A 57,671-nucleotide genomic window follows, 5' to 3' on the forward strand; every position below is an offset into this window, starting at 1 on the left:
GTTCACCAATGGCCGCCTCGGCGCCGGTCCGGCGCGCGGCCGCCAGCCGCGGCTCGCCGTGCTCGACGCGCTGCCGATAGACCAGCGCCGCCGGCTGATCCTGGTCCGCCGCGACAATGTCGAGCACCTGATCCTGATTGGCGGTCCCAGCGACGTCGTCGTCGAGCCGGGCATCCAGCGCGCCCAGCAGCCGGCGCGCCGGCTGGAGCCGATCCGCCAGGAGCCGCCGCGTCCGGAGCCGATCCCGGCGCGTCCGGAGCCGATGCAGGGCCGTCCCGCCACGCAGAACCTGCGCCCCGTGCCGCAGGAGGCCGCCGGCCGCCCGCAGGAGCCGCGCCGTCCCGAGCCGGCCCAGCAGGCCGAGATCCAGTCCTTCGAGGCTCCCGTCGCGGCGGAAGCCTCGGTTCGCCGTCCGGAGCCGATCCAGGAGCCGGTCTACGAGGAAGCCCAGCCGTTCGTCGAGGAGCGCGTCGCCGAGGCTGAATTCGTGTCGGTCGCCGAGCCGGAGCCGAGCTTCGAGCCCGCCCCGCCGCAGCCTCCGGTCCAGCCGGCCGCGCCGCAGGCCCAGCGCCCGGCGCCCCGTCCCGCTCCGGCGCCGGAGCCCCGCAACGGCCGCGGCTTCCCGAGCTTCCTCTCGGGCAACCGCCCGCGCCATACCCCGACCACCGTCGACATCCCGCCGGAATCGATGCCCGCGCCGCGTCCTGTGACGCCGCAGGCGCAGGCGGAGCCGATCGAGGGCCGTTCGACCGGCCAGCGTCCCCGCCCCTATGATCCGCGCCCGCTGCTCGGCTCGCAGCAGACGCCGGTAGCGCCGGCCGCTCCGTCGGCGCCTGCCGCGCCGCGCCGCCCGGTCGCACCGCCGCCGGTCGTGGCTCCCGAGCCCGATCCGTTCGCCGGCGTGGACGACGAGGCCGAGCGCCTGGCGCGCTTCGAGCCGATCTTCGACCTCGGGCCGGAGACGGCAAGCGCCGACGACGCGCATCTCTATGCCACGCCCGCCCGCGCCCCTTCGGTGGAGCCGCCTCAGCCGATCGACGCGCCGGTGGAGATAGCGGAGGACTTCATCGACGCGCCGGAGCCGTCGGCTCCGGCTGAATCCGAGGCTTCGTCGTCGGTCGGCGATCTCGAAAAGGAAATGGCGCGCCTGCTCGGCGAGATCTCGAACGCCCGCAAGAGCTGAGGCGCATCAAGACTGGAGCCGGCCGGGCCGATCCTCGCATCGTCCCGGCGCCGGCCCGCCACGAAAGACAAAAAAGGGGCGCGGAACCAGGTTCCGCGCCCCTTTTGTTTCTCAGGCTGGCGAAGGCCGCCTTATTCGTCGCGATAGACGCGCTCGCGCCGTTCATGGCGCTCCTGCGCCTCGATCGACAAGGTGGCGATCGGCCGGGCGTCGAGCCGCTTCAGGCTGATCGGCTCCCCGGTTTCCTCGCAGTAGCCATAGCTGCCATCCTCGATCCGCTGCAGTGCCGCATCGATCTTGGATATCAGCTTGCGCTGACGATCACGGGCCCTGAGTTCGATCGCACGATCCGTCTCCGACGACGCGCGGTCGGCGAGATCCGGATGATTGACGTTTTCGTCCTGCAGATGCTGAAGGGTTTCACGCGACTCCCGGAGGATGTCGTCTTTCCAGGCCAGGAGCTTCTTGCGGAAGTACTCCCGTTGCCGCTCGTTCATGAAGGGCTCGGTCTCGGAAGGCCGATACGCTTCAAGGGTATCTAGCGTCATGAATGACCCCTTGTCGGTGGCATTTCGGCGCGGAATATAGCGATGCCTCCCCCTGAGGACAACAGGTCGCATACGGCTTTGTGAGAGCCCTGAAAAATACCGCAGGCGTGAAAATTCGCCAATCCAGCACGGTTTCACGCCCGCTCGCAAGTAATTGGAAACAAATGCTATTCTCGCGTGCTGTTCGCACGCCCTCGGCAAGCGGCGCGTGCCGAAAGGCTCGCCAGCGACTGCGGCATTTACGCCACGGCAGGTAAAACTTCGTTAATCTTACCGATGATTGAATGTCCTGAGCGGCATCCTGTCGCGGAGCCGCCCCCGGCACCCCGCCGGCGACGCAGCCGATCCCGCGACAGACGCGCTCGATCAGGGAAGACGCCCGTGACAGAAACTCGATCCCGGCACGCCCCGCGAAGCACCGAGCCCGAAGGGCCGGCCGTCCTGCCGCCGCCGGACGCAGCGCGGCCCAATGCCCATGGCGCCCTTACCGGCATCGAGGCGACCATGGACGCGCTGCTGCAACTGATCGAGGCGGAATCATTGCTGCTGCGCGAAGGCAGGAGCTTTGCCGCCTCCGAGCTCGGCCAGCGCAAGAGCCACTATGCCAAGCGCTACATGGACGAACTCGCCGTGCTCGGCGCGATCGGCCAGAGCCTGGAAGACCTCGATCCCGGCCAGGTCGACCGCCTGCGCCAGCGGCACGAGGAATTCCGCTCCGTCCTGCAGATCAACCTCGCCGCGCTCGCGACCGCGCGCGCCGCTTCCGACAGCGCGCTGCGCACCGTCGCCGACAATCCGCATGTTTCGCGCCGGGCCGAGCGCTTCGACGGCGAAGTGCGCCCCAATCCGCGTTTCGCTCGCCGGGCGGGTTGAGGCCGGCAAGAGGCGTCCGCCGTTCCTATATTGGCGCGCCCGTGCCCCGATTGAGTTCGGACGCAAGCCATGACAGCGTATCGGCCAGGACGCGCGCCGCGCCCGCGAATGCGGTAGAATCGGCGGCCGAACAGGGATCGAAACGAGCACCATGCGCCTTCTTCTGCTCCGCCATGCCAAATCCGCCTGGGACGTCGCCGGCCTTGCCGACTTCGATCGACCGCTGGCGGCGCGGGGCCGGCGCGCGGCGACGATGATCGGCGAACATCTCGCCGCGCATCGCCTGGTGCCGGACCGCATCCTCTGTTCCTCCGCCCGCCGCACGCGCGAGACGCTGATCGGCCTGCTGCCGATGATCGGCACCGACCTCGACATCCGCATCACGCGCGGCCTCTACGAGGTGAGCGCCGACGCCTATATCGACACGATCGGCGCGCTCGGCGGCAACGCCCGCAACCTGATGCTGATCGGCCATAACCCGACCATGCAGGACACGGCGATCGAGCTGATCGGCAACGGCAATCCGGCGCTGCGCGAGGAACTGGCGGAGAAATTCCCGACCGCCGGTCTCGCGGTCATCGATTTCGACATCCACAAATGGTCGGAGCTCAGGCCGCGCACCGGCCGGATCGTCGCCTTCTTCCGCCCGCGCGAGCTGGAACTCGTCGGCTCCGAGCCGATCGCCGACGACGAATAGGATCTTTTGCCGCCCGGCCGCCATGCCTACATGGGGTCGCGGCCGGCTCCTCGGCCGAGACGGAGCGGCCGCCCTCGACCGGCCAGGAACGGGACCCTTGAAGCTTACGACGCTGACCGATGAAGCGCGCCTCGCCCTCGCCACGCTGGGGGACCGCGCGGCGGATCTCGTTTCGCCCACCGTCCGCCTCGGCGTCACGGGCCTCGCGCGCGCCGGCAAGACGGTCTTCATCACGGCGCTGGTGCACAATCTCGTCCATGGCGGCCGCCTGCCGCTGTTCCGCGCCTATTCGACCGGCCGCGTCACCGGCGCCAGGCTGGAGCCGCAGCCGGACGACGACGTGCCGCGCTTCGACTACGAGGACCATGTCCGCGCCCTGGTCGACCAGCGGATCTGGCCGGATTCGACCTACCGGATCAGCGAGCTGCGGCTGACCATCGCCTATGAGTCGGCGTCCTATTTCCGCCACCGCTTCGGTCCCGGCAAGCTCCACCTCGACATCGTCGACTATCCCGGCGAGTGGCTGCTCGACCTGCCGCTCCTCGGCAAGGACTTCGCAACCTGGTCGCGCGAGGCGATCGCGATGGCGCGCAGCCCGGCGCGGATCGTCGCCGCCGCCCCCTGGCTGGCGCGGCTCGACAGCGTCGATCCGGCCGCCGCCGAGGACGAGATGATAGCCCGCGAGCTGGCCGCGCTCTTCACCGACTACCTGCGCGCCTGCCGGGCCGACGAGAACGCGATGTCGACCCTGCCGCCCGGCCGCTTCCTCATGCCCGGCGACCTCGAAGGCTCGCCGGCGCTGACCTTCTCGCCGCTGACGGAAACGGCCGAGACGGCCCCGGGCGGCTCGCTCGGCCGCATGATGGCGCGCCGCTACGAGGCGTATAAATCGGTGGTGGTGAAACCGTTCTTCCGCGATCACTTCGCGCGGCTCGACCGGCAGATCGTGCTGGTCGACGCGCTGAACGCGCTGAACGCCGGCCCGGCCGCCGTCGCCGATCTCGGCGCGGCGCTGACCGAGATCCTCGGCTGCTACCGGCCGGGCTCCGGCTCCTGGCTCGGCTCGCTCCTGACCCGCCGCATCGACCGCATTCTGATCGGCGCCACCAAGGCCGACCACCTGCATCACGCCGACCACGACCGGCTGGAGGCGATCCTGTCGCGCCTGCTGGCGCCGGCGATCGAACGGGCGTCGGCCGCCGGCGCGCGCGTCGAGGTGGCGGCGCTCGCGTCGGTCCGCGCCACGCGTGAAGGCGTCGTCATCCAGGACTCGGAAAAGTTGCCCTCGATCATCGGGACGCCGCTCGCCGGCGAGACCATCGATGGAGAGACGTTCGACGGCAAAAGCGAAATCGCGTTCTTTCCCGGCGACTTGCCGAACAATCCTGAATCAGTGCTTTCAGCACCTGACTCAACTTCTGAACTGGAGCCGTCGGCGCTGCGCTTCGTCCGCTTCCGCCCGCCGGCGCTGGAACGGACCGCCGAAGGCATCACCCTGTCGCTGCCGCATATCCGGCTCGACCGGGCGCTGGAGTTCCTGATCGGGGACCGGCTGGCATGACCGAGACCCCGCGCAAGCCGACCGCCTTCCGCCTCGACCGCATCCGCGTCGTCGACGATCCCGACATCGCGCACCGCCCCGGCGACCGGCCGGTGGTGATCGCCGAGCCGGAAGAGCTCGACTTTCCGGTCCCCGTGCCGAAGCCGCGGCGCGGCCCGCGCTGGGCCAACATCCTGGTTTCGGCGCTCGGCATCCTGCTGTCGCTCGGCATCGGCCTCGCCGTTGACCAGTTGATCCGCGACCTGTTCCAGCGCGCCGAATGGCTCGGCTGGTTCGCGGTCGCGGTCGCCGCCATAGGCCTGGTCGCGCTGGTAGCGCTTGCCATCCGCGAGATCGGCGGATTGCTGCGGCTCCGGCGGATCACGAAAATCCGCGAGGCGGCCGACGACGCCGCCCGCCGCGACGACCGCATCGCCGCCCGCGCCTCGGTGCGCGACCTGACCGCGCTCTATAGCGAAAGGGCGGATACGGCGCATGGCCGCGCCGCGCTGGAACTGCATGCGAGCGAGATCATCGATGGCCGCGACCTGATCGGCCTCTCCGAGCACGAACTGCTGCGCCCGCTCGACGCCGCGGCGCAGACTCTGGTGCTCTCGGCCGCCAAGCGGGTGACGCTGGTGACGGCGATCTCGCCGCGCGCGCTCGTCGATCTGCTGTTCGTGCTGGTGACGGCGCTGCGGCTGATCCGCCAGCTCGGCCAGCTCTATGGCGGCCGGCCCGGCACGCTCGGCTTTCTGCGCCTCGCCCGCACCGTCATCGCCCATCTGGCGGTGACCGGCGGCATGGCGGCGGGCGATTCCTTAGTGCAGCAGATCCTCGGCCATGGCATCGCGGCGCGGCTGTCGGCCCGGCTCGGCGAGGGCGTGATCAACGGCATCCTGACGGCCCGCGTCGGCATCGCCGCGATCGACGTCTGCCGGCCCCTGCCCTTCATCGCCGAGAAGCCGCCGGCGATGGCGGATTTCATCGCCGAACTGACGAAGCTTAACGCCGGCAAGGGCGGCAAGAAGCCGGAGGTGTGAGACCAGCTTCCGGCCAGCCTGGCAAGCAAGCCCCTCACCCCAGCCCTCTCCCGCAGGCGGTAGAGGGGGCCTGCCGAGCCCAGCCGTCGAAGGCGCCAGCCGAAAAGCCCTCTCCCGCGAGCGGGAGAGGGTTGGGTGAGGGTCTTTCTTCCTGTGCCAGAAGGCGCCTTACCCAGCCGCCCAATGCATCCGCAACGGGCCTTTCGATCCGCTGATCGGATCCTCGGTCGGGATGTCGACCGAACGGATGCGGGCGCGGACGGCCGCACCATCGACCACGTCGTCGGCGCGGATGAGGTCCCAGCGCTGGCCATGCGGATAGGCGCCGACGACGATCAGGTCCGGGCTGGATTTCAGCCGCTTGTGGCCGACGCCTGCGGGGATGAGCACGGCATCGCCCGTATCGAGCTCCACCGCCAGCCCAGGCTCGCCGCCGAGTTGGACCGTGACGTTGCCGGACGCGATGCCAAGCACCTCATGCGCGGTCGAATGATAGTGATGGAAGGGATACATGCCGTTGCGCCATGTGCCGCCCCAGCGGTGCGAGGTGAACAGCCTCTCGAAGGCGGAAGCGCGGTCGGTGCCGTCTTGCTGCACCAGGGCGTTCCGATAAAGAAGCAGCGGCAGCGCCGGATTGTTCGGAATGTCTCCAGCATCGGCGAAAGGGTGCGCGCTCGATTTCATCATGGGCTCCGACTGACGACGCAGAGAAAACGGTCCGCGCGCGCTCGGGTTCCGGGACCGGCGCGCGGGACCTCCGATTCCAATAGCCGGTCCGGCGTCGTCCGGGCGGCTCGGATCGGCCCGGCCGCAGCCCCGTGACGGGGATGTCGGCGCGGGCCGGCGAAAACGAAAAGACCCGTCCATCAAGGGATGAACGGGTCTGTCGGTATTTCTTCCAGAATGCGTGGCGCAGTCTCGATCAGGCGACGCCGAGCTTCTTCTGCAGGCTCGTCGACGAGGTCGTGTACTGGAACAGGATCTTCTTTTCCGGGAAGACGATGCGGCTTGCGGCCTGCGCCATCAGCGCCGCCTCGTGGAAGCCGGAAAGGATCAGCTTCAGCTTGCCGGGGTACCAGTTGATGTCGCCGATCGAGAAAATGCCGGGCTCCGAGGTCTGGAACTTCTCGGTGTCGACCTTGATCAGGTTCTCATGCAGGTTGAGGCCCCAGTTGGCGATCGGGCCGAGCTTCATCGTCAAGCCGAAGAACGGCAGCAGCCGCGTCGTCGGCAGCTTGTGCTCCTGGTCGTCATTGTCGGTGATGACGGCATGCGAGATCTGGCCGTCCTCGCCCTCGAGGCCGGTGACCTGGCCGAAGATCAGCTTCATCTCGCCGGCATCGACCAGGGCGCGCATTTTGTTGACGCTGTCCGGCGCGGCGCGGAAGGCGTCGCGGCGGTGCATCAGCGTGACGCTCCGGGCGATCGGCTGCAGATTGAGCGTCCAGTCGAGCGCGGAATCGCCGCCGCCGACAATCAGGATGTCGTGGTCGCGGAAGGATTCCATCTTGCGGACGGAATAGAAGACCGACTTGCCTTCGAAATTCTCGATCGCCGGGACCGGCGGGCGCTTCGGCTGGAACGAGCCGCCGCCAGCGGCGATGACGACGACCTTGGTCAGGAAGACCTTGTCGGCATCGGTGGTGACGCGGAACGAACCGTCTTCCAGGCGCTCGATGCTGTTGACCTGCTCGCCGAGATGGAAGGTCGGGTCGAACGGCTTGATCTGCGCCATCAGGTTTTCGGTCAGGCCGTCGCCGGTGATGATCGGAAACGCCGGAATGTCGTAGATCGGCTTCTCCGGATAGAGTTCGGCGCACTGGCCGCCCGGTTTGTCCAGGATATCGATCAGGTGACAGCGGACGTCGAGCAGGCCCAGTTCGAAGACGGCAAACAGTCCGACGGGTCCTGCGCCGACGATAACGACATCGGCTTCGATCGTTTCGCTCATGATCATTCCGTTGCAATCGAGAATGCGCGACGTTTAACCGCTGGGGCCGTCGCTGCAAAGCATCAAAGTTCTGTCAAAAGGCCTACCGCGAGCAAAACCACCCTCGGCAGCCCGCGGATCGCTCAGCCCTGGCGTTCCGGAATGCGGACGACGAGACCGTCGAGCTCCGGCTTGACGCGGATCTGGCAGGACAGGCGCGAGTTCGGCTGCACGTCCTGCGCGAAGTCGAGCATGTCCTCTTCCATCGGCTCGGGCTCGCCGGTGGCCGCCACCCAGGCCTCGTCGACATAGACGTGGCAGGTCGCGCAGGCGCAGGCGCCGCCGCATTCGGCCTCGATGCCCGGCACGCCGTTGCGCACGGCGTTTTCCATCACGGACGTGCCGTCACGGGCTTCAATCTCGTAAGGCGTGCCATCGAAGGCGATATAGGTGATCTTGGCCATGGGATCCGAAACGCTGCAAAAAGACCGCTCCCTATAGGCGATATGGCGAGGGCGTGCCAAGGGCCGCGGTGACGCGGGCGCCCCCAGCGGCGAAAGGCAGGAATTCTGCCGCCTTGGTTAACGGCAATGGCGCGACCGGGGCCGGTTCCGTTTCGGAGCAGAATTTCCGTTCGCCGCGGCCACCCAGGTCCTGTCTAGCCTGCCGTGCCCGACCGGCCGGAAAGCAAATCGCGCATTATTCATTTCAGATGCAAGCAAAAATCGTCCTAAATTCTCGACATCGACAGATCGAGACCTACGAAATCCGCCGGACTGGCGAGATCGAGCCAACATCAGGCCAACGATAACGTCGATGTGAGCAGCGTTGCGCCGCTAGGATCCGGAAAACGACTTCGAATCATATCGCGTCTGCTGGCAGCGTACCGCGCAGCATTCGCAATGAAAGCCGTCAATACCTTGTTAACAATTTCAGGCCGAAAGCCGTACTTTCTTGTACCCCTGCCCCGAATGTGCCAAAAGGTGGGGCTACGGGCAAGGGTGTGAAGGCCGATCTGGGACGCGAGTATTGCGGCTCCGGGGGACGGGCTGATCTACGGGTCGTGGCAATCTCGGCGCACGTATCAAGCGCTAGCTGTGTCCTGGAAGCATCCTCGTGCTTTTGACGGGTCTCCCGTCGGAGCGGCCGACAAAGTATCGAGTACGGACGCGAGGCTAGAAAATGGCGAATACCCCGAAGTCCAAGGACCCGGTGGATGCAGCGCTCACCGCCGTAGAGGAGGCGCTCCGGATCGATTTCGACGCTCCGGCGGCGACCAACCCACGGACACAGGCCACAGGCGCTCCGCGGGATCGCCGGCTCGAACCGCCAAGGCTTCAGGAAGCGCCCCGCAAGGGCGACGCCCCGCGCCGCGCCGACGCGCCGCGCAAGGTCGATGCGCCGCCGGCCGCGGCGAACCGCCCCCTGCCCTCGCCGACCCGCACCGAAGAACCTGCCGCCTCTCCGCGCGGCCGCCAATCCGGCCGCAACAGCCGCATGCCCGCCAACGACGATCGCCGCGTCGGTGGCGCCTCGCTTCCCGCGCGCCGTCCGTCGCGCCTGATCTATCCACTTGCCTCGCTGCTCTCGATCGCTTGGGTAGGCGCCATCGCCGCCTATGTGAGCTCCGCCAATATCAGCCTGTTCTCCGGTGACGGCGCCGTCGGCTCTGCCCAGTTCACCAACATCGCGCTCGCCCTCGTGCTGCCGGTCGGCATCGTCTGGGGCATCGCCATGATGGTGGCCCGCGCCCAGGAAATGCGCATCGCCGCGCGCTCGATCTCCGATGTCGCCGCCCGCCTTTCCGAGCCCGAGGAAGCCGCCTCCGAGGCGGTCGTTACCGTCAGCCAGGCCATCCGTCGCGAAGTCGCCGCCATGGGCGACGGCATCGAGCGGGCGCTCGCCCGCGCCAGCGAGCTGGAGCTGCTCGTCCACAACGAGGTGGCAGCCCTCGAACGCTCTTACTCCGACAATGAAGTCCGCATGCGCGGCCTGATCGACGACCTCGCCAACCAGCGCGAGGCGATCGTGATCAATTCGGAGCGCGTCCGCACTTCGATCGTCTCGGCGCAGGAATCGCTGTCGAAGGACCTCGGCGAGGCGAGCGAGCAGATCGCCGCCAACATCATCGGCTCCGGCGACCGCATCACCCAGGCGCTGGCCGGTCGCGGCGACAGCATCACCTCTGCACTCGGCACGGCCGGCGACGAGATGATCAACAAGCTGTCGCTGCGCGGCGAGGACCTGGTCAGCCGCCTGACCGGCGCCGCAACCGACGTCACCGAATCCTTCTCTCGCACCAGCGCCGAAGTCACGGACGTGCTGCTGGCTCGCAGCGCCGACATCAACGAGACGCTCGAGACGACCGGCCGCGCCATGGCCGAAACGGTCGCCGAGCGCGGCAGAGAGGTCAACGAGACGCTCGCCCGCGTCACCGAGGAGCTCACGGAAGGCCTCGACCGCCGCACCGCCGACATGACCCGCTCGATCTCCGTCACCGGCAATCAGGTGGCCGAGACGATCTCGATGCACACTCGCGAGGTGAATTCGGCGCTGAAGTCCAACGCCGACAGCCTGATCGTCGACCTCGCGCTGCGCGGCCAGGAGATCAACGACAAGCTGGACGAGACCGGCAACCGCATCGCCGACACCATCTCGGCCCGTGGCGGTGACCTGGCCGACCGGCTGGCGCTCACCGGCGACCGGATCCAGGACGCGATCGCCATCGACGGCAGCGCGCTCGCCGAGCGCCTGACCTCGGCCGGCGACATCATGGCGACGCTGATCGAGGCCCGCACCGCCGCATTGCGCGACACCATCGACGGCGCCTCCAACGCGGTCAACGAGACCTTCGACGCCCGTTCGGCCGAGCTGACCGAGCGTCTCGCCACCGTCGGCGGCGAAGTCGCCAAGGCGATCGCCGTGCGCGGCCTCAAGGTCAACGAGACGATCATCGCCTCCGGCAACGAAATCTCTGAGACGATCGCCTCGCGCGCCGGCCTGCTGCATGACCGCATCGTCGAGTCCGGCAAGCAGATCTCCGACACGATGGAGAGCCGCGGCACCGCCGTCTACGACCTGATCATCGAATCGAGCCAGCAGCTCGCCGACGCCATCGAGACGCGCGGCTCGGCCGTGCATCAGCGCATCCTGCATTCCGGCAACGAGATCGCCTCGACGATCGAGAGCCGCGGCACCGACATCCACGACCGCCTGGTCGCTTCGGGCAGCCGCTTCGCCGAGGAGATCGCGACCCGCGCCGAGAGCGCGCATCACCAGATCCTCAGCTCGGGCACGGACCTCGCCGACTCGATCGAGAGCCGTGCCAACGCCGTGCATGAGCGCATCCTCGCCTCGGGCACCGAGCTTTCGGCCGAGATCGAGCGCCGCGCCGGCGCTGCCCATGAGCGCATCGTTACTTCCGGCAGCAATCTCGCCGGCGAGATCGAGGCACGGGCGACCGCCGCGCATGAGCGCATCCTGTCGTCGGGCGCCAACCTCGCCGACGACATCGAGAGCCGTGCCGAGGCCGTCCACAAGAGCATCGTCGCTTCCGGCACCGAACTCGCCGACGCGATCGAAAGCCGCGCCCAGACCGTGCACCAGCGCATCCTGAGCTCCGGCACGGAGCTGGCGCAGGAGATCACCGACCGCGCCGATGCGGTCCACCAGAGCATCCTGGCCTCCGGCGCCGACATTTCTGGCGAGATCGAGCGCCACGGCCTCGACGCGCAACAGCGCATCGTCAGCTCCGGCACCGACCTCGCCAGCGAGATGGCGAAGCGCGCCGACGCGTTGCACCAGCGCATCGTCGCCTCGGGCACCCAGCTCGCCGACGAGATCGAGAACCGCGCCTCGACCGTGCACCAGCGCGTCATCGAGGCCGGCTCGGGCCTGATCAACCAGATCGAGACCCGCACCGGCGCCGTGCATGAGCGCCTCGTCGCGGCCGGATCGGCCCTGATCGGCGACATCGCCAACCAGGCCAACCTCGCGCATGAGCAGATGCTCGAATCCGGCTCCGGCCTGGCCGACCAGATCGCCAACCAGGCGCTCACGGCGCATGGCCAGTTCCTGACCTCCGGCAATTCGCTGATCGGCGAACTGACGAGCCAGGCGCGCGCCGTGCACGAGGAGATCGTCACCTCCGGCACCGGGCTCGTCGACCAGATCGCCAGCCATGCCCGCATCGCGCATGAGCAGATCGTCAGCTCCGGCACCTCGCTCTCGGAAGAGATCGCGAGCCAGGCCCGCACGGCGCATGACCGCATCCTGACCTCCGGCTCCGACCTCGCCAACGAGATCGAAAGCCGCGCCAATGCCGCGCATGAGCGGATCCTGTCCTCGGGCAGCTCGCTTTCGGAAGAGATCGCGAGCCAGGCCCGCACGGCGCATGACCGCATCCTGACCTCGGGTTCCGACCTCGCCAACGAGATCGAGAGCCGCGCCAATGCCGTGCACGACCGGATCGTCTCGTCCGGCATGTCGCTCTCGGAAGAGATCGCGAGCCAGGCCCGCACCACGCATGACCGCATCCTCACCTCGGGTTCCGAGCTCGCCAACGAGATCGAGAACCGCGCGACCACCGTGCATGAGCGGATCATCGACACGTCGAGCCGTTTCGGCGACCTGATCAACGATCGCGGCCTCGCCATCGCAACCGGCCTGGACGAGCGCTTCGCGGCGCTGCGCGACATCATCGAAGTGCGCGGACCGGAGCTGGTCACCCGCTTCGCCGACCGCGCCAACCTGATGGACACGACGCTGGCCGACCGTCTGGAAGGCTTCGGCGATGCGATCGAATCGAAGATCGGCGCCGTCGCCGAAACGCTCGACAGCAACACTCGCCGCATCGACGAGGCGCTGGACGCCCGCTCGGCTCAAATCAACCAGACCCTGATCGAGCGCACGCGCAACATCGCCGAAGCGTTCTCGAACGGCCAGGCCGAGATCGGCTCCATCATCGACGACCGCCTGTCGGACGTCACCAACCGCCTCTCCGACCGGACGCAGGCGCTCTCGGACATGCTTTCCGAGCGCTGGCATTCGATCAACGAGACGTTGGGCGAAAAGGCGGTCGAGGCGGCCAACAGCTTCGACGCCCGCGCGCTGCAGATGGACCAGATCCTCTCCAGCCGCCTGAGCGACATCAGCTCGACGCTCGGCCGTGAATCGGTCCGCGCCGCCGAGCAGATCGTCGGCTCGCTGTCAGAGGCGACCGAACAGCTCGTCGCCGCGTCGACCACGACCAGCGGCGCGCTGCGCGCCTCGGCCAATGACGCCTCGCAGACCATGACGCTGTCGGCCGCGGAAGCGACCCAGGTGTTCACGCAGTCGGCGGCCGAAGCGACCCAGGCTCTGTCGCACTCGCTCGAAAGCGCCTCGCAGACCCTCGCCCGCTCGGCGGCCAACGCATCCGAAAGCGTCTCGCTCTCGGCCTCGCAGGCGTCCGAAGCGCTGTCGCAAGTCGCGAGCTCGACGGTCGACCTGCTGTCGACCTCCAGCGCCGACGCGGCCGGGCACCTGTCGCGGGTTTCCGCCGAGGCGGCCGAGCAGATCTCGCGTGTTTCGCTCGAGGTCGAGCAGAGCCTGGGCGGTCGCGCCATGAACACGGCCAGCGCCCTCGAGGAGCGGACGCGCGCCTTCAACGCGGTGCTCGAGACCCGCAGCGCCGAGCTGGCGCAGCTGCTTGACGGCGAAGGCAACCGCCTGGTTGCCGCCATCGACCAGCGCAGCACGGACCTCAGCAGCACCGTCGCCAACGCCGGCGACACCATCGTCGACCTGCTGTCGACCAAGGGTTCGGAGATCGTCTCGATGGTGCTGTCGCGCACCGACGAGGCCGCCCGCGCCCTCATCGACAGCGGCGAGACGGTCTCGCGCAGCTTCGGCTCCACCAATGAGCGCCTGCGCACCGACGTGGCCGGCATTGTCGACCGCCTGTCGCAGTCGAACGAGATGCTGAACGCGCTGCTGACCCGCACGACCGAGAACCTGAACCAGATCGAGACCGACCTGGCCGCCCGCACCGGCGAGTTCGCCCAGGCGATTGAGCAGGCGATCGGCGGCACGCAGAATTCCTCGACCCTGCTCGCTTCTCAGGTCGAGATGCTGCGTGACGTCTCGAAGGACGTGCTGGAAAATGTCGGCGCCATCGCCGGCCGCTTCGAGGACCAGGGCCGTTCGCTCAGCCTCGCCGCGAGCTCGCTCAGCGCCGCCAACAGCGAGGTCGAGACCTCGATCGAGCAGCGCCGCGTCGCGCTCGACCAGCTGGCCCAGAGCCTGGCCGCCCGTTCGGCGGACCTCGACGGCGTGATGCGCACCTTCACCGAGACCGTGAACAGCTCGCTGAAGGAAGCAGAGGAACGCGCCGCCGAAGTCGCCAAGACGCTTGCCCGTTCGAGCGAGGCCGCCGCCAAGGGCGTGCTCGAGAACCTCGAGGGCATGCAGGCGACCGCCAGCAGCGAGAGCCTGAAGGCCGCCAACGTCGTCCGCGAGGCCAACCGCGCGCTGATGGACGACATGGCAGCCGTGGTCGCCCAGGCGACCAAGCAGTTCTCGGCCGCGACCGACGAAATGCGTTCGGCCGCCAAGGAGATGCAGCAGGACCTCGAGACCACCCGCACCGAACTGAAGCGCGGCGTGCTCGAACTGCCGGCAGAGACCCGCGAGAGCGCGGACGCCATGCGCCGCGTCGTCACCGACCAGCTGAAGGCGCTTACCGAGCTCTCCGACATCGTCGGCAAGCACGGCAAGTCGCTTGACGTCTCGGTCCCTGGCACGCCGGCTCCGGCCCCGCGCGGCCGTGTCGCCGAGGCGGCTCCCGCCGCCTTCGCACGGCCGCAGCCGGTCGCCGCCCAGGCGGTTCGCCAGCCCGAGCCGGTTCGCGCCGTCGCTCCGGCCCCGGCGCCGCAGCGGCCGGCCGCTGCCGCCCGCCCGGCGACGGTCGAGGCCGCCCGCCCGGCCGCCCAGGTCCAGGCCCCTGCCCCGACCCCGGTGCGCCAGCCGGCACAGCCGACCCGCACGGAGGCAAAGTCCGCTCCGGCCGCCGGGCAGGCCGAGCCGCGCGGCTGGGTTTCCGACCTGCTGCGCCGTGCCTCGCGCGACGAGGACCAGGCTGCCGCCGCCCCGGCCGAACGTCGCGAAGCAGCGGCCCCGGCCGCAGGCAACGGCGCTTCGCTCGGCAATCTCTCGACCGACATCGCCCGGGCGATCGACCCGCGCGCGGCGGCCGAGCTCTGGGAGCGCCACCACCGCGGCGAGAAGAACGTCTTCACCCGCCGCCTCTACACGCTGGCGGGCCAGCAGACCTTCGACGAGATCCGTCGCAAGTATCAGGGCGAAGCGGACTTCAAGGCGGCGGTCGATCGCTATGTCGGCGATTTCGAGCGCCTGCTGAAGGAAGTGGCCCGCAACGGCCAGGACGCTTCGGCGAGCAGCGCCTATCTCGTCTCCGACACCGGCAAAGTCTACACGATGCTCGCCCATGCGAGCGGCCGGTTCGACTGATCGGTCGAACCCAATCGAAATCCGGAGGGGCGCGGTGCCAACCGCGCCCTTTTCATTTCGAGGACCTGCTTTTCGGCGATGTGGATGCGGCCAGAAGGTCACAAACCGCGCTTGCGAACGCTTTGGCCGCGGTTACGTCTTGTCGCGGCCGAGACCGACCCTGTAGACAGGCATTCTTCCCCCCGCCGCCCATCCCCCGGGCCGCATCCTGCCGAACCGAGGTCTGGACCTCCGCATTTCATGCCCGACACAACGGCCGCACACCGGCGCAAGAGCTTTGGCGCCTTTCAGCATCGCGGATTTCTCTTCTATTGGCTGTCCCGCCTCTGCGCGACCTTCGCGGTCAACATCGTCAGCGTCTCGGTCGGCTGGCAGGTCTATGACCTGACGCGCGATCCGTTCGATCTCGGCCTGATCGGCCTGGTGCAGTTCCTGCCGGCGCTGCTCCTGGTGCTAGTCACCGGCTCGGTCGCCGACCGCTACAACCGGCGCATGATCATGGCGCTCTGCCTCGCCGGCGAGGCGCTCGCCGTGCTGGCGCTGCTCGCCTTCACCGTCTCGGGCAGCGAGCGGGTTACCATCGTCTTCGGCGTGCTGCTCTTCTTCGGCATCGTCCGCGCCTTCATGGGGCCGGCGCAGCAATCGCTCGCGCCCAACCTGGTGCCGACGCAGGACCTCGCCAGCGCCATCGCCTGGAACTCGTCTGCCTGGCAGATCGCCACCATCGTCGGCCCGGTCGCCGGCGGCCTGCTCTACGGCGTCGCGCCGGAAGCCTCCTATGGCGTCGCGCTGGTCATGATGATCCTCGGCGCGATCCTCATCCTGCTGGTGCCGAAGCCGGCCCAGAAGATCCTCGGCGACAAGGCGAGCTGGGAAACGGTGATCGCCGGCTTCCGCTATGTCTGGAAGGAGAAGATCGTGCTCGGCGCGATCTCGCTCGACCTCTTCGCCGTGCTGCTCGGCGGCGCCACGGCGCTGATGCCGGTATTCGCCCGCGACATCCTCGAGGTCGGGCCGTGGGGTCTCGGCCTGCTGCGCGCCGCACCCGCCGTCGGCGCGCTGACGGTGGCGGCCTGGCTCGCCTTCCATCCGATCCGCAACCACGCCGGCCTGCTGCTCTTCGCCTTCGTGACGATGTTCGGCCTCACCACCATCGTCTTCGGCCTGTCCAGCATCGTCTGGCTCTCGGTCGTCGCGCTCGTGCTGATGGGCGCCAGCGACATGGTCAGCGTCTATATCCGCGAGACGCTCATCCAGCTCTGGACGCCGGACGCCGTGCGCGGCCGGGTGAACGCCGTCAACATGGTGTTCGTCGGCGCTTCCAACGAGCTCGGCGAGTTCCGGGCCGGCATGTCGGCCGCCGCCTTTGGCGCCGTCGCCGCCGTGGTCATCGGTGGCGCCGGCACGGTGGCGATCGCGGCGCTCTGGTCCCGCTTCTTCCCGGATCTGCGCCGCGCCCGCCATCTCGACGGCCGGACCTAAGAAAAAATGCCCGGACGGGAGGGCTCGGCAGCGTCGCCGCCCCTCCCGCACGGAACCGGATTGCGCGCCCCGCATTGGATTGTCGAACGTCCAAACGGGGAGCTGACATGAGCACGATACTTCTCATCCTGATCGTGATCCTGCTGATCGCGGCGCTGCCGAGCTGGCCCTACAGTTCCGGCTGGGGCTACTACCCCAGCGGCGGCCTCGGCCTGATCCTGATCATCCTTCTGGTGCTGCTGCTGCTCGGCCGGATCTAGCTTCCGCACTACAGACTGAATCCATCGGGGGCGTCCGGCGTAACTCTCCTTTCGCCGGGCGCCCCCTTCTCATTGCCTCAACGGCCATCGCCATAGACGGGCGCGACCTTGCCGATATCGGCGATCAGCGTCGCCAGCTTGGTCGCGAGGTGATCGAGCAGCAGACGTCCCTTTTCGGCCGTGGCAATGGAGGCGTCGCCGGTCGCGCCGCTCGGCTGCAGGTCCTGCGCCTTCCAGCCGAAGCCGCCCATCCGCCCGCCGCCGGGATTCGCGGAGAACTGGCTGACCACGGTATCGAGCGCGATCGAGCGCGAGGCGAAATTGTCGCTGAACGGCATGCGCACGAGATCGGGCCGCAGGTGCAGCATCAGGCTGGTCTCGATCGCCCCGGCATGCATGCCATGGACGATCTCCTCATCGGTGAAGAGACCTTCGGGATAGCCGCCATCGAACCAGGAGGCGTAGGCGGCGAAGAAGCCGTGCTTCACGCGCAGATCGAGGGTGACGGGCGCGAGCAGGCCCGACTGGCCGCCATGGCTGTTGAAGATGAGCAGCCGGCGGACCGGCGTGTTGGCGAGGCAGGCGAGCAGTTCCGTCCAGATCTGCATCAGCCGCGTCGGTGTCTGCGACAGGCTGCCAGCGAAATCGAGATGTTCCTGCGAGGTGCCGACCGTCTGTTCGGGCAGGATCAGCACCGGCACGTCGCTGGGCAGAAGCTCGAGCATGCGCGCGAGAATGCCGCGATTGATATAGGCGTCGGTGCCGAGCGGCATGTGCGGGCCGTGCTGCTCGACGGCGGAGACCGGCAGCAACGCCACGGTCTCGGGCGGCAGCGCCGCCGCCTCGACCGTCGTCAGTTCCGTCCATAGGCGCGAGGCAGGCAGGGTGGCATATGTCATGGTCAGGCGGCCTTTCCGGGAAACAGGGCGGCGGTGAACGCATTGGCAAACTGCCGGAGGTCGAGCCCGTTGGCGCTCTCGACCTCGGCCAGTATAGCGGGCGGAACCGCCTCGCCATCCTGCCACCATGCGGCCGCCACCGCGCCGGCGATCATGGCGATCGTGTCGCTGTCATTGCCGCCATTGACGGCGGCGACGATCGCTTCCCACGGATTGCCGCTGGCGGCAATGACGAGCCCAAAAGCATGCGGCACGGCCTCGGCCATGGCGACGCCATTGCCGACGACGTCGGTCAGCTCGGCCGCGGCTCCCGCGAGATCGCCGCGATGGGCCTCGCCGATGCCGACCGCGAGATCGAGGCGGCGCCGGATGCCCGGCCCGCCGACGACGCGGCCGTTGGTGCGGGCATAAGCTTCGCCTGCCACGATGCCACGATGCGCCGCCTCGATCATCGCCGCTTCGGCGGCGCCACCCGTCAGGCCCGATGTGAGCCCGACCGCGATCGAGGCGGCGACAGCGCCGGCGCCGGCATAGGCGATCTGGGTGTTGTGGGTCGGCGCCGACAGGACCGCGGCGAGTTCGGCCGCGCCGACGGGATCGCCGGGACGGGCGCAGCCGGCGGCCGGCGCCCGCATCGCGCCGCCATTCGACGTGCCGTAAGTGCAGGAATAGACGGCGGGGCTGGCGACGATGGCAGGCTCGACGCCGGCGCGAAGCTGCTCGACGGCGAGCCGCGTCGTCGGCCCGGCAAAGCGGCGGAACACCTCCTCGTCGGAAGCCCAGTCGAGGATGCCGTCGACCGCGTCGGCGACCGTCGGCCGGCCGTTCGCGGCGATCAGCCGGCGCGCCATGGCCAGCATCTGGGTGGCGTCGTCGGTCAGCTTGCCCCGGGCGAGACCGAGCGCGAACTGGGCGCGCGGCGGCGGATCGCGCAGCTCGCGCACCGGGCCGCCGAACACGGCAAGCACCTCGTCGGGATGCATGCATTCGGTCGCTGCCCCCAGCGCGTCGCCGACGCAGGCGCCGGCGAAGACGCGGCCGATACGCTCGGAAAGCGGCAGGTTTGCCATCATCGTCATTCCATCAAACTCCAACTGGCTCGTTCTTCAGCGTGCGAGCCGCCGCCTGCACGGTCTTCCAGTCCGTCTCGCCGCCGCCGAGATAGACGCCGGCGGCAGCGACGGCCTGGCGCAGCGCCAGATCAAAGGAAGCGCCGCCGAGCAGCGCATGGACCAGGCCGGCGAGGAACCGGTCGCTGGCCCCGGTGGTGTCGCGCGGCTTCACCGGCAGCGCGGCTATGCGGAAGGCCTCCTCGCCCTTGGCGGCGACAACGCCCTGCGCACCGAGCGTCACGCAGATGGCGTTACCGTCGACCTGCAGCGATCTTGCGAGCGCAAGCGCCGCGTCGATATCGGGCTCGATGCCCTTGTCTTCGGCGAAGGCGCGGAGGATCTGGCTGTTGGTGGTGACGATGTCGGCCGAGGCAATTGCGGCGCGGGCGGCATCCCAGCCCCAGCGCTGCAGTTCCGGCCATTCGACATCGAGCACCGTCTTCGCCCCGGCGGCCCGCGCCCGGGCGAGCACCGCCGGCACGGCTTGCGGGTGGAACAGGTTCGACGTCACGACGTCGCCGGCGGCAGGCTGGAGCCTCGAGCCGATGGTCGCCAGCACCGGCTCGGGGATCGGATCGATCAGGATCGCCCGCTCGCCATTCGGATCGACCAGGATGATGGTCGCGCCGGTGGCGAGGTCCGGCACGATCTCGATCGCCTCGGAGCCGATGCCAGCCTCGTTGACGCGCGCCAGCAGCGTCATGCCGACGGCGTCGTCGCCGATGACGGAGACGACCGAGACGCGCGTGCCCCAGCCGACCAGCGCCATGGCGCTGTTGCGCGGCGGACCGCCGGCGGCCTCGCGCTTGCCGCCGATGAAGACCTTGTCGTCGGGACCGGGCAGCCGGTCTAGTTCGAGCACACGGTCGAGCACCAGCGGGCCCATGCAATAGACATGCGGCATGCTCATGCGTCCCCTACCCGCGCGCCGCCATTGGCGTCGAACAGCATGACCGAGCCGGGATCGGGCAGAAGGCCGACGACGCTGCCGGTCTCCGGCGCCCTGCCCTGAAGCGCGACGGAGGCGCGCTGGCCGCCAATGTCGAGATGGACGAGGCGGTGGCCGCCGAGATATTCGGCCGAGCGCACTTCGGCGGGTATCGCCCCCGGCGCATCCACTGCCACGATCGACAATTGTTCGGGACGAAGCCCGACCAGGATCTCGAAGCGGCGAGCGAGTTGCAGCCGCGCCTCGACAGAGGCTTCCGGGTTCCAGGCAATCTCGCCGAAACGCCAGCCGCCGCCGCTGCGGGGATGCAGCTTCAGCAGGTTCGCCGCGGGGCTGCCGACGAACGAGCCGACGAAGCTGGTCGCCGGCCGCTCGTAGATCTCTTCCGGCGCCGCGAATTGCAGGATGCTGCCGCCCGACATGACGGCGACGCTGTCGGCCATGCTCATCGCCTCTTCCTGGTCGTGCGTCACCATCACGGTGGTCGCGCCGACCCGGTCGTGCAGTTCGCGGATGTCGACGCGTACGCTCTTGCGCAGCACCGCGTCGAGATTGGAGAGCGGCTCGTCGAGTAGCAGCAGGCGCGGACGGATGGCGAGCGAGCGGGCAATCGCGACGCGCTGCTGCTGGCCGCCGGAAAGCTCCGACGGCATGCGGTCGCCATAGCCGCCGAGCTTGACCAGTTCCAGCGCCTCCTCGACGCGAAGCTTCGCATCGGCCTTCGGCATGTCGCGCATGTCGAGGCCGAAGCGGACGTTCTGGTTGACCGTCATGTGCGGGAACAGCGCGTAGCTCTGGAACACGACGCCGATGTCGCGCCGGTGCGCCGGAACGCCGTTCAGCGCCTCGCCGGCAAGCTCGATGTTGCCACCGCTCGGCGCTTCCAGACCGGCGATCAGCTTCAGCAGCGTGGACTTGCCGCAGCCGCTCGGCCCCAGCAGGGCGACGAAGGCCCCCTTCGGAATCGCGATCGAGATATCCTCGAGCACCCGGGTCTCGCCGAAGGTCTTGGAGACGTTGTCGATGCGGAGCTGGATGGGTTGTGGCGCCGTCATGCGACGGCCCCGCCCAATCTTGCGAGCGCGCCGAGGCCGACGAGGATCGCCTTGTTCTGGCCGGAGCCGGACTTGTGCGCCTCGCCTGTGACGACATTGTCGCCGACCGAGCAGACGGATCCGCCGCGCCGGCCATAGAGGCTGCACAAGGTCAGGATCGCCGCGCTCTCGCGGTCGGTATTGAGGATGCCGGCCCGGCTCCAGTAGTCGATGATCTGCTTGTGCTCGTCCTGCAGGTAGCCGCCCGGGCCGGGCTTGCCCCAGCCGGTATATTCGCTGTCGCCGGAGCGGGTGATGCCGACATGGTGCGGCGCGCCGATCGCCTCGGCCTCGGCCGCCATCGCCGCGACGATGCGGTAGTCGGCGACGGCCGGATACTCGACCTTCACATGCGCCTTGGTCATGCCCTCATCGCGCACTGCGCCGGAGGAGATGACGACATCGCCGACCTTGACGTCGCGGCCCCAGCCGCCGCAGCCGCCGATGCGGATGACCGTGTCGCATTCGGTGTAGTTGAACAGGTCCATCAGCGCGAGCTCGGCCTCGGGGGAGCCGCTGCCGCCGAGCACGACGCTGACGGGCACGTCGCGATAGCGGCCGGTATAAGTGGTGAACAGGCCGGTGCGCGCCACCATCTCGGCGCCGTCGAGCAGGGCGACGATCGCATCCTCGTCGGCGCCCTCGCCCACCACCAGGGGATCCCGCACCGCGAGCACGACGGAGCGGGCGATCGTATCGGGCCGGAAGCCGGTCAGCGAGGGGATGCCGTCGCGCTCGAACTTCGGCATGCGGTCGAGATAGGGATAATTGTCTGTCATGGGATGTCTCACAGGTGCCGCGACCATTTCAGCGTGTATTCGCCGACGATCGCCGCGATCAGGATGACCGCAATGATGCCCGCACCGATCGCCAGCGTGATCGGATCGACGCCTTCGCTGCGAAGCTGGGCGTAGACGCGGACGGGAAACGTGATCCAGCGCGCCCCGGCAATCAGCGAGGAGACGATCACGTCGTTGAAGGAAACCAGCAGCGAGAAGGCGGCGCTGGTGACGAGGCCCGGCGTCGCGAGCGGAATGACGATGCGCCGGGCGATCCGCATCGGGCTGGCGCCGAGGCTCGCGGCCGCCGCTTCCAGCACCGGGTCGATGCGCTCGAAGGTCGAGTACATGATGCGGACGGTGTAGGGCACGGTGATCACGGCGTGGGCAAGCACGAGGCCTGCCAGCGTGCCGCTGAGGCCGAGGCGCGAATAAAGCTGCAGCAGGGCGATCGCCCAGACGATCAGCGGCAGGATCAGCGGCGCCAGCAGCACCACCTCGATCCAGCGCTTGCCCGGCGGATCGAAGCGCACCAGCGCGAAGGCGGCGAGCGATCCGGCGACGACCGAGAGCAGCGCCGAGATGACCGCGACCAGCGTGCTGACGCCCAGCGCGCTGCGATATTCGCCGCTCGACGCCGCCGCCTCGAACCACTTGATCGAATAGGCCTGCGGCGGAAACCGGAAGAAGCGCGCCTCGTCGAACGAGGCAAGGATCAGGACGAGGATCGGAGCCAGCAGGAAGAGATAGGCGAGGACGGTCCAGGCGATCTGCGCGGTCCGGGCGAGTTTCGGTCCCCACATCATCGGGTCCTCCGGGTGGTGCGGCCGAGGCGGGCCGAAATCAGGAAGGCAAGGCCGAGGGCGACCAGCACGACGACGGCGAGCGTCGAGGCGAACGGCCAGTCGAGCACCAGCGAAGCCTGCTGGAAGGCGACCGTGCCGAAGGTGGCGATCTTGCCCTGCCCCATCACCTGCGGGGTGACGAAGGAGGTGAAGGCGGCGCAGAAGACCAGCACCGAGCCGGCCTTGATGCCGGGGGCGGCGAGCGGCAGCACGACGCGGCGCCAGACCGCGACCGGCGGCGCGCCAAGCGAGCGGGCGGCGGATTCAAGATCGGTCGGCAGCCGCGACAGCGTATTGACCAGCGGCAGCACCATGAGCGGCAGGAAGGCCTGCACCATGCCGATGATCACGCCGGTCGTGGTGCCAAGGAATTTGACCGAGCTGTCGACGAGGCCGAGCATCTTCAGCGTGCCGTTGACGACGCCGAGCGGGCCCAGCAGGTGGATCATGCCAAGCGAGGGCAGCAGCGCGCCGGAGACGAGCGGCACCAGCAGCAGCGCCAGCAGCAGGCCCTTGGCCCGGCCGGAGCCGGTGGCGATCAGGCGGGCGACCGGCAGGCCGATGACCAGGCACAGCGCCGTCGAGACGGCGCTCAGGAGCACGGTGCGGCCGATCGCCTGGAAAAAGAAGGGATCGGCGAAAAGTCGCCGGTAGTTCGCAAGCGAGAAGCCCTCGCCAAGCAGCAGAGAACCGGGCGGCTGCGTCTTGAAGCTGAAATAGACCAGCCAGACGAAGGGCAGCAGGAAGACGACGGCCGAGAGCAGCGTTGCCGGCAGCAGGAACGGAATGGCCTTGGTCGAAGCGCGCATCATGGGTCGGAAGGCCTTTCTTCTGCCGCCCGCATCGACAATCCGGGACGGGATGCGACGGGCCGGGCGGCGGTCTCTGGCGGGCGAATTCGCACGGGATCGGAGCCGGCCGGCCCCCGAGGGACCCGGCCGGCGGCAGCGGCCTTACTGGCCGAGCACGTCCTTGTTCCAGCGCTGCGTCCAGTCGGCGCGCTGGGTGATGATGTAGGGCCAGTCGAGCGACAGCAGGCCCTTCACCTCGTCCGGCGTGTCGATGACGTCGGCCGAGACGGTCTCGGGAAGCTTCACGTTCTTGTTGGTCGGGCCGAAATAGAGCTCGGTCGCGTAGTCGGTCTGGTTCTGCACGCCAAGCGCCAGTTCGGCGAACTTCTTCGCCAGTTCCTGGTTGGGCGAGTTCTTGACCAGGCAGAGCATGTCGCGGACGAGCACCGGGCCGGGGCTCTTCGGGAACGAGAAGCCGATATCGGGATGCTGCTTCAGCGCCGAGAGGACATAGCCCGAGATCATCGGCGCCATGGCGACTTCGCCGGCATCCATCATCGCGAAGACTTCGTCGAGATTGGTGTAGGTGAGCGCGATCGGCTTCAGCTCGGCCGCCTTGGCGAAGGCGGCGTCCGCGTCATGCTCGTCCTTGCCGGCGAGACGGGCCGCGACGCCGAGCAGGCCGTCGCCTTCCGAGCCCGGATAGCTGGAAAGGGCGATCTTGCCCTTGAATTCCGGCTTCCACATGTCCGCCCATTCCGGCGGGCTGGAAACCAGCTTCTTGTTGTAGGCGATGCCGAGGCCGACCAGCGACATGGCATAGCAGCCGTCGTTCATGCCGTCCCAGATCTGGGTGTAGAGCGGGCTCGCCGGATCGGGCGCTTCGACGACGCCGTCCTTCAGCGCCTGCGGCGCCTCGTAGATGTTGAGGAAGGCGACATCCATCGTCGGATTGGCCTTCTCGGCATAGATGCGGGCGAGGCGATCGCCCGTACCGCCCAGAACCAGCTCGACCTTGGCGCCGGTTTCCTTTTCCAGCGGCTCGACGACGTTCTTGCGCAGCAGGCGCTCGATGTCACCGCCCCAGACGCCGACGACCAGCGTCTTGCCCTTGAAGTCCTGCGCCATGACCGGCGCCGCAACCATGGTCGTCATCAGGCTTGTCGCCAACAGCGATGCGGCCAGACGACGGATCAGCTTTCCCTGCATATTCAGCGTCCTTCTTTTTTGTCCGATGGCGAATGATGGCCGGCATCGGAGGCAATCAAGAAGTGGGGTCAGACTGATAGAGTCTATAAAATCGCCTTTATATCGAGATCGCTCTTTTTACGGGAATGTAGCGTCTCAAGACCGTTCAGTTCGCCGGCGACGCGACGAACTACGCTCCTGAGCCAACGATTACAGGGCGATTGATGCACACGTTCGTGCCAGAGCATGTAGAATTTCATGGAACCCAGCTCCGGCGGGGCCTCCACGAGTGCGAACGGCGCCTGGCTGGCCATCTGCTCAGCAAATGGGCGGCTGGACGTGAAGACGAGGTCGGTGCGCGCCAGCACCGGCGGCACCAGCGTGAACTCCGGAACGGTGAAGGCGATGCGGCGCTTGCAGTCGAGCTGCGCCAGCCGGCCGTCGACCGGGCTGATCGCAGCACTCGTGTGCGGCGTCGGCGAGAGATGGGCGAGGCCCAGATATTCTTCCATCGTCAGCGCCGACCGGCCCGCCATCGGGTGATCCGGCCGCATGACGAGCACCATGTCGGCATCGAGCAGCGGCGCCAGGCGCAGATTCTCGCGTGGCATCGGCCAGTTGCCGATAATCAGGTCGATGTCGCCGGATTCGAGCTCGTTGAACATCTCGCGCTCGACCGGCGTCGCGCAGAAGGAGACCATCATGTTCGGCGCTTCCTGGCGCAGCAACTCGCCGATCCGCGGCATGAAAAAGGTGCCGAGGCAGTTGGCGGCATAGATGCGGATGGCGCGCGTGTCCTCCGCCGGGTCGAACGTCTCGGCCTCGCTTTCGAAAATGCCGTCGATCGCCATCAGGATACCGGACACCTGCCCGAGCAGCTCCGAGCCGCGCTCGGTCGGCACCAGCTTCGAGCCGCTGCGCACCAGCAGCGGATCACCCAGGATTTCCCGCAGCCGCTTCAAGGCCTGGCTGACGCCGGGCTGGCTCTGGCCGAGCAGATCCGCCGCGCGCGACACGCTGCACTCGGTCAAGAGCACATGCAGGATCCGCATCAGGCGGACGTCAAGACCATGATCGTGATGGGGCTGCATGAATATCGGCCTTTCATCTTCGCGGTACCGGACCTCGCTCCCCCCGGCGGACAAGCATGATCCGTGCCGCCCGCGCCAATCGAACGAACACCAGGGACTAGAACAAGATGCCTCTTCTCATCCGCCAGGGACTGATCCGCACCAATGACGCCGCCGGCACCGTGCTGGAGCGCGGCGACGTGCTCGTCGTCGGCGACCGGATCGCCGCGATCGGCGCGGACCTGTCGGCCGAGGCGGCGCAGCATCCCGAGCTCGAGATCATCGAGGCCGGCAACCGCATCGTCCTGCCCGGCTTCGTCGATGCACACATGCACTCGAATGAAGGCTTCGAGATGGGGCGGTACGACAACCTGCCGCTCGAGATCTGGCTGTCGGAGGTCTACCCGCCCTTCGGCGCGCCGACGCTGACCTGGCGCGAGCACTATCTGCGCGCCATGCTGGTCGGCATCGTCTCGGTCCGCTCCGGCGTCACGGCGCTACAGGACGACGTCATCAACATGGCCTTCACGCCAGACGCCGTCGACGCGACCGCGACCGCCTATCGCGACCTCGGCCTCAAGGGCTGGCTCACCGCCTCGATGTGGGACGAGGGCTTCCTGCAGAGCCTGCCCTTCCTGTCGCAGATCATGCCCGACGATCTGAAGGCCCGGCTCGCGGCGCTGCATACACCGGGGCGCGCCGAGCAGATCCAGCTGTTCCAGGAACTGCACGGCAAGTGGCACGGCAAGGACGGCATGCGCATCATCCTCGGCCCCTGCGGCCCGCAGCGCTGCTCGCCGGAACTGCTGGAGGAAGTGGCGGCGCTGTCACAGAGCATGGACCTGCCGATCCATTGCCATGTGCTGGAGACCAAGACGCAAGCTGTCACCGGCCAGGAGAAATACGGCAAGACGCTGCCGGCCTTCCTCGCCGATGTCGGCTGCATGACGCACCGCCTGACGATGAACCACGCGATCTGGCTGACCAATGACGACATCGCCATGATGGGCGACGTCGGCGCCTCGATCACGCACAACCCGCTCGCCAATCTGAAGCTCGGCTCCGGCGTCGCGCCGGTGCGCAAGCTGAAGAATGCCGGCGTCAATGTCGCGCTCGGCTGCGACGGCGTCGCGTCTGCCGATTCCGCCGACATCTTCCAGGCGATCAAGGCGGCGGCCGGCATCCACAAGATCGGCACGCATGATTACCGCCAGTGGGTCTCGGCGCATGAGGTCTACGAGATGGCGACCACCAATGCAGCGCGCTCCGGCATGATGCAGGACGAGGTCGCCTCGATCGAAATCGGCAAGAAGGCCGATCTGATCCTGCTCGACCGCTACGACTGGGGCTTCCTGCCGCTGCACGATCCGATCAACCAGATCGCCTTCAGCGTCAATTCCGACGCCGTGCAGACCTCGATCGTCGACGGCCGCGTCGTCATGCGCGACCGCAGGCTGGCCCTGATCGACGAGGATGCGATCCGCGCCGAGATATCGGAAACGGCCGAGCGCTTCCGCCGCGACTATTGCCCGGCCATGAGCGAGGGCGCCGCCGTCGTCCGCCCCTGGCTCGACCAGATGCACGAGATGGCGACCAGCCGCACCGTTCCGGCCGGCCACCTGCCGCTCCGCATGTCGCCGAGCGATGCAGGGGATCGCGGCTATCCGGCCGCCGCCGAATAATCCAGCCAAAGGGAAGCAAGATATGAAGACCTTCAGCTTCGAGACGGCGGCGACCGCCACCGCGTTCCAGATCGCCCCGACCGACACCAACTATTTCGCCATCCTGTTCGACGGCGAGAAGGACGGCATCGACAACATCTTCGTCATCGAGATCTTCAACCGCGGCGGCGCCACGCCGCCGAACGAGCATTCCGACGCGCACGAGTTCTTCTACGTGCTGCATGGCGAGGGCATCGCCCGCTGCGGCGACAAGGAGATGCCGATCAAGAAGGGCGACGCGCTGCTGCTCAATCCCGGCAACGAGCACGTCGTCCGCAACACCGGCGACAGCAAGCTCTACACGCTGACGGTGATGACTCCGAACCAGGATTTCGCCGAGCTGATCCGTTCCGGCACCCCGGTCGAGCTCGACGAGGAAGACATCGCCGTCCTGACCGGGAAGGCATGAGCATGACCGGCGACGCAGCGCTCCGCCCGCTCGGCTCCAGCCCGCGCAACCGCTGGCAGGTCGACGCCGCGAGGGCCGATCTGGTGCGCCAGCCGGCTCCCTCGCGACCCATCCGCGTGGATGCGGGCAACAAGGAGATCACGCTCGATCTCGCCCGCACCGCCATCGTCGTCATCGACATGCAGAACGACTTCTGCCACCCGGAGGGCTGGCTCGCCCACATCGGCGTCGACGTGACGCCGGCGCGCGCGCCGATCGAACCGCTGCAGAAGCTGTTGCCGGCGCTGCGGGCGGAAGACGTGCCGGTGATCTGGCTGAACTGGGGCAACCGCCCGGACAGGCTCAACCTCTCGCCGGCCCTGCTGCACGTCTATAATGGCGACGGCGCCAGCGTCGGCCTCGGCGACCCGCTGCCGGAAAGCGGCGCGCATGTGCTGGAACTCGGCAGCTGGTCCGCCGCGACCGTCGACGAGCTGGTGGCGGAACCGGACGACATCCATGTCGCCAAATACCGGATGTCCGGCTTCGTCGACACGCCGCTCGACAGCATCCTGCGCAATCTCGACATCACCACGGTGCTGTTCGCCGGCGTCAATGCCGACCAGTGCGTGCTCTGCACCCTGCAGGACGCGAATTTCCGCGGCTATGACACGATCCTGCTCGAGGACTGCTCGGCGACGACCTCGCCGGACTTCTGCATGCAGGCGACGGTCTACAACGTCCGGCAGTGCTTCGGCTTCGTCGTCGATTCCGCAAATCTGCTCGCCGGACTCGACGAGGCAACGGGTTCATAGCCGCGGCTCGACCGAGTGATTGCGATCGGGACGGACATCGCAGGCCCCTGCGGATCCGTCCATTCCGGACGAAACACCAACTACGGCCTTCCCAAGCGTCGCCCTGGCGGCCGCCGGCTTCAGCCGCCGCGCATGGCATTCCTGCACTATCGCCCCGCCAACGCTTGCGGTAGCAGACGCATCCCTTTCGATGGATCGCGTCATGAACCGCCCTGATTCTCCCGCCGGCGAAGGCCCCTCGTCGCGCGAACGCATGCTGGCCTGCCTCGTCGTCGTCGTCGGCACGCTGGCAACCATGGTTTCGATCGACCTGGTGCTGCCGGCTATCCCGACGCTGCCGTCGCTGCTCGGCGGCGACCCGCAGGCGGCGCAATATGTGCTGGCGACCTATATGGGCGGCTCCAGCATCGGCCTGGTGCTGTTCGGGGCCATCGCCCACCGCTTCGACGCGCGGCTGCTGCTCGCCGGCTCGCTGCTCGCCTATGCGATCGTCTCGGCGCTGGCCGCGCTCGCGACCGACATCTGGACGCTGAACGCCATCCGTATCGTGCAGGGCGCGACCTCGGCCGGCGCCGCCGTGCTGCCGGCGCCGATGCTGCGCCGCCTGTTCACCGATACCGGCGCCGTGCGCGCCATCTCGGTAATCGGCAGCATCCAGTCGCTGGTGCCCGGCCTCGCGCCGCTGATCGGCGCCTGGCTGCTGCATGTCTCCGGCTGGCAGGCCTCGTTCATCGTGCCGGCGGTGCTCGGCGCGCTTGTCGCGGCCGTCATCTTCATCAAGCCGTCGCTGCTGCCGGCCAACCAGCCGATCGAGGCCGGCCAGACGCGCGGCGGCTATCTCGCCCTGCTGCGCAACAAGCGCTATCTGCGCTATGCGCTCAGCCATTCGCTGATCCTCGGCGGCCTGATCACCTTCGTGTTCAGCGCCCCCTACATCATGGTCGAGACCATGGGCGGCACGGTCGAGGGCTTCGTCTTCTTCCAGTTGCTCTCGGTCGCGATGTTCGTGGTGACGTCGAACCTCGCGGGCATCTTCGTCGAGCGCTGGGGACCGGAGCGGCTGGTGACGATAGGCACGCTGATGGTCGGCGCCTCCGCGCTCGCCCTGCTCGCCTATGCCTTCGCCGGCGGCTCCAGCATCGTCGTCCTGCTGTTCATCATGCTGCCCGTCTCCGGCGGGCTGGGGCTTCGCGGCGGCGTCGGCTTCGTCAAGTCGCTCGCCGCCTCCGCGCCGGACGAGGGCCGCGGCTCGGCGGCGCTGATGCTGGCGATCACGCTGCTGCCGACAATCGGCACGGCGCTGGTCGCGCCGTTCATCCAGTACGGGCTGCCGGCGCTCGCGGTCGCCTTCGCGGTGATCACGCTGCCGGCCGTGGCGGCGATCTACTGGCTGCCCCGCTTCGAGGGCGAGACCGCAAGCAGCACCACCGCCGTCCATTTCGGCTAGGCCAGATCCGCGTCAGGAGCCGCCCGCGGCCATCGCCCGTCCGGCGGCGAGGATGGCGGCGTCGGTGCCGAGGGCCGTGGTGACGCTGCCGCCCTTCTCGCTATAGGGCGCGCCCTTGTAGCGCGGATCGCGCCAGGGGCCGGTGGTGATGGTGATGCCGCGAAACACCAGCTCGCCATTGACGCGCGAAAGATTCATGCCACCCGACGAAGCGCCGGTCGCATCGCAATCCGTCCGGAAGAACGAGGTTTTCGCCGCCGAGCGCGATTTGTCGATGGCGCGACGGACCTCGCAGCCCTGCGCGACGGGAACGTCGCGATCAACTTCCTTCTCCATCTCGGCCGGATGCGCGGTGATGACGATCAGCTTGTCGCCATTCTGCACCGGCACGTCCGGGGCGACCCGGAACGGCACGGCCCCTTCCAGCGGCTCGACCAGCCGTACGATGGCGTAATCGTTGTTGGAGCCCGCCTTCGGCCGCTTCGAGCCGAAATGCGTCTTGTCGTCGACGACGAGATCGATCATCGGCCCGTCGACGCTCTGTGGGCGGAAGAAGCATTTCCAGCGCCGCTTGCCCGAGGGCTCGAAGAATACATGCGCCGCCGTCAGGATCTGCTGGTTGGTCAGGAACAGCGCGGCCGAACCGACCGAGGGCGACGGCGACAGGCAGCCGACATAGCCCGACACGCTGCGGATGCGCGCGATCTCGCCATGCGACAGGCCGAGCGACGGCCCGATCGCCAGGAGCGAATCACGGTCGTCCCTGCCGTCGATAATGTTGACCCGCTCGACGGGCGGCAGGCGCGACGCACGGGCGAAATCGGCAAGCCCGATCGCTTGCGGCAGATCGATGGCGTGGGCGGCGGCGGGAAGGAGCAGGGAAAGGCAAAATATGAGGATACGCATGGCGTCGACCATGCCATGCCGCCGTCATCCCGTCACCCGTCTCTGCAACCCGGACGGGTCGCGCGAACATATTTGGTCGCAGCCCCGGATCACCACTTGTAGTCCTGCCACTAAGCTGGCTCAATTCATCGTGACGCTCTTCTAGACGTGTATCCAGACCAGGTTGTCGAAATGCAGTTGAGACCCGTCACCTACTACTCCGACTTCGTCGTCTACCCCGTCACACTCACCGCGCTGGTTGTAGCCGCCGTGCTCTGGCAGGGGCACATCAATCCGCTGGTCTGGATCGCCGCCTATGCCATCGGCCTCTGCGTCTGGACGCTGGCCGAATACCTGATCCATCGCGGCATCCTGCACAATGTCGTCTATTTCAGGGATCTGCACGACAGGCATCACGCCGCGCCGACCGACCTGATCGGCACACCGGTCTGGCTGAGCTTCCTGGTTCTCGCCGCCGTCGTGTTCTGGCCGAGCTGGTATCTGTTCGGTTTCGGCGTCGCGAGCGGTTTCACCGCCGGCGTCACGACCGGCTATGTCAGCTACAGCTTCGCCCATCATGTGCTGCACCACTGGCACCCGGCGCCCGGCAGCTATCTCTACAGGATCAAGCGGCGCCACGCCCTGCACCACCACAACGACGTCGAGGGCAATTTCGGCGTCACGACGCTGTTCTGGGACCACGTCTTCGGCACGGCGCTCTCCGAGCGCCCCGGCCAGGCAGCCCGCGCCCGGCGCCGGTCGCAATAGATCCAGCCCAACTCCCGAGGCGAGGGATCTAGCTCACCCGTCGTTGGCGGAGCTCAGTTCCTCGGGCCGGGTGCCTTCGTCCGCCTGCGCCCGGCGGAGCCGCACGCCGGGGCCGCCCTCGACCATCTGGCCATCGTCCTCGAAGATCACGCCGGCGCCGTGCAGCGCGTCGCGCAGCGCGGCATAGACGCCGTGCGGCAGGATCTCGCCGCGGTCGAAGCGCTGCAGGGCCTCGAGCGGCACGCCCGCCTCGCGGGCCAGATCCTCGGGAAGCCAGCCAAGCCCTGCCAGGGCCATTCTGCATTGAACGACATTCATGTCCGTGCACCACCCAAATCCAATCGGTTCCAATAGAGCACCTGAGCGTGCCCCCGGCAACGGCCGGCCGCGCCGATGGCGCCGCGCGGGAATTGCGCGCCCCGCGTCGAGGCCGCATGATCGGCGCCGGACCAGGGAGAACAGCATGACGGAACCGACGCGGCTGACGGGCCGCATGGTGGCGGCGGCGCGGGCGCTCGCCGGGATCAGCCTCGAGGATCTCGCCGCCGCGGCCGGCCTCGGCCTTGAGACGACCCGCCTCGCCGAGGACAGCGGCAGCGCTCCCCTCGCCTCGCCGGACCAGGCGGCGGCGATCGGCGCCGCGCTGGAACATTTCGGTGTTCTGATACTGGAGGAAGCGGGCGGCCTCGGCGCCGGCGTGCGGCTGAAATTCACCCGCCTCGACGTGAAGCAGATCGCCCGACTGGAAGGCGAAGGCGGCCCGGCCGGCGACGACGACGTGCCCTGACCGGATGGGGGCCTGAAAACAACAAGGCCGCCGGTCAACTCAATGACCGACGGCCTCGTCGAAGATGGTGGGTGCACTAGGGATCGAACCTAGGACAAGCTGATTAAGAGTTAAGCGCACCCGCTTCGTTGCCAGTGACTTACCAACTGACGCCGTGAGATTCAACCCGATAATCAGAAGGAAATCTCACAAAAGCGAATATCCACAGTCTCACCGAAACCGAGGGTCGTCGCGCCATCGCCTGGCGAGGACGAACACGCCCTCGATGATGGTCAGCCCGACGACGCCGCACATGAAACCGGAGAGGCTTTCCACGCTCGGCCGAGATAGCGCCCGGCCGACGTCGACGCCGAAGGTCCGGAAGATCGCGATCAGTGTCTCGTACATCAGCGGCCCGGCGACCGGCCCGCCATAGACGGCCGCCAGGGCGCCGGCGATATACTCCGGCACACGCTGGCGCATGGGCTTGTGCGGCGGGAACAGGTTCCTCACCCAGGCGCCGGCGAGGCCGCCGGCGGCCGTGGCGAGCTTGGCGATGATGGCCGCTGCCCATTCGGACCCGGTGCCAGGAAAATCGGCCATCAGCGCCCCAGCGGCTTTCTGGCCGCCCAGCGACCATAGAGGGTGATCGCGCCGCCGATCGCCGATGCGACAGCCACGGCGATATTGACGAGCGTGCCCTGGTCCTCCACCGGCAACGCGCGGCCGCCGATCGCGAACAGCCCGGAAGCGATCGCGACGAGCGCGCCCCAGGTGACGCGGCTTTGATACCAGGGCTCGGTATTGGTCATGTGCTGGATCGCGGGATCCTTAGCGACTTCCTGCACGACGGCCTTTGTGACGGCCTCGCTCACGCCCGGCGTGCCGGGATCGTCCGGTCCGATCACCGACTCGAGGGCGCCGGACAGCGCGCCGGAGAGGATATCAATGGGGTTCAGGCGCAGCCGCATTTCATCGTCTCCACTGGCGCCACTTGGCGCGGATCTCGTCACGATAGGTCCAGGCGAAAAGGGCAAGCGCGACCAGCGTCACCGCGAGGATGCCGCCGGCGATCCACCAGGTGGAGAGGCCGGCGACCTGGTCGACATTCGCCGGCGTCTGGCTTGCGGTCGCGACGCCGCCTGTCCCCAGGCCACCGCCGGCGGCCGTCGCCGTCACCTTCTTCTTGAGATCGAGCTGGCGCTGCAGGGCCGCCCGCGTCGCCGGCCCGGCGATGCCGTCGACGGTGAGGTTTGCGTGTGACCGCTGCAGCACCTTGACCGCCTCGACCGTGGCCGGACCATAGCGGCCGTCGATCGCCCCATTGTAGAGACCTGCGGAACGAAGCTGTTCCTGCAGGGCGGCGACCGCGTCGCCACTGGCGCCGGGCTTCAGCGCCGCCGAGCTCGGCGCGGCGGCCGTCATGTATTTCCGGTCGAGGATCAGATCCGCCTCGCGCTGGCGGCGAGCCGTCAGGCCGCTGACCACTTTGCCGCCGGCCTTGTTCCAGGCGAGCAGCCCGGCCCGAACACCGGGCCTATCCTTGCGCCGCCAGGAATCGACCCAACTCGCGCGGCCGATCGCACCGGTGTTGAAATGGAACAGCACACCGCCGTCGAATTCGTGCTGCGCGGCCGAGGTCATATGGTAGCCAACGGCCGGCTCATAGTTGCGCTCGAGCGCCGTGGCGAGAAGGGCCCGGCTCTGCTCGCGGGTGATCGTCATGCCGGCTTTCGGGACGACGACGCCGGACGCCTTGGTCAGGCCGACGCCGATCGTCCAGACGCCGGCAACATCCTTGTAGGCGCGCAATACCTCGCCTTCTTCGGCGATTAGCTGTTCAAGACCGGACGAACTGGTTTCCATGGGAACCTCCTGGCGAGGTTCCAGCATCGGCGGAAAGCCGGCCGGTCAACCGGCAGTTACCGCCAGGAGGCGGCGGCCATTCTGGCTTGGCTCGTCGACGCCGCGAACGCGACGGAGACCGTTTGTGTCCCTGCAGAGAGCCCGCCCCGCATGGCGGCCGTCGCGGTATGCCCTCCGATCACAGCCGTCGTGTAGTCGCTGACTTCGTCGAGCCCGGTCCAGGTCGCCGACCCTGACACATTGTTCAGCGCCACGGCGATCGCGGCCGCGCCATCGGTGGTCGCCAGCGGATCGGTCGGCGACGAGCTCACGACGGACGAATTCACGAAGGTATCGATCGGCGTATTGCTGTTGAGGCCGACGATATTGAACATTTCCATCGTACAACCGCCGCCGGAGCCATTGGTCGATAAGACGATCGTCGGCGCGGAGAGCCCGCCGGCAGGCACGACATACTGGTAGATCGCCACCAGCGTGTGACCATTCGGGCTTGCCACGACCTGCGTCGCCGCGTTGCCGTCGACCGTGCAACCGTTGAAGTTGCGATTTGCGCTCGGCGCTTCCGAAGTCACTGCCAAGACGAGCAGTGATCCTTCCTGGATGGTCTGGCCGAGCGATTGCGCGGAGAAGGTGAAGCTCGAGGCGGTCGCCGTCTTTTTCGGCGCGGTCCCCAGAAAGGTAGGGACAGGTGCCCGGCGCCGCCCGTTCGCAAAGCCCGTGTGCAGCGTCATGTGGTGGCGTCCGCGAGCAGGAGCCACTCATCCGTGCCGATCTTGACGAGTTGGCCGCCGGCCCATTGGCCCGTGAGCTTCAGCCCGTACTTGTTCTGAACAGTCACGCCCGAGCCGGCGACAATCGTGGTCTGGCCGAGGCCGGACTGCGCCAGGTTGATATACGTGCCGACCTTGAAGGCGACCGACGAATTCGGCGGGACCGTATAGGTATTGGCGGAGGCCGAATTCATCAGAACGACCATGCCGGCATCTGCCAGGATGGCCGTTGCACTGGCGTTGTACCGGACGACGCCGCGCGTCACGCCGAGTTCCTCGGCTACCAGGACGGTTCGCGCGGTCGCAGCATCCGCAGCCCCAACGATCGACCGGCCGTAAGACGTGAACGCCGTCACGGCCATCGTCGTCGCGCCGCTGAAATAGGCGATGACGCCAGCGGCCGACGCCGCGCCGGCGAGCGAGGTAAGGATCGGGCTGGCCGACTGGAAGGCGCCCGTTCCGAAATACATCACCCAATTGATCGCCGTGCTGCCGAGCGTGCCGCCGATGTTCGAGGTGCAGACATAGGCGCGGTCCGCGTTGGCCGTTCCTTCCTCGATCCAGACATTGGCGCCGGGAACCTCGAGCCAGGCATCCATATCGGTCGCCCGCGACCAGGCGCCGGCGGCGACGACATAGATTCCGTTCTGCGCCGCCGTGGTCTGGTCTTTCACGAGCACACGCTCGCCGGCGGCGACGGCGACGCCATCGATCGTCTGCGTTCCAGAAAGCGTGATGTTCGCCGTTGTGGCGACCCGGCAGCTCGCCTTCGGATCGAGGCCGTTCAGAAGGTTGTCGACATACTGCTTCGATGCCGGGTGCAGCGCGTTAACCGGATCGGCGCTAAGCGTGACCGCGCCGCTGAAGGTGCCGCCGGTGTAGGGCATGCACCTATTGTCGACATACTGCTTGTTCGCGGCATGCGTCACCAACGTCGGCGTTCCCGACAGGATCAGCGGGCCGGTGAGCGTGCCTCCGCCCAGGCCGAGATAGAAGCCGGCATAGTCGGCGGCGTCCGGAATGATGGCGCCGACGCGCCCGTTGAAACTCTCCACGGCTACGTCGGAAGGGTTGTACGCGACGATCCAGGTGTCGCCGCTATAGGCGCGCATCTGGTTCGCGACGGAATTCCAGTAGAGCATACCCTCGGCAACGGGCTTGCCCGTCGACGTCTCGGTCGGGTTCGCAGCTTGCGATCCCAGGTAGGTCTCTGCCATCGCGTTGGCGTGCGCGACAGACTCGTCTCGCGCCGTCTCGCTCGCCGCCTTCGCCACGACGGATGCATCCTTGGCCGCCACTGCCTCGCCGCGCGCCGTCTCGCTCGCCGTTTTTGCAGCGACGGCGTCATTCTTGGCCGCTACCGCCTCGCCGCGCGCCGTCTGACTGTCCGTCTTCGCCGTGACGGCATCATTCTTCGCCGCCACCGCCTCACCGCGCGCCGTCTGGCTGTCCGTCTTCGCGGTGACGGATTCGTCCCTGGCGGCGACGCTCTGGTTTCGCGCCACGATCGCCTCGGCGAGGTAGGCATTGCCCGCCGAGATCGCTGCAGTGACGATCAACTCGGACTGGTGAGCTGAATAGGCCGATTGATACGCCGCCTCAGACGAGGCCTGGATCACCGCCTTCTGCTGCTGCTGCAGCGCCAGGGTGTCATCCGCATCGCGCCGGAGCTCCTGCTGGATCAGGCGGCTGCGGTCGAGCTCGTCATCGACCGCCTTGCCTTTCATGGCGCCGGCGAGCACGACCGACGTCGATCGATCGAGCTTCGTCCGGCCGCGCACGCGATAGCAGCGGGCGCCATCGGCCGGCGCCAGCAGCGTGACGGTGCCGCCGGCATTCACGCCGGCGCCGACGATCGTGTAACCGACCGCCTCGCCGAGAACCGTCCAATCCAGGCTGCCCGCCGTCGTCTCGCGGGAAACCTCGATATCGCCGTTGCGCTGGAAATAGAACGGCACCGCCAGCGACGTGACGCCGGCGGCCGGAAGCGTGATCCGCTGGCGGGAATCTTCGATGATCGGATGATCAATGCTCATGCGGATGCTCCCGGGCGCCTTTCTGACGCCTCGAGCATCGCGCGAGCAGGGTCACGTCAACCGACTAGTCGTCGGCCACGCCTGGCACCGCCGGCGCCGATCGACGGCGGATCTTGCTGCCGTCGAGCTCCGGTCCATCCGCCTTTGCCGATGCCGTCAGGTCCGCGACGATCGCCTCGGATCCGTCCTCAAGGAGCCGCTTGCGCAGCTCCGGCCAGGACGATTCGACCGTCTCGCGCGGCAGGACGCTGGCCGTGGCGTAGCGATCGGCGAGCAGCCCATAGAGCCCGGGCGAAACCGCCTGCAGCTCGCGGTGATAGGTCGACGTATCGACGACGGTCCGATTTGCCCAGCCTGGCACTTTCAGCAGGACCAGGGCGTTCCGCGCCTCGGCCATGGCGAGATCCGACAGGATGTCATCGGCGGCGCCGGCGTCGGCGCGGCTGATCTCGACCGGCTCGTCGTCGGCATTGACCAGGCGGCCGCCGACGAGATCCCGTCGCAGCGCGCCGATCGCCTTCACCGCCAGGCGCGCCCGATAGAGCGGGTGGATCCGCTTCACATCGGCCGGCATGGAAAGCGCCGTCAGATAGGCGCGTTCTTCGGTCGGCCGGCTCGCCAGGTAGTCGGCCGCGCGCGCTTCGTCGCCGGCGTCCATCAGCGCGCGCCAGGATCGCGCCGCCTGCTCGAAACTGCCGTTCTGCTCCGAGACGAGATCCCAGAATGCCGTCGTCGACGTCGCGCCCTTGGATGCATCCTTGATGAAACGGCGGATGAACGGCATGTCATCCCAGCCCGGCGACGGCCGATCGCCGGCGGCGATATCGTACATGGAAAGCGCCGAGCGCCCCCAGGAGCCGAATTGCGCCGTCACCAGGTGATCGATGATCAGCGGCGAGACGTTGAACCACTCGCCCAGCGTCTTCGACAGTTCCGACGTCCGGGCCGTGTACTGCAGCCACGGCTCGAGCGCCTTCAGATGCTCGGGAACGATCGGGTTTCCGGTAAAGAAATCGGTGTTGGACTTGATCTCGAAATACGACCGGATCGCCGGATTGCCTTCGATGATCGAGGGCGGAGCGACGACCTGGAACAGGCCGTCAACATAACGGCCGGCCGCAGTCGGATCCTGTTTCGCGAAGGCGTCATAGGCCGCCTCGCCCAGGTTCAGAACGGTGGCGAGCTCGAACGGCTTCGGAATGGCGATCCACTTGTCGCCGGCCTTGACCATCCAGTGCGTTGCCCGGGTAGTCGGCGAGATCTCGTCATAGTCTTCATGCCGCGACATGAGGGCATGCAGGCCGATCCCCATGGTCGACAGAACGCCGAGCCGCGCCCAGGCCTTCACCGCCTGGCCCATGGCCCGCTCGTCTTCGACAGTCAGGACCTGGCCGAGCACACGCTTCGCGAAAGGCGCGATCATGACGCGGGCCGTCTTGTCGAGCCCCTGCAGGGACGCGTTCAGGAACGGGATCATCCGGGCGAGCGCAGAGAGGCCCCAGCCTCGCCGATCGAAATCGAGATGATCGCGGGCGCGCCAGGCCGCCTCGAGTGACGCCTCGAGATCGTCCAGGCCGCGCGCCTTCGCTTCCTTCATGAATTCCTTGAAAAGGCCGAGCCGCATTCCGGTTTCCGAAAGCTCGGTCACGGCCGCGATGCCTCGGACCGAGGTCAGGCGCTGCGCCGTCCAGCCCTTCCGGCGCAGCGCCGTGATATCCCGCTCGAGGGCAGCGTCGCGCAGGGCGGCCGTCTCGGCGCCGCCCATGATGCCGCCAGCCGCGTTGTAGGCGCGGGCCGCGTCGCGGCCGAGGATCTCGTCAGCGGATCCCGACAGCGTCGCGCCAAGGCGCATCAAGGGCCGGCCGTAGAAGATCGAGGCCATGGCCTGGTCGCGAAAGAAATTCGCCAGGATGAATTCCGGCGCCGTCGTGATGCCGGCGCGAAGGACGGCCGCCGGCTTGCCGAGCATTTCGACGAAGATGCTCTTTTCGCCGCGCGTCATGCCGGTAAGCGCCGTGTACATATCCTTGCCGAACTGGCCGTCGGCCAGGCGGAGCGCGCGCAGCTCGCCGGCGTCGCGATAAAAGGCGATCGTCTCGCCCTTTTCGTTGATGATCGCCGGTCGGAAAAGAGCCGCCTTCTGGTCGCCGATCGCCGATTCGACGGCATCGCGCATCAGCGTGATATCCATCTTGTCGAGACCGGCGGCGCGGCCGGCGGCTTCGATCGCCTCGAGAGGATCGACGACCGTCGCGCGCAGCTCATGCGCCGCGATCCTTTCGGCGATCGCGCCGCTTCCGGGCCCTGCCGTGATCGCCAGGCGATCGAGCGCCTTGACGACGTCATTGCGGGCGATCGCCATCGCCGTCTCATAGGCGTCTGCCATCAGGCTATCGAGCGGGTTGACGACGTCGCGCCGCGATCCGCGGAACCGCTTGAGCAGGCCGCCCTTTGTGGATCCTCCGCGCCGGCCGCTGGCCTTGCCGGCAGGGTCGCCGGCATAATCGAAAGCGCGCAGGCCTGGCACATAGTCGACGATCTCGAGGCCGGCCGCGTGCTGGTCATCCGTGATAAGGCCGGCGTCGCGCTTCTTGCGCCATAGCGCCGTGTTCCAGTCATAAACTTTCTCGGCAGCGCTGGCGAAGGTCGGGTTCTTCGCCTCGAGCTCGGCGATGTTGGTCAGGTGGTCGCCCCGGGTGAGCTTGTCCGGCGGGTTCGGGATCAGGCCCTTGGTGAAGCGATCCCATTCGCCGATTGCGCGCCGCGACCAGAGATAGGCGCCGAACGCCTGGACCTTTGCGTCGTCCCATTTCGACAACACGTTGCGGGCGCCGATCGCCTCGATGATCGCATCGCGCAGCGACGCCGAAGACGGCCCGGTCTCGCCATAGGCGTGCACGCCGTGGACCACGTCCATGTGGCCGACCGTATAGGCGCCGCGCGACATGCGCGCGAGCTTGTACGGGTCCTTCGTCACCTGCAGATCCACGGCCTTGCCGGTCTTCTCCCGATGCATGTCGAGCAGCGCCCGCGTCGCGCGCTGCAACGGATGCAGGTCATCGAACAGGAAACCGTAGGCGCTTTCGATCCGATCGCCGATCGTGGCGCCCAGGCCGTGCTTTTTCATGTCCTGCGACAGACGGCCGAGCCATCCGGGCCGCTTGGCTGAGACGATCGTGCTGGCGACGGCCTGTTGCGACGGCTGATCGAGCCAGGCACGATAGGCCGCGTGCACGTCGTCGAGCGCCTTTGCGAGCTCAGCGTCATGCTGTCCGAGGAAAGAGCGGAACGCCGCGTCGAACCCGGGCGCCTCACGCGCAGCATAGGCAGGGTTCGTCAGGTAGAGCCGGAAGAACTCGGCGAAACCCTCCGATCGTTCGCGCCCCTTCGGCGTGCCGGGATAGGCGAGCTTTTCGACCTCGGCGGCGTGCTTCTTGAGCAGCGCCTGCAGAGGCTTCCCGAGCTGCTCGTCGACGTGGTGGCCGACCTCATGCGTGAAGGTGTCGAAATCATCCTGGTAGCGGACGCGGATGACGCCGGTCTTCCGGTGAAACTGGCCGAGCACCTTGCCGCCCTTCGCGCGGGAAAGGCGGCCCTGACGGGTCGCCGTGACATCGACGAGCTCAGCGAGATGGTTCGTGAGATCCCGCAGCCTGGCGAAATGCGGCGTCGAAGGTCCGTCAGCAACGCCGGCCGCATCGCGCTTCGGCGCCGGCGCCGCCGTTTTGCGACGTGCCAGTACGTCGCGCGGCTGGCCGCCGAGATCGCCGGGGATCGCGTCCCCCTCGATTTTCGAGGCCCGCAGCGCTATATCTGGATCAGTCGGCGAGGAAGAGGATGGCTTCGTGTCTTCCTGGTGACCGGCGGGGCGCCCGGTAGTACCCCCGCCGCGCCGACGTTGATCCCGCACATAGGCCGTCATCAGCCAGGTCTTTTCCGCCTTGTCGAAATCGAGGCGGATCGTGGCGCGGTGCAGATCGTCGGAAAGAATGATCCGGTTCGCGGACCGGCTTTCAACGGGCAACGTCTCGATCAGCTCAGGCAGTCGCTTGACGACGTCGGGATGCTTCCCGACGATCTTCGCGAGACCTAGGCCTTCGTCCGTCTTCGGATCGTAGAAGCCCCAGACGAGATCGATCGGCCCAACGTCCGGGCGCTGGAAGACCGCCCTCGCCTCGCCGCCCTGCAAGGCCTCGAGGCGGGCATGAGCGGCGGCGAAATTCCCCTCATAGCCGACGAGAACCGGCCCCAGCGGCCCGATCTCGGCCACGTCTTCCGTTGTGTCGGCAAAAGCCGTCTCGCGCGATCGGCGCGTGGCGTCGTCCGGTGCATCATCGACGAAGGTCCGCAGCTCCGGATCGAGCGCGCGCGGCACCTCGACCGACTGCTGTACATCGGCATCTGCCATTTCGGCCGTCTGGCGGCCGGCCTTGCGATCAGCCTCGACGGCCAGGCGATCGCCCAGGGCCGGCGGCTCGGCCTTCGGAACATCGCCTGGAATCGCCTCCGGAGCCGCTGGAGCGGCTTCCGGACTTTTCTTGGCGCGACGAGCCGGCCGAACGGGTTTCGCCGCCGGTGACTCTGCCAGCCCATCTGCGCCCGGAATCGCCTTGAGTTCGTCGGCTACCGCTTCCGTCTTGGCGATGTTGGGATCCGGCTCGATGGGATCGAGCAGCCGATCGCCGATGATCTTCTCCGATCCATCCGGCGTCACGGTACGGAGCATTCCGGCCGGAACCTTGGCCTGGTCCTCGGCAATGCGCACGGCCATGCCGTCATCCGGGCCGCCCGGGTCGCGGATGCGATGCGTCAGCGGCCCGGCGGCACCGCCGATCGCCGCGCCGATCGCCGTCGACGCCGCCAGTTGGCCGAGGCTGAATTCCTTCCGCGAGCCGCCGGCGAGCTCGAGGCCCTGGACGGCGGCGTCCGCGACGGCGTTCGTCACGCCGGCATCGACGGCGCCGGCAAAGATCCGCGCGCGGATCGTCGACAGCGAAATCCCGGCCATGCCGAGCAGTTTGGTCCCCAGGCCGATCGGAATGAAATTCTCCGGCGCGGCGCCGCCCCCGACGAGCTGGCCGGTCAAAGCCGCGCCGGCCTCGAGCAGGCTGTTGAATTGCGGAAATGAATCGTAGCGCTCATTGAAGCGGGCACGGCTTTCATGGCCGACACCCTCGCGCCATTCCGGCGGCAGGGTCGATTGCTGGTAGTCGCGCGCCGCGCCCAGGATCGTGTTGCGCTCGCCCGCCTGCCGGTTGATCTCAAAACGCTCGAGCAGCCCCGGACGCGGTCCGGTGCGCAGCTCGGGCGCCGTGTCGTCGATCGTGTCGGCAAAGGGATTGTCCGGCGGCACCGGTGCGGGGTCTTGCGCTTCCGGCAGGCCCTCGAGCACGCCGGCGGCGAATTGTTCGTCGACGGTATCGCGATAGGTCCAGCCAGCCATCAGTCCCCTCCAAGGTAGAAGCGGGCCGTTCCCGGTCCGAACGCTTCGTCGAATTTCGGTGCAAGCGACTTGTCGGCGACCAGCCGCCGGATCGCCTCGGCCGTAGGCGTGCGGATCATGTTGGGCGAGCCCACGGGAATGAGCTCGTTCGGATCCAGGGCACGGCGCAGGTTGTCGGCCGACTGCGCCGGCGAAAGGCCGAGGATCTTCGCCGCGTCGTCGGTGCGGCCGTCCATGGCACGATCGGCGGACGAGATTTCGCCGGCCTTGTCGACGCGCCGTCCATCGGCCCGGCCTGGCGGCTGGCCGAGGCCCGTCTTGCGGATAACGGCGGCGGCATAGTCGGCAAGATCCCGATCAGCGCCGCGCGCGGAAATGACCTGGCGGAGCACCTCGTCGGCATACTGGCCGTAGTGCTCCCCAAGCGTGGAGGCCAAGGCGGAGGTCGCCTTCTTCTGCGCGCCTTCGTCCTTCGAAGCGAAGATCTCGCGCCCGAGCTCGAGCGCCTCTTTCTTCGTCAGCGGCTCGCGCGCGAGCTCCGGGACGCCGAGAGCCTCCTGGCCGTGCATCCGCTCGCCGATCATCGTTTCGGTGGTGGAAGGATCCTGCGGATCCACGGCCGCTTCGGCGTCGCGCACGGACTGGAAAGACCGGCTCGCTGCAGCCGCCGGATCCTCGCGCCTCTGTTTCTGGATCGCCTCGGCCTTCTTTCCCGCCTTTGCGAAAAGCTCGGCCTGGCGGGCATAGCCTTCCTGGCCGGGCGTCGGCGCCAGCTTCGCGACGCGAGCATCGATCTCGGCATCGGTCATGGTCTCGAAGCCGTGCGTCGTCTCGAAGAACGCGCGCGCCTGGTCGCGCTTTTCCGACCAGGCAGCCGCCTCGGCCGGGCCAAGGATCGCAGCCACCTCGGCGCCGTCGATCGGCCGGCCATCGGATAGGGCGCCGACACCGGTTTCCTCGATCGAGGCCAGATCATCCGCAACGCCGCGCTTGAGCTTGGCCTTGGCGATAGCCACGTCGCCGCGCGCGCCTTCCCTCTCCTTCGTGACAGAGGCACGGAGGCTATTGGCGAGCGCATCGACCTGGCGGAAATCGAGCCCGGCAACCGCGCCGGAGCCTTGCTTCCACTGGTCGAGCAGATTGTTCGCGAAAGCCTCTTTCGTCGCCAAGTCCGGCAGGGCATCGAAAGCACCGCGGATACGGGCGTTCGTCGCATTCTCGACGAGCTCGCGCCGCCGCTTCATGCCTTCCGCCGGCGTCAACGCGCCGGTCGCGATCATGCTATCGATCTTGCGGCCGCCGCGATCGATCAGGCCGGCAACGGCGGCGTCGCCGTCCGGCGAGGATCCCGCGAGATAGGCCTGCCGCTCGATATCATTGCCCTGCGCCTCGACCAGCTCGGCCGCCGCCGCCTTGGCTTCGCCCGCGCGTCGCTCCTCGAGGCGACGATTGACCGCTCCGGAGTAGGTCACGCTCTTTTCGTAGAAGCTGCGCTCGAGCGCCTCGCGCATCTTGGGATCGGCCGCGACACCACTATCGGCGATATAGGTCTGCTTGATCTCGCCCATGCGCTTCTGCAGCGCGACGGGATCATCCTTCAGATCTTCATAGGCATTGCCGAGATCGGCATGCAGCGCCGCCTCGAGGCGCCAGCCATGCGAGGCCAGCGCGGCCTCATCATAGGCATTGCCGTAAATCGTGCCGTCCCGGCGAAGCACAAGATCCGCTCCGGAACGCGGAGGCCCATCGGTGCGAGCCACGTTCGCGCCAGCCAGGCCGTTGGCTGGCGACGGGCCGACCTGCCCGCCAAAGAGCTTGCGGAGCGCCGGCTGCGCCCAAGCCGCCGCCTGGTCGATCGAATTGGACCCATAGGGGTTGCTGCGGTCCGCCCCCCACAAGGTCGGAGTGTCGCGGGTGTCGACATGCAGCGAGTTGCCGCTGGCATACACGCCGATGCCCCGGGCACCGCTATCGATGGCGGCCTGCAGAACCGCGCCCTTCTGATCGTCGGTATAGCCGGACAGATCGATATCGATCGCGTTGCCATGGATATGCTGACTGTGTTTCGCCCCGCCGGCCTTCTCGTTCCTGCTCTTGTCGCGGAAGCCCGAACGGACGGAGAGGTTCGGCACGACGCCCGCCGCCTCGATGCCGGCCAGCATGGCTTGCGCCGAGGGCGAGAGCTTGGCGAGATCGGCGCCGGCGCTCGAAACCTGAGTGCCCTTGCCGCCCATCTTCCGCGCGGACCAGGCCATCAGATCGCCAACGGTGCGAATCTTGCCGAAAACACTGCCATTTGACGCGATCGCGGCAGGATCCACGACGTCGGAGAGTGCAGCCGATGGATCCGCGCGCAGGACGCGTTGAGCGCCTGCAGGGCCAAGAAAGTAGCCGAGGTAGAGATTGGCCTCTGTTGTCGCGATGCCAGACGCCTCGAGCCTTCCGGCGATCTCGGACAGGTATCGGCCCGACATTTCCCGCGAGATCGCTGCATCAGACCGGAGAGCAAGCACCTCGTCTTTCGACTTTCCTTGCCCCAGGTCGGGCCGATATCTGCCGACCAGCTCGAGCCAGGTCCCCTTCAGCATCTGGCCGATGCCAGTTGCGGACGACGTCTTGGCCTTGGCCGCAGGGTTCCCGCTGCTCTCTGCCCCCAGCACACGATCGACCAAGGAAACGTCGATTACCGATGCAGGAACGCCGGACGAACGCGCCGAGCCGGAATAGACGGCCTCGCCTGACGCACTCGGCGGATTGGCCGTCATCGGCGCGGGCGCGTCCGGAAGACGAGCGCCAGCGCCCGCCGCCAGGCCGGCCGCAGCACCTTCGCGCATGGCGGCTTTGTCCGCCATCTCGCCCAAGGACCCGGCGATGCCGGAGAAGACGGCCGCCGCGCTGCGGGCAGCGCCGCCATCATCGACCGCAGGCGGAATGTATCGCCCGATCAGCTCGCCTTCACCCTGGAATTTCGTCGGCTGGCCGGGCGACGACGCGCGCTTGTTGAACGCCATGAGATCACCCTCGCTGCAAGAGACGCAAACCGCCCTCGGCACCGATGCCGAGCGCCTTGAGAAGCGAGCTGGATTCCGCGCTCGAGGCGAGGCGGGTAAAGGAGGCGGCCCGGCTCCGATACATGGCCGCCCTTGCCTCTGTGGTCGACCGGTCGATGGAGATCTCGGTGGCCGCCAGCTTCTCGGCATTGGCGCGGTTGTCCTCGGCAACGCCGGATCCCAGATCGATGCCGGACGCGGCATAGGCCACGTCATTCTCGCCCAGCGCCTGCAGCAAAGCGCGCTTCAGCTTCGTGGTCCGGCGCACGCCTTCGACCTCCTCCTGGCGAGCGTCGAAGTTCGCCTGGTCGGCCTGCATGCGCAGCCCCGCCGCTTCCTGTTTTCCGCCGGCCAGGGACGACAGCGCGCTGCCGACCGTGGCAACTCCACTCAGGATGGAGAGGCCGGTGGAACCGGTGAGAAACGAGCCGAGCCCGGTTCCCGCTGCGGCGGCGCTGGCACCGGCACCGCTGGCAGCAGCGCCGCCGACAACCTTCGCCAGCGCTCCCAACGCAAGCTGAACCATGGTGGATCTCCTAAAGCTTGGCTTCCTGCGTGATCGCGTCGACATGCAGGAAGCCGGGCCGCGTCTGCGTGATCGTCAGCGTCGGTTCGTTCTGGTAGCCGGAGAGCCCGCGAACCGTGAGAACGCCGTCATAGGGCGCCTGCAGCGACGGCACGTTGTCCTGGTCGCCGTAGCGCCGCAGAGGAACATCGCGGGCGCGGCCACCATTGGCCGCGATCGCGATCGACGTCGTGTCGCGAACCGTCACTTGCGCCGAGTGGATGCGCGCCTTGCGTCGGATGACGATGTTCGGCCCGACTTCGCGTGTCGGCGGCAGCAGTTCCGCCACCGGCGGGATCCAGCGTCCGACCTCGCCGGCCGATACCGGGACCGGCAGAGTGACCGAGCCGCCGGCGACGACGAACGGCCCGAACACATTGTCGTCGCCGACCACCCACACCTCGCGGCCCTCATGCAGGGAGAGCCCGGAAATCACGTTGGTCGGCGAGCCGAAGGAAAAGGCCTTGGCCGAATGAAGGAAGGTCGAAGCGTCGAAGCGCTGCAGCCGCCGCGAAGTGCCGCTGGCGCTTTCAACATCGACCAGGACGGACAGTTCGTTGCGGTCATTGCAGGCGACCGCCTTGAAGGTGCCGAGCGTCTCGATCCGGAAAAACGCGGTGACGTCCTGCGCGCGCAAAAGCTTGGCCGCTCGCATTCGGCCGTCGCCGAGCACGACCGCCAGGAGCGATCCATCGGAGATCGCGTTCGGACGGCGGATCGCCATATCGACAACATCGGAAATCAGGTGCGCGGAAAGGATCGAGATCGCCGTCGCGACGAAATTTCCATCGACGTCGGTGTAGCGGAACTCGCCGATGACCGAACCGCTTCGATAGGCAAAGAGCGCGGCGCCCTCATTCTGGCAGACCGGAACGCCTGGCCTGACACCGTCCTCCGAGGCCTGGACGTGAACAGGCGGCTTCGTCTTGTCCAGGGCGCGATCCTGCACCCAATATTCGGCCCGATTGGTGAAGATCAGCAAGTTGCGCTGCGCCGCGATCCGCTCGATCACCTCGCCGCCGGGCGTATCCATGGGAACCAGGAACGAGCCGTTCGCCTCGTCGAGCCGATCATCGAAGTTGAAATACTCGCCCGAGATCGAGCAGATCCAGGCATTCGGCAGGCTCCGGAACCCACCCATGAGCAACCGCTGCTGGTAGATCGCTCCGCAGCGCGGCCAACCGCGCGTGTCGGAAATGAGATCCTCGCCGGGCTTCACGCCTGGCCGTTGCTTGTAGCTCAGCACGGCCGCATCGGCCTTGTTGGTGACACGGCCGGAAACAGCCCAGCCGTCGCCCTCGTTGCCGGTGCCGGAGAACGTGATGCGCAGCGTGCCGCGCCCCCGGCGGCCGGATGCGACATAGGTGATCGCGATGCCGGTCTTGACGACGGGCAGATCGTTGATGGCCGCGAGGATGTCGGGGATCATATCCGCGAGCGTCGACTGATACTCGATCGAGCTCGTCTCATTCCCCGAGATCGTCAGGACGAAGACGGAATCGGTGTTGAGGCCCGTGAACTGGATGTCCCACTGCGCCGCGACGCCGTTTGTGTAGACGGCGCCATAGTCATAGCTCGGGATCTTCAGGAACGGCACAAGGTCGACCTGCCAGTTGGTCGGGCCGAGATGCTTCAGCCGGCGCGGCTGCACGTCGGGATGGAAGATGAAGGCGGTATCGAGCTGCTGCACGAAATCGGCCGTTGAAAGCTGCTCGGCCGTGTAGGGCACCGTGACGGTTGCGAGCTTGCTGGTCTCTCCCCAGACCTCGAGCTTGCCGGCGCCGGCGACCAGGTCATAAGAGACGCCGTTCGAGGCGGTGAAGGTGAAGATCTTTTCCGACGCCGCGTCGACAGCGCCGATATCGCGCAGCCCGTCGAAGCCGAAATAGCCGCCCTGCGGGATCGGCTCGATGTTTCGCGCGGTCTTGAGGCCTTTCGCCCGATACTTCAAGTCATAGTTGGCCTCGATACCGGGATCGACCTCGCCGGCGGTGAAGCTCGCTTGCGTCTTTCCGGGCCGACCAACCATCAGCTTTTCCAGGCATTGGTGAGGGGATTGTTTCCGACCGGCGCACGGCGTGGCGGCGTGGCGCGCGCATCCTCCGCGATCGCGGCACCGAGGGCGCCGCCGCGCGGAAAGACGCTCGGCGAGCCAAAAGCATCAGCTCGGAGGCCATCGCGCATGCCCTTGTCGTCGACCTGGCCGAGCGCGAATTCGGCCGCCAGGGCGAGCGTCACCGCCTCGCGAAAAGTACCGGGCCACTTCACCGGCGGAGGAACGAACTTCACTTCGGCGTAAAGCACGGGCTCGTCGGCCTGCACCGTGTTGCCCGACAACACGTAGCGATTGAAGATCCGATCGGGATCGCGCGGATCATCGGTAACGCGGACCGGCGGGCCGAGCGCGTCGCCCGGCATGTCGAACACGTTCCGATAGCCGAACAGGCCGATTTCATCGGCGCGCGGCGAGAGCACGCGCATTTCCTTCGCCCAGGAGAAAACGTAGCAGCCGAGGCAGAATTCCACGACGCTGTCATAGGTGAGAGCGGCCGACGAAGCGCCGAAACTGTCATCGTCGAGATCCTCGAGAGGATCGATGTTGAGCCGACCGAAAGCCCGATTGATCATGACGAGTTTCGTGGGAGCGGTCATGCGGATGCCTCGCCAGGATCGGGAGAAGGTGCGGTCCGGCGCGCCGCCGCCGGACCGCTGGACGATCGCGGACCGCGTTAGGACGTGGTCTGTTTCGCGATCGTCACGACCGTGCCGGTGTTGGCAGTGACCATGTAGTTTTTGAAGACCGGCGTGCCGTCCAGGTCGAGCGAGGCCATGATCACGTCGCCGACGACCAGGTCGGATGCGAGGCCGTTGAAGTAGCCTGCCGTTTCGACCGTGGCGGCGTCGTCGTTGGTTGCGTAGTGGTAGATCGAGCGCTGCGAGCCGGCGCCGCTGCCGACCGTGCCGCCCAGGACGGCGCGCCGGAGGCCCTTCAGATCAAATGCCATGGTTGCGTTCTCCGAGATCGAGGGAAGAAGCGGAAAAGGCGGGCCGAAGCCCGCCCTCCGATCAGTTGGCCGTGATGTCGCTGTTCGAGGCGAAGCGGCCGCGCACGACGCCCTCCGGCAACAGGGCCGCGGCCGCGCCCTCGCTCTCCATGCGAACCGTCCAGCAGCCCGCGCGGTTGTCCCAATCCCAGATCGTCTGCAGCTCGGTATTGTTCGCCCAGCCGAAGGCGCTGCGGTGATAGAGGAAGATGTCGAACTGGTTGGCGGCGGGGATCGGGAAATACTCGTCCGGCGCGAGGAACCAGTGCACGCCGTTCCAGCTCTTGGCCGTCGTCACCTTCGTGAACGGCAGATCCTGGCCGACATAGTCGGAGCTGTTGAACTGCTTCCAGCTCATCAACTGATTCCAGAACAGCGACGGCAGGGGACAGAAGACATTCCCGTCCCAGGGAACATCCTGCGCCTGCAGGCGCTGGCACATGGTCATGGCGTCGGGCAGCGTGAAGGCGGCCGAATTCTTGTTGATGAAGCCGGTGCCGGACGTCGGCGCAGCGGAGTTGAACTTGCCGATCAGCTCGCCGTCGGTGGCGCGGCCGAGCGCATTGCCGCCGGTGACGGCGATCGCCTCGCGTTCGTTGGCCGACATGCGGGACAGGTCATAGGTCCAGACTTCGTCGAACGCTTCCCAGGTCTCGAGCGTGGCCTCGACGTTCGTGCGGCCGGGGTTCATCGGCACGGCCTGCTGGCCCCGGACCTTCTTCCGCGCCTTGCCCTTGCCGCTGACCGGGAAGTAGACCTTTTTGCCGTCCAGGCGACCCTCGGGCATGACAGTGCCCTTCAGAAGGAAGCCGCGCGACTGGTACTTGTGAATGACGGTGGCGTTGTACTGCTCGACGAACCAGGCAGGAGCTTCTGCGCTCATGGTCGATCTCCGATTGACGGTTGCTTTCGTCCACCGGGCCGAAGGGCCACGAGCCTTAGCAGATCGCTTGGAGCGATCGCCGCCGGCGACGCAGGTCCGTCCCTAGGGATGGCCTGACGCTAACCGGCGGCCGAGGGCGTCAACCGCCGCCGGGATAGAGGCGCTGATAGGCGGCGTCATATTCGGCGCGCAGGGTCTTGTCGAACTTGGGCGAATAGGGATCGATGCGCTCGTCACCGACCATCGACTTGAGCCGCTCCTTGGTCCAGCCCTGCCCGCCCGACTCGCCGCCAAGCTGGATCCCGCGCTCGCCGAGCATGCCCTTGATGGCGCGCAGAGCGACGATCCCGGAGGCCGTATCCGCCAGCGCCAGGACGGCGCCCTTCGCTTCGTCGCCGAGTTTCAGGTGCGCGCCGAGGCCCTCGGCGAAGCTGGTGGCCTCATTCGCGGCGGCCGCGATCGCCGTCTTGCCGGCCGGACCGTCCGGCGCCTGGATCAGCTTGCCGAGCTGCGCGAGCTCGGCCTGCGGATCATAGGTCGGGCCGAGAACGCCGGACTCGACCAGCGGCCCGAACGTCTCCTCGAGGATTGCGCTGAATTGCCCGGTCGGAATACCGATCTTCTGCGCGACCTGGCGAAACTGGTTCATCACCGGATCATCGGCATTGTCGAAGAACGGCTTCAGCCGGTCACTCGGCTCGAAGACATATTCTTTCGGATCCTTGGGCACGGCGCCGCGCTTCGCCATATCCTCGCGCAGGGGCGTATAGGCCCCGTAGAGCTTGTCGATGGTCTCCTGATTGGTGGCGCCGACCAGGTGATCGGGCAGGCCCTGCGGGCGGTAGAGCTCCGGCGGCGCTGCGGCTGCAGAAGCTGCAGCGGCAGCGGCCGCCGCCGGATCTCCGCCGCCGGCGCCGGCATCCGCCGCGCCTCCGCCGCCGGCGCCCTCCGGCGAAAATAGAGGCATAAATCGATAGCGGTTCCGCATGGTTCACTCCTGTTGCGGCGGTGGGGTTTCGGTGCGGCCCTCCGCGATCATGCGGAGGATGGAAAGCGCGAGGGCATTCTGCCCTTCGCGAAAGGCGCCATAGAGCAGGGCTTGTTGCGGATCCGGATGGGTCATCACCGCGAACGTCATGCGGCGCCAGGTCTGGTCCAGAAGCCACTCGAGTACACGCTCGCCATCCGGCCCGGAAAACACACTGGCGGCCGCGCTCAACAGGGCTTTGCGCTCGAGCTCCGAAAGCTCGCGCTTTTTCCGGGCTTCTGGCGACGCGCCGTACCGCTGTTCCATCGCCCCGACGAAGTCCCAGCTTTCGCCCGTCACGCTTGCAATCGCGTCCTCTAGCGAAAGAGCTTTCATGCCGGCATACCTCCGTCTGCGGCGCCCACGACGGCGGCGGCGGCCGCTGCAGTCGCGTCGTCCTGATCCATCTTCTCGCGCTGCGTTTCCGTCACTAGCAGCTCTTCCGGCACGCCCATGGCCCGGCCGACCTGCAGCAGCGCGTTCTCGATATGACCGACGCGGCCGGCATTGTCCTGGAGCAGAGCGATGATCATCTCGAGCCACTGGATGATCTTCTGCACCCGCTCGGCCTCCCGGGCGGCGGCGATCGGCGACGTGACGCGGATCTTGACCAGAAGTTGATCGATCGGCGGCGCGTTCTGGATCAACATCTTGTTGGCGGCGATCTCCATTACGCGCTGCACGGCCGGAACGATGATTTCGCGCACCAGGCGGCCGAAGGCGCCCAGGTGATCGGACGCCAGCCGCTTAACCCGCTCGAGGATCTCCGTCGCGGAGCGCACCGCCGCGCCATCGGCCGGCAATGACTGGTCCATCATGGCCGCCTGGACGCCCATACGAAGCTCGTTAAGAACGATGTTCGAGAGATCGAGGCGAGGATCCTGCAGGCGCTGGACAGACGGACCGAGGGTGCCGCCGTTCCGAGCCACCTTCCAGAAGATGCCCGGCTCGACCGCCGCCAGGTCGGGATTAAACACGCCATCGTCGACAGCGGTATAAATTCCCATCATGGCGATGGCTGCGGCCTGCAGCGTCAGGCGTTGCGCCGTGTTCAGCGTCTTGATCGTCGGCATGGCGAGCATGACAGGGCCGCGCCCATAGGTCTCGCCTGGAACGCGGAAATAGCGCGGCGTCAGCCAGGGGCAGGCTACCGTCTTCGACTCGTGAATCGGCTCTTTCGCCTTGTCGGTCCAGACGGTGAGGATCCAGCGCCGCGCTTTCGGGTCCCAGACGGTATCCTGATTGACCTCGATTTCCGTCTCAGGCTTCGACTTCAGAAGCTGCGACAGCTCAGGGCCGAGCCTGGCATCCGGCCAGGTTTCCATGACGCTGCGGAGCGACCATTTGCGCGACCAGAATATGCCAGTGATGTCGTTATAGGGACCGCCCTCGAGCAATACCTCATCGATCGCCACGGAAATGAAGCGCGCCGGCCGGCGATCGTCGCCTTCGAGGATCAGCATGGCGCCGGTGCCGGCGGAGAGATCAAGCGCCATCTCGAGGAAGGCCTGGTCCCATTCGCCATCGTCGAACAGCGCGTGCGTCGTTTCGCCAATGTCCGAGAGCTGCTGTGTCAGATTGTCCGTCGATCCGTCTTGCGCGGTGATCCTCTTGCCAATCGGGCCCGGCTCCAACGTGTAGAATTCCTGCCCGGTCGGCACGAGATCCTGCTGAAGCTTGCCGGCGAAGCGGAAAGCGGACACGACGGCGGTCTGATCGAAGACACGATCAACGCGCTTCTCGCCCTTGCCGGTCCGTCGCGTCGAGCGGCGATAGGGAATCGCATAGTCGAACGCTTCATCCAGCAAAGGCTGGATCGCGTCCCGCTCCACCTGCGCGGTCCGTCGCCGCGCCCTCATGGCTTCGATGACGTCTGACATGGTCAGCCCAACGTCGACGTGCCGTCACCGCCACCGAGGAAGGTCAAGAGCTGGCGACCCTTGCGGCCGGTGCTGCTGGCCTTCGCCTGGTCGACTTCAGCCTGCTGATTGGCCATCGCCGCCAACTGCGTCCGCTGCTGCGATGCCGCCTGCTCGCGCGCCAGCTTTTCCGCGTCGCTGCTGCCGCCGAACAGGTTCTTGATCACCTTGCCCATTGTAGAGCTCCCACACCTCGAGATCCGCGACAGGCCCCACGGCAACAAAGCCGGTCGAGCGCGCGATGCGGCGCCCCTCGGTGGTTGCGATGACTGTCCGGATGACACGGTATGGCGTGGCCGACAGGGTCAACCGCATGGCACGGATGACCGCAAGCATGTGTTGCGAGGCCGCTGGCGCCGCCGCGAACCATGCCTCCGGGACATCCTCGGAAAGAAAGATCCCGCCGACCATGAGGGTTTCGCCCTCGGCGTCGCGGATCGCCCAGGAGGGACCGGAGGCGAGCTGCAGCTTCGCGACCTGCCAGACGATCGGGTAGACGCGCCCTCGCCCGCCGATCGTCGCGGCCAGGTCGGTGATCAGCGCAGGCGTGGCGATCGAGATCATCAGCCGACCTTGTGCGGATCGAAGTTGCCTTTCGCGCGCGCCGCGCCGCCTGCAGGCCACCCGCCGCGCCCCTGCGCGCCCGGCGGACCGTTCCGACCGCGCCCGGCTCCGGTGACGATCGCGGTGCGGCCACGCACACCGCCGACCAGGTACTGCAGGCCGTCATGCGGATGCGAGAACGCATTCTTCGCCGGCGTCGCCTCGAACTGGCCGTCCGTGCGCTTGGCGAATTTGTAGCCGGACGCAAAGCCGCGCACGAGGATCGGACAGCCGGTCGGAGAGATCAGCATGTTGGGATCCTTACCGTCCGTCTTCAGCTCGGCCTTGACGGCATCGGTGCGCAGCGAGATCTCGTTCGAGCCGTCGAACGGGATCAGGATGACGGCGCCGATCAGGACGCCGACGATTTCATTCCAGGCGAGCTGCCCCCCTTCCCGATCAGCGCCATATTGAGAGGCAGGGTCAGCCCAGGCGCGGATTTGCGCACCTGGAAAATGCTGCTCGATCTCGGCCGCCAGGAGCTCGCCGAACCGGCTAGGGCCATACCCATGCCCGGGCACGAGCTCGCGAAGAATCCGGAGCTGCCAGCCGGCATGAAGCTGGCCGATGATCGCCGCCGGGTTCAGCGTGCCGCCGCCACCGTCGAGCCCGATCAGGAGCGGCAATTTCGGGTCATAGGCAAGCGGCCGCGGAGCGACGTGGATCCGGGGATTGAACGTGTCATAGACCGGCTTGCCATCGCGGCTATAGCCGAACTGGTTGTGCACCATGCGCCGCACAAACCAGTCCTCGTTATCGGCCGCCATCTGCTCGTAATAGCCGGGCTCGAGATGCTTGATGTTCTCGGCCTCGGCCGAAAGGCCGGACGGCTGCGCATAGAGCACGCGGTTCTCGGTCGGCTTCTCGACGAAGACCTTGTAGACCCAATTATCGATATCCGGCGCGTTCAGATCGCCGATCACCTGGCGGACACGTCTCGCGCCGGCCGGCAGCAGATCGCGCTTGGGATATCGGCCCGTGCGCTGCTCGAGGTATCGCAGCGCGTCCTCATCCATCGTGTCGGCTTCGTTCATCCAGGCGCCGGAGATCTCGTAGCCGCGCAAACGATCCTCGACGCGCTGCCCGTTCAGGCCGATGAATTCGGTGATCAGCTCGACCCGCTGACCGTGTTGCGTGCGGAATCGCAGGATATGGATTGCCGGCCGGTCATTGCCGCCGGACCAGGACGAGCCCGGGTAGGTTCGCGGGAACCACTGCAGCCATGACGCGAGAACGGTTTTCTCGGCGTCGCGATAGGTCGAGCGCACCACGACGAAGCGGTCGCGGATGACGCCATCGTTGCAGGCCGGCATGCGCGTGCCGGCGACGATCCGCTTGAAAACGGCCGTCACCGTCTTGCCGGCGCCGACCGGCCCCATGATGAACGGCGAGAGATGCTCATCCAGGATGAAGGACCGCGCCACCGGGCCCGGCGGCACGTAGCGGTAGGGATCGAAATCGCGCTCGATCTCGCGTTCGTTGAGCTGATACTTGCGCAGGATGCGCTCGAGCTCGGGATCCGCGCGAAGGTCCGGCAGCGCTTCACCGCCATCCGCACCTTTCGCCAGGTCCGCCAGGTCCGGCTCGTCTAGGCTCATGCCCGCCCCCCTCTCCCGGTCCCGCTGCGGATCGAGGGCACAGCCCCTGCCCCTGGCGCCCGATCCCGATTTACGCGCCCCACGCCGGCCGAAACCCGATCGGTGTGAGAGCGGGCATCCCTCATGGGGAGGCCCCCCCCCCTTCGGGGGAAGCCGCCCGGGCCGCCGCCGGCCCCGCGCTCGCCGCCAGCGGCCCGGCCGCCCTGCGCCGCACCGTGCATCCCAGGCGCCTGGACCAAAAATGGGGGGACGGCTCGCCGCAGCGGCTGATTTTCGATCAGCGCATTTCGCGGCCGATCCGCCTTCAATATCAACGCGTTGTCCACGCCGTGAGACCTTTCAGCCGTGAGACCCATCGTCTTCCTCGTCATCGGAATGGCTGTTTTCCGCCGTTTCTGGCGCGCCGATCGACATCGGCTTGTCGCCCGCCTGGAACGGCAGCGCCGCCGCCTGCCCGCCGCCCAGGTCGACCACCAGGATCGGCAGCGCCTTGTCGTCGTCGGTCTCGACCCGGATCGGCATCTTGCCGTGCAGGAAGGGCATGAGCTCCGCCGCCGCCTTCACCTGCATCGATGCCACCTCGGCCAGCGACGGCGCGCCCTCCGCCGATCCGAAGATCTTGAGCTGCTGCTCGCGGAACCACTTGGTCAGCTCGAGCGGATCGGCATCGACGAGCTCGCCGAGGAATGCCAGCGGATCCCGATAGCCTTTCGCCTGGTAATACCGGCGCGCCGCCTCGGTCTTGCGGTTGATCGAGCCCTTCGGCCGGCCCGGGCCGCGCTTCGCGGCCGGAAATGCCGGCGCCCGCGCCGGCTCGCCGTCCTCGGCGTCGTCGTCATCGAACAGATCGGCACCAGCCATCACCTTGATTTACCTCAGTATTTTATTCAAACGACGCCGTTCGATCGATCCCGCGAGCCACACCGAATGAGGCTGGTGTGGCTCGCGGTGTGGCTAAATTTCGTAAGTATTTTCAATTACTTAGATATATAACCACACTAACCACACCAACCACACCACCCCTATAACGCGCGCGCGCGTGATCGTAAGGAAGACGCCGCGCCATGTGGCCGGTGTGGTTTCGTCGTCAAGTCATTGATCCGTCTTCATTATCGGAGCCACATGACCAGCCACATAGGTGTGGCTGGTGTGGCTCCCGAACCCCTAAGCGGGAGGCAAGCTCCGCGCTGACAGGAACCGTACAAGCGCTTTCCCCTGGTCAACTGTCCGCGATCCGTGGCGCGCGGGTTGCTCTGCAAGCCGCGTGACGCGGACGCGGGCCGCTTCTTCTGCAAAAGGGCCGGGGTAAGGAGGGACGCAAAGGGCCGGGGCCCGGGATCGAGGGACGATCATTCGGGCTCCGGCTAGCTTTCTTCTGTGAGGGCGACGAAGCTCTGCAGCGCCACCAGCGTGCAGCGCTTGTTGAAGCCGTCGATGCGGACAGCGTTGTAGCTCTTGTCATAGAACACGACGTGCGCCGGCCCTTGCCGCAGCGCGTCAGTCCAGCTTCCGATGCCGCCGGTGCCGCCCCACGGCGTTTCGCGGAACAGCGAGCCGAGCGCAGGCCCGGAGGGCGGAACGGCAAGCAGCCATTGACCAGGTGACGCCTTGTGGTCTGGCCCAACCAGGCCGAGACCCGCCTGCGCCAGGTGTTCGCGGATCTCGCGGATATAGTTCTGCTCGAGCGGCTCGCGCAGCAGATCCTCGAGCAGCCCGCCAATTGAATGTTTTTTACCGGCGCGCCAGGCGTCGACGCGGGCCGTGAGCAGATGCTCGAGGCAGGCGCGCCAGTTCTCCCGGGCATTCTCGCGCTCGGGCATCGATGCCGCGTCGAGCAGGCCCGCCCAATAGGCGTAGTCGTCGACGGGATAGCCTGCCTCGGTCACGCCCTGGTCGCCGAGCATCAGGTGCGCGCAGGCCAGGAAGATGCCGTAGGTGTCACGACCTCGGCTATCGTGCCCGCCCTGCCGCAAGGCCTCCTGATAGGTCGCATAGAGCCGCTCGAAATCGTGCCAGCCATCCGCCAGTCGCCGCAACAGGCGCGCGCCGATGGTCTCTGGGTCGTGCAGGACGGGAGCGGGTTTCGACATGTCGAGCTTGCCGATCGACAGGATCGCCATGCGTGACAGATCCTGCGGCGCCAGCGGCGGCGGGTTGATCGCCGAGAAAAAGAACGGCGATCGCGCCTGGAATTCGACGCCGTTGTGGTCCTGGCCGCCGCGCAGCATCAGGCCGCCGGAGGCCGCCAGGCGCGCCAGCTTGACGACGGCGACGGCGCGCCGGCT

General features: G+C 67.4%; 48 protein-coding genes (2 of these 48 cut by a window edge). 14 read left to right on the forward strand and 34 right to left on the reverse strand.

All coding sequences use genetic code 11. The features are described 5' to 3' along the window. On the forward strand, positions 1-1,183 hold the 3' portion of the coding sequence (locus WFK98_RS12675) for a flagellar biosynthetic protein FliO (protein ID WP_336800458.1). It extends 116 nt beyond the left edge of the window; only the last 1,183 of its 1,299 coding nucleotides appear in the window; its start codon lies beyond the left edge, outside the window; it ends in the stop codon at positions 1,181-1,183. A gap of 131 nt (positions 1,184-1,314) precedes the next feature. Here the strand turns inward: WFK98_RS12675 and dksA are convergent, their stop codons facing one another. Beyond that, positions 1,315-1,731 (reverse strand): RNA polymerase-binding protein DksA, encoded by a 417-nt coding sequence (dksA, locus tag WFK98_RS12680; RefSeq protein ID WP_266338349.1) that lies wholly within the window; start codon positions 1,729-1,731, stop codon positions 1,315-1,317. A gap of 381 nt (positions 1,732-2,112) precedes the next feature. Here dksA and WFK98_RS12685 point away from each other — a divergent pair, with 381 nt between their 5' ends. The 4 genes from WFK98_RS12685 (at position 2,113) to WFK98_RS12700 (ending at position 5,884) form a co-directional block, all read left to right on the forward strand. Continuing rightward, positions 2,113-2,604: a hypothetical protein gene (locus tag WFK98_RS12685; protein WP_266338350.1), complete on the forward strand. Its 492-nt coding sequence runs from the start codon at positions 2,113-2,115 to the stop codon at positions 2,602-2,604. A gap of 151 nt (positions 2,605-2,755) precedes the next feature. After that, positions 2,756-3,301: a SixA phosphatase family protein gene (locus WFK98_RS12690; protein WP_266338351.1), complete on the forward strand. Its 546-nt coding sequence runs from the start codon at positions 2,756-2,758 to the stop codon at positions 3,299-3,301. A gap of 97 nt (positions 3,302-3,398) precedes the next feature. Further along, positions 3,399-4,862, forward strand: a complete 1,464-nt coding sequence (locus WFK98_RS12695) for a YcjX family protein (RefSeq protein ID WP_336800459.1) — start codon at positions 3,399-3,401, stop codon at positions 4,860-4,862. Further along, on the forward strand, positions 4,859-5,884 hold the full coding sequence (locus WFK98_RS12700) for a YcjF family protein (protein WP_336800460.1): 1,026 nt from the start codon (positions 4,859-4,861) through the stop codon (positions 5,882-5,884). The genes WFK98_RS12695 and WFK98_RS12700 overlap by 4 nt, the downstream gene beginning before the upstream one ends. Positions 5,885-6,052: 168 nt before the next feature. On the opposite strand, the gene WFK98_RS12705 is transcribed toward WFK98_RS12700, so the two are convergent. The 3 genes from WFK98_RS12705 to WFK98_RS12715 form a co-directional block, all read right to left on the reverse strand. Further along, complete coding sequence (locus WFK98_RS12705; protein ID WP_336800461.1) at positions 6,053-6,568, reverse strand: cupin domain-containing protein; 516 nt, start codon at positions 6,566-6,568, stop codon at positions 6,053-6,055. Positions 6,569-6,806: 238 nt separating this feature from the next. Beyond that, positions 6,807-7,835, reverse strand: coding sequence for an NAD(P)/FAD-dependent oxidoreductase (locus tag WFK98_RS12710; RefSeq protein WP_266338355.1), 1,029 nt, complete (start codon positions 7,833-7,835; stop codon positions 6,807-6,809). Between the two features lie 122 nt (positions 7,836-7,957). Then, positions 7,958-8,278, reverse strand: coding sequence for a 2Fe-2S iron-sulfur cluster-binding protein (locus WFK98_RS12715; RefSeq protein WP_266338356.1), 321 nt, complete (start codon positions 8,276-8,278; stop codon positions 7,958-7,960). A 718-nt stretch (positions 8,279-8,996) separates the two neighbouring features. On the opposite strand from WFK98_RS12715, the gene WFK98_RS12720 reads away from it, so the two are divergent. The 3 genes from WFK98_RS12720 to WFK98_RS12730 all read left to right on the forward strand — a co-directional run bounded on the left by WFK98_RS12720 (position 8,997) and on the right by WFK98_RS12730 (position 17,065). Continuing rightward, positions 8,997-15,323: a hypothetical protein gene (locus tag WFK98_RS12720; RefSeq protein WP_336800462.1), complete on the forward strand. Its 6,327-nt coding sequence runs from the start codon at positions 8,997-8,999 to the stop codon at positions 15,321-15,323. A 240-nt stretch (positions 15,324-15,563) separates the two neighbouring features. Continuing rightward, positions 15,564-16,805 carry an MFS transporter gene (locus WFK98_RS12725; RefSeq protein ID WP_266338358.1) on the forward strand — a complete coding sequence of 414 codons (1,242 nt, stop codon included), beginning with the start codon at positions 15,564-15,566 and terminating at the stop codon, positions 16,803-16,805. A gap of 107 nt (positions 16,806-16,912) precedes the next feature. Continuing rightward, positions 16,913-17,065 carry a DUF3309 family protein gene (locus WFK98_RS12730; RefSeq protein ID WP_266338359.1) on the forward strand — a complete coding sequence of 51 codons (153 nt, stop codon included), beginning with the start codon at positions 16,913-16,915 and terminating at the stop codon, positions 17,063-17,065. Between the two features lie 77 nt (positions 17,066-17,142). Here WFK98_RS12730 and WFK98_RS12735 read toward each other — a convergent pair whose 3' ends face one another. The 9 genes from WFK98_RS12735 to WFK98_RS12775 form a co-directional block, all read right to left on the reverse strand. Further along, the gene (locus WFK98_RS12735) at positions 17,143-17,964 is read right to left on the reverse strand and encodes a creatininase family protein (RefSeq protein WP_336800463.1); all 822 of its coding nucleotides are present in this window, start codon (positions 17,962-17,964) and stop codon (positions 17,143-17,145) included. A gap of 2 nt (positions 17,965-17,966) precedes the next feature. Further along, positions 17,967-19,043 (reverse strand): ADP-ribosylglycohydrolase family protein, encoded by a 1,077-nt coding sequence (locus WFK98_RS12740; RefSeq protein ID WP_336800464.1) that lies wholly within the window; start codon positions 19,041-19,043, stop codon positions 17,967-17,969. Between the two features lie 4 nt (positions 19,044-19,047). Then, on the reverse strand, positions 19,048-19,986 hold the full coding sequence (locus WFK98_RS12745) for a carbohydrate kinase family protein (RefSeq protein WP_336800465.1): 939 nt from the start codon (positions 19,984-19,986) through the stop codon (positions 19,048-19,050). Further along, on the reverse strand, positions 19,983-21,080 hold the full coding sequence (locus WFK98_RS12750) for an ABC transporter ATP-binding protein (protein ID WP_336800466.1): 1,098 nt from the start codon (positions 21,078-21,080) through the stop codon (positions 19,983-19,985). Before WFK98_RS12750 ends, WFK98_RS12745 begins: the two co-directional genes overlap by 4 nt. After that, on the reverse strand, positions 21,077-21,898 hold the full coding sequence (locus WFK98_RS12755) for a nucleoside phosphorylase (RefSeq protein ID WP_266338364.1): 822 nt from the start codon (positions 21,896-21,898) through the stop codon (positions 21,077-21,079). Before WFK98_RS12755 ends, WFK98_RS12750 begins: the two co-directional genes overlap by 4 nt. Before the next feature lie 8 nt (positions 21,899-21,906). Further along, on the reverse strand, positions 21,907-22,704 hold the full coding sequence (locus WFK98_RS12760; protein ID WP_336800467.1) for an ABC transporter permease: 798 nt from the start codon (positions 22,702-22,704) through the stop codon (positions 21,907-21,909). Continuing rightward, positions 22,701-23,555 (reverse strand): ABC transporter permease, encoded by an 855-nt coding sequence (locus WFK98_RS12765; protein ID WP_336800468.1) that lies wholly within the window; start codon positions 23,553-23,555, stop codon positions 22,701-22,703. Before WFK98_RS12765 ends, WFK98_RS12760 begins: the two co-directional genes overlap by 4 nt. A gap of 141 nt (positions 23,556-23,696) precedes the next feature. Beyond that, positions 23,697-24,689: an extracellular solute-binding protein gene (locus tag WFK98_RS12770; RefSeq protein WP_336800469.1), complete on the reverse strand. Its 993-nt coding sequence runs from the start codon at positions 24,687-24,689 to the stop codon at positions 23,697-23,699. Between the two features lie 137 nt (positions 24,690-24,826). Then, positions 24,827-25,867, reverse strand: coding sequence for a LysR family transcriptional regulator (locus WFK98_RS12775; protein ID WP_336800470.1), 1,041 nt, complete (start codon positions 25,865-25,867; stop codon positions 24,827-24,829). A 53-nt stretch (positions 25,868-25,920) separates the two neighbouring features. Between WFK98_RS12775 and WFK98_RS12780 the strand changes: the two genes are divergently transcribed. The 4 genes from WFK98_RS12780 (at position 25,921) to WFK98_RS12795 (ending at position 30,163) form a co-directional block, all read left to right on the forward strand. Continuing rightward, positions 25,921-27,474 carry an amidohydrolase family protein gene (locus WFK98_RS12780; protein WP_336800471.1) on the forward strand — a complete coding sequence of 518 codons (1,554 nt, stop codon included), beginning with the start codon at positions 25,921-25,923 and terminating at the stop codon, positions 27,472-27,474. A gap of 22 nt (positions 27,475-27,496) precedes the next feature. Beyond that, positions 27,497-27,922, forward strand: a complete 426-nt coding sequence (locus tag WFK98_RS12785; RefSeq protein WP_266338370.1) for a cupin domain-containing protein — start codon at positions 27,497-27,499, stop codon at positions 27,920-27,922. Between the two features lie 2 nt (positions 27,923-27,924). Further along, a complete protein-coding gene (locus WFK98_RS12790) occupies positions 27,925-28,716 on the forward strand; it encodes a cysteine hydrolase family protein (RefSeq protein WP_336800472.1) in 792 nt (263 codons plus the stop codon). A gap of 202 nt (positions 28,717-28,918) precedes the next feature. Further along, on the forward strand, positions 28,919-30,163 hold the full coding sequence (locus tag WFK98_RS12795; protein WP_336800473.1) for an MFS transporter: 1,245 nt from the start codon (positions 28,919-28,921) through the stop codon (positions 30,161-30,163). Positions 30,164-30,175: 12 nt separating this feature from the next. Here WFK98_RS12795 and WFK98_RS12800 read toward each other — a convergent pair whose 3' ends face one another. Then, the gene (locus WFK98_RS12800) at positions 30,176-31,081 is read right to left on the reverse strand and encodes a trypsin-like serine peptidase (protein WP_336800474.1); all 906 of its coding nucleotides are present in this window, start codon (positions 31,079-31,081) and stop codon (positions 30,176-30,178) included. 159 nt (positions 31,082-31,240) lie between these two features. Here WFK98_RS12800 and WFK98_RS12805 point away from each other — a divergent pair, with 159 nt between their 5' ends. Beyond that, positions 31,241-31,816 carry a sterol desaturase family protein gene (locus tag WFK98_RS12805; protein WP_336800475.1) on the forward strand — a complete coding sequence of 192 codons (576 nt, stop codon included), beginning with the start codon at positions 31,241-31,243 and terminating at the stop codon, positions 31,814-31,816. 33 nt (positions 31,817-31,849) lie between these two features. On the opposite strand, the gene WFK98_RS12810 is transcribed toward WFK98_RS12805, so the two are convergent. Next, positions 31,850-32,113, reverse strand: a complete 264-nt coding sequence (locus WFK98_RS12810) for a DNA-binding protein (RefSeq protein WP_336800476.1) — start codon at positions 32,111-32,113, stop codon at positions 31,850-31,852. A gap of 166 nt (positions 32,114-32,279) precedes the next feature. Between WFK98_RS12810 and WFK98_RS12815 the strand changes: the two genes are divergently transcribed. Continuing rightward, positions 32,280-32,603 (forward strand): XRE family transcriptional regulator, encoded by a 324-nt coding sequence (locus WFK98_RS12815; RefSeq protein WP_336800477.1) that lies wholly within the window; start codon positions 32,280-32,282, stop codon positions 32,601-32,603. 210 nt (positions 32,604-32,813) lie between these two features. On the opposite strand, the gene WFK98_RS12820 is transcribed toward WFK98_RS12815, so the two are convergent. The 19 genes from WFK98_RS12820 to WFK98_RS12910 all read right to left on the reverse strand — a co-directional run. Next, on the reverse strand, positions 32,814-33,185 hold the full coding sequence (locus WFK98_RS12820) for a hypothetical protein (protein ID WP_336800478.1): 372 nt from the start codon (positions 33,183-33,185) through the stop codon (positions 32,814-32,816). Then, positions 33,185-33,553 carry a hypothetical protein gene (locus tag WFK98_RS12825; RefSeq protein ID WP_336800479.1) on the reverse strand — a complete coding sequence of 123 codons (369 nt, stop codon included), beginning with the start codon at positions 33,551-33,553 and terminating at the stop codon, positions 33,185-33,187. Before WFK98_RS12825 ends, WFK98_RS12820 begins: the two co-directional genes overlap by 1 nt. Before the next feature lies 1 nt (position 33,554). Then, positions 33,555-34,448 (reverse strand): glycoside hydrolase family protein, encoded by an 894-nt coding sequence (locus tag WFK98_RS12830; protein ID WP_336800480.1) that lies wholly within the window; start codon positions 34,446-34,448, stop codon positions 33,555-33,557. A 56-nt stretch (positions 34,449-34,504) separates the two neighbouring features. Continuing rightward, positions 34,505-35,179 carry a hypothetical protein gene (locus WFK98_RS12835; protein ID WP_336800481.1) on the reverse strand — a complete coding sequence of 225 codons (675 nt, stop codon included), beginning with the start codon at positions 35,177-35,179 and terminating at the stop codon, positions 34,505-34,507. Further along, positions 35,176-37,254 carry a hypothetical protein gene (locus WFK98_RS12840; RefSeq protein ID WP_336800482.1) on the reverse strand — a complete coding sequence of 693 codons (2,079 nt, stop codon included), beginning with the start codon at positions 37,252-37,254 and terminating at the stop codon, positions 35,176-35,178. Before WFK98_RS12840 ends, WFK98_RS12835 begins: the two co-directional genes overlap by 4 nt. Before the next feature lie 64 nt (positions 37,255-37,318). Next, complete coding sequence (locus WFK98_RS12845) at positions 37,319-42,697, reverse strand: LPD38 domain-containing protein (RefSeq protein ID WP_336800483.1); 5,379 nt, start codon at positions 42,695-42,697, stop codon at positions 37,319-37,321. Then, positions 42,697-45,708 carry a D-Ala-D-Ala carboxypeptidase family metallohydrolase gene (locus WFK98_RS12850; protein ID WP_336800787.1) on the reverse strand — a complete coding sequence of 1,004 codons (3,012 nt, stop codon included), beginning with the start codon at positions 45,706-45,708 and terminating at the stop codon, positions 42,697-42,699. The genes WFK98_RS12845 and WFK98_RS12850 overlap by 1 nt, the downstream gene beginning before the upstream one ends. A 4-nt stretch (positions 45,709-45,712) precedes the next feature. Then, positions 45,713-46,273: a hypothetical protein gene (locus WFK98_RS12855; RefSeq protein ID WP_336800484.1), complete on the reverse strand. Its 561-nt coding sequence runs from the start codon at positions 46,271-46,273 to the stop codon at positions 45,713-45,715. A gap of 10 nt (positions 46,274-46,283) precedes the next feature. Continuing rightward, entirely contained in the window at positions 46,284-48,341 is a 2,058-nt protein-coding gene (locus WFK98_RS12860) for a hypothetical protein (protein ID WP_336800485.1), read from the reverse strand. Continuing rightward, complete coding sequence (locus WFK98_RS12865; RefSeq protein WP_336800486.1) at positions 48,341-48,940, reverse strand: hypothetical protein; 600 nt, start codon at positions 48,938-48,940, stop codon at positions 48,341-48,343. The genes WFK98_RS12860 and WFK98_RS12865 overlap by 1 nt, the downstream gene beginning before the upstream one ends. A 101-nt stretch (positions 48,941-49,041) precedes the next feature. Continuing rightward, positions 49,042-49,317, reverse strand: coding sequence for a hypothetical protein (locus tag WFK98_RS12870; RefSeq protein ID WP_336800487.1), 276 nt, complete (start codon positions 49,315-49,317; stop codon positions 49,042-49,044). Positions 49,318-49,378: 61 nt separating this feature from the next. Continuing rightward, positions 49,379-50,239, reverse strand: coding sequence for a phage capsid protein (locus WFK98_RS12875; RefSeq protein WP_336800488.1), 861 nt, complete (start codon positions 50,237-50,239; stop codon positions 49,379-49,381). A 139-nt stretch (positions 50,240-50,378) separates the two neighbouring features. Continuing rightward, positions 50,379-51,227 (reverse strand): hypothetical protein, encoded by an 849-nt coding sequence (locus WFK98_RS12880; RefSeq protein WP_336800489.1) that lies wholly within the window; start codon positions 51,225-51,227, stop codon positions 50,379-50,381. Positions 51,228-51,230: 3 nt separating this feature from the next. Continuing rightward, entirely contained in the window at positions 51,231-51,602 is a 372-nt protein-coding gene (locus tag WFK98_RS12885) for a Bbp19 family protein (RefSeq protein ID WP_336800490.1), read from the reverse strand. Beyond that, the gene (locus WFK98_RS12890) at positions 51,599-53,146 is read right to left on the reverse strand and encodes a portal protein (RefSeq protein WP_336800491.1); all 1,548 of its coding nucleotides are present in this window, start codon (positions 53,144-53,146) and stop codon (positions 51,599-51,601) included. The genes WFK98_RS12885 and WFK98_RS12890 overlap by 4 nt, the downstream gene beginning before the upstream one ends. A gap of 2 nt (positions 53,147-53,148) precedes the next feature. Further along, positions 53,149-53,361: a hypothetical protein gene (locus WFK98_RS12895; protein ID WP_336800492.1), complete on the reverse strand. Its 213-nt coding sequence runs from the start codon at positions 53,359-53,361 to the stop codon at positions 53,149-53,151. 387 nt (positions 53,362-53,748) lie between these two features. Further along, a complete protein-coding gene (locus WFK98_RS12900; RefSeq protein ID WP_336800493.1) occupies positions 53,749-55,386 on the reverse strand; it encodes a hypothetical protein in 1,638 nt (545 codons plus the stop codon). A 339-nt stretch (positions 55,387-55,725) separates the two neighbouring features. Then, positions 55,726-56,247: a hypothetical protein gene (locus WFK98_RS12905; protein WP_336800494.1), complete on the reverse strand. Its 522-nt coding sequence runs from the start codon at positions 56,245-56,247 to the stop codon at positions 55,726-55,728. Positions 56,248-56,750: 503 nt separating this feature from the next. Beyond that, a protein-coding gene (locus WFK98_RS12910; protein ID WP_336800495.1) for a hypothetical protein crosses the window boundary here: on the reverse strand, positions 56,751-57,671 show its 3' portion. Its footprint extends 711 nt past the window's final position; the window shows 921 of its 1,632 coding nt (coding positions 712-1,632); its start codon lies beyond the right edge, outside the window; its stop codon occupies positions 56,751-56,753.

The organism is Kaistia sp. MMO-174 (assembly GCF_037147815.1).
In the GTDB taxonomy this organism is placed as follows: Bacteria; Pseudomonadota; Alphaproteobacteria; order Rhizobiales; family Kaistiaceae; genus Kaistia; species Kaistia nematophila.

Bases quoted from the DNA above. Each gene is read 5' to 3' on its own strand.
- WFK98_RS12785 (WP_266338370.1), top strand. From the start codon at position 27,497: ATGAAGACCTTCAGCTTCGAGACGGCGGCGACCGCCACCGCGTTCCAG.
- WFK98_RS12890 (WP_336800491.1), bottom strand. From the start codon at position 53,146: ATGTCAGACGTCATCGAAGCCATGAGGGCGCGGCGACGGACCGCGCAG.
- WFK98_RS12705 (WP_336800461.1), bottom strand. From the start codon at position 6,568: ATGAAATCGAGCGCGCACCCTTTCGCCGATGCTGGAGACATTCCGAAC.
- WFK98_RS12840 (WP_336800482.1), bottom strand. From the start codon at position 37,254: ATGAGCATTGATCATCCGATCATCGAAGATTCCCGCCAGCGGATCACG.
- WFK98_RS12820 (WP_336800478.1), bottom strand. From the start codon at position 33,185: ATGGCCGATTTTCCTGGCACCGGGTCCGAATGGGCAGCGGCCATCATC.
- WFK98_RS12885 (WP_336800490.1), bottom strand. From the start codon at position 51,602: ATGAAAGCTCTTTCGCTAGAGGACGCGATTGCAAGCGTGACGGGCGAA.
- WFK98_RS12735 (WP_336800463.1), bottom strand. From the start codon at position 17,964: ATGACATATGCCACCCTGCCTGCCTCGCGCCTATGGACGGAACTGACG.
- WFK98_RS12865 (WP_336800486.1), bottom strand. From the start codon at position 48,940: ATGATCAATCGGGCTTTCGGTCGGCTCAACATCGATCCTCTCGAGGAT.
- WFK98_RS12815 (WP_336800477.1), top strand. From the start codon at position 32,280: ATGACGGAACCGACGCGGCTGACGGGCCGCATGGTGGCGGCGGCGCGG.
- WFK98_RS12870 (WP_336800487.1), bottom strand. From the start codon at position 49,317: ATGGCATTTGATCTGAAGGGCCTCCGGCGCGCCGTCCTGGGCGGCACG.
- WFK98_RS12795 (WP_336800473.1), top strand. From the start codon at position 28,919: ATGAACCGCCCTGATTCTCCCGCCGGCGAAGGCCCCTCGTCGCGCGAA.
- WFK98_RS12905 (WP_336800494.1), bottom strand. From the start codon at position 56,247: ATGGCTGGTGCCGATCTGTTCGATGACGACGACGCCGAGGACGGCGAG.
- WFK98_RS12855 (WP_336800484.1), bottom strand. From the start codon at position 46,273: ATGGTTCAGCTTGCGTTGGGAGCGCTGGCGAAGGTTGTCGGCGGCGCT.
- WFK98_RS12710 (WP_266338355.1), bottom strand. From the start codon at position 7,835: ATGAGCGAAACGATCGAAGCCGATGTCGTTATCGTCGGCGCAGGACCC.
- WFK98_RS12740 (WP_336800464.1), bottom strand. From the start codon at position 19,043: ATGACGATGATGGCAAACCTGCCGCTTTCCGAGCGTATCGGCCGCGTC.
- WFK98_RS12895 (WP_336800492.1), bottom strand. From the start codon at position 53,361: ATGGGCAAGGTGATCAAGAACCTGTTCGGCGGCAGCAGCGACGCGGAA.
- WFK98_RS12765 (WP_336800468.1), bottom strand. From the start codon at position 23,555: ATGATGCGCGCTTCGACCAAGGCCATTCCGTTCCTGCTGCCGGCAACG.
- WFK98_RS12745 (WP_336800465.1), bottom strand. From the start codon at position 19,986: ATGAGCATGCCGCATGTCTATTGCATGGGCCCGCTGGTGCTCGACCGT.
- WFK98_RS12730 (WP_266338359.1), top strand. From the start codon at position 16,913: ATGAGCACGATACTTCTCATCCTGATCGTGATCCTGCTGATCGCGGCG.
- WFK98_RS12830 (WP_336800480.1), bottom strand. From the start codon at position 34,448: ATGGAAACCAGTTCGTCCGGTCTTGAACAGCTAATCGCCGAAGAAGGC.
- WFK98_RS12715 (WP_266338356.1), bottom strand. From the start codon at position 8,278: ATGGCCAAGATCACCTATATCGCCTTCGATGGCACGCCTTACGAGATT.
- WFK98_RS12800 (WP_336800474.1), bottom strand. From the start codon at position 31,081: ATGGTCGACGCCATGCGTATCCTCATATTTTGCCTTTCCCTGCTCCTT.
- WFK98_RS12880 (WP_336800489.1), bottom strand. From the start codon at position 51,227: ATGCGGAACCGCTATCGATTTATGCCTCTATTTTCGCCGGAGGGCGCC.
- WFK98_RS12825 (WP_336800479.1), bottom strand. From the start codon at position 33,553: ATGCGGCTGCGCCTGAACCCCATTGATATCCTCTCCGGCGCGCTGTCC.
- WFK98_RS12900 (WP_336800493.1), bottom strand. From the start codon at position 55,386: ATGAGCCTAGACGAGCCGGACCTGGCGGACCTGGCGAAAGGTGCGGAT.
- WFK98_RS12835 (WP_336800481.1), bottom strand. From the start codon at position 35,179: ATGACGCTGCACACGGGCTTTGCGAACGGGCGGCGCCGGGCACCTGTC.
- WFK98_RS12700 (WP_336800460.1), top strand. From the start codon at position 4,859: ATGACCGAGACCCCGCGCAAGCCGACCGCCTTCCGCCTCGACCGCATC.
- WFK98_RS12805 (WP_336800475.1), top strand. From the start codon at position 31,241: ATGCAGTTGAGACCCGTCACCTACTACTCCGACTTCGTCGTCTACCCC.
- WFK98_RS12720 (WP_336800462.1), top strand. From the start codon at position 8,997: ATGGCGAATACCCCGAAGTCCAAGGACCCGGTGGATGCAGCGCTCACC.
- WFK98_RS12790 (WP_336800472.1), top strand. From the start codon at position 27,925: ATGACCGGCGACGCAGCGCTCCGCCCGCTCGGCTCCAGCCCGCGCAAC.
- WFK98_RS12760 (WP_336800467.1), bottom strand. From the start codon at position 22,704: ATGATGTGGGGACCGAAACTCGCCCGGACCGCGCAGATCGCCTGGACC.
- WFK98_RS12750 (WP_336800466.1), bottom strand. From the start codon at position 21,080: ATGACGGCGCCACAACCCATCCAGCTCCGCATCGACAACGTCTCCAAG.
- WFK98_RS12770 (WP_336800469.1), bottom strand. From the start codon at position 24,689: ATGACGACCATGGTTGCGGCGCCGGTCATGGCGCAGGACTTCAAGGGC.
- WFK98_RS12755 (WP_266338364.1), bottom strand. From the start codon at position 21,898: ATGACAGACAATTATCCCTATCTCGACCGCATGCCGAAGTTCGAGCGC.
- dksA (WP_266338349.1), bottom strand. From the start codon at position 1,731: ATGACGCTAGATACCCTTGAAGCGTATCGGCCTTCCGAGACCGAGCCC.
- WFK98_RS12860 (WP_336800485.1), bottom strand. From the start codon at position 48,341: ATGGTTGGTCGGCCCGGAAAGACGCAAGCGAGCTTCACCGCCGGCGAG.
- WFK98_RS12850 (WP_336800787.1), bottom strand. From the start codon at position 45,708: ATGGCGTTCAACAAGCGCGCGTCGTCGCCCGGCCAGCCGACGAAATTC.
- WFK98_RS12875 (WP_336800488.1), bottom strand. From the start codon at position 50,239: ATGAGCGCAGAAGCTCCTGCCTGGTTCGTCGAGCAGTACAACGCCACC.
- WFK98_RS12725 (WP_266338358.1), top strand. From the start codon at position 15,564: ATGCCCGACACAACGGCCGCACACCGGCGCAAGAGCTTTGGCGCCTTT.
- WFK98_RS12690 (WP_266338351.1), top strand. From the start codon at position 2,756: ATGCGCCTTCTTCTGCTCCGCCATGCCAAATCCGCCTGGGACGTCGCC.
- WFK98_RS12810 (WP_336800476.1), bottom strand. From the start codon at position 32,113: ATGGCCCTGGCAGGGCTTGGCTGGCTTCCCGAGGATCTGGCCCGCGAG.
- WFK98_RS12845 (WP_336800483.1), bottom strand. From the start codon at position 42,697: ATGGCTGGCTGGACCTATCGCGATACCGTCGACGAACAATTCGCCGCC.
- WFK98_RS12780 (WP_336800471.1), top strand. From the start codon at position 25,921: ATGCCTCTTCTCATCCGCCAGGGACTGATCCGCACCAATGACGCCGCC.